The 43410-nt window shown below is 34.4% G+C and carries 45 protein-coding genes, 1 tRNA gene and 1 pseudogene; 41 read left to right on the top strand and 6 right to left on the bottom strand.

All coding sequences use genetic code 11. The features are described from left to right. Positions 1-235: 235 nt before the first annotated feature. The 9 genes from NTU58_03865 (at position 236) to NTU58_03825 (ending at position 5928) form a co-directional block, all read left to right on the top strand. Entirely contained in the window at positions 236-439 is a 204-nt protein-coding gene (locus tag NTU58_03865) for a hypothetical protein (GenBank protein MCX6764804.1), read from the top strand. Positions 440-517: 78 nt separating this feature from the next. Next, positions 518-850, top strand: coding sequence for a hypothetical protein (locus tag NTU58_03860; protein ID MCX6764803.1), 333 nt, complete (start codon positions 518-520; stop codon positions 848-850). A 73-nt stretch (positions 851-923) separates the two neighbouring features. Beyond that, on the top strand, positions 924-1097 hold the full coding sequence (locus NTU58_03855) for a hypothetical protein (GenBank protein MCX6764802.1): 174 nt from the start codon (positions 924-926) through the stop codon (positions 1095-1097). A gap of 52 nt (positions 1098-1149) precedes the next feature. Beyond that, positions 1150-1644 (top strand): deaminase, encoded by a 495-nt coding sequence (locus NTU58_03850; protein ID MCX6764801.1) that lies wholly within the window; start codon positions 1150-1152, stop codon positions 1642-1644. A 72-nt stretch (positions 1645-1716) separates the two neighbouring features. Further along, positions 1717-1935, top strand: a complete 219-nt coding sequence (locus NTU58_03845; GenBank protein MCX6764800.1) for a hypothetical protein — start codon at positions 1717-1719, stop codon at positions 1933-1935. A 201-nt stretch (positions 1936-2136) separates the two neighbouring features. Continuing rightward, positions 2137-2751: a thioredoxin gene (gene trxA / locus NTU58_03840; GenBank protein ID MCX6764799.1), complete on the top strand. Its 615-nt coding sequence runs from the start codon at positions 2137-2139 to the stop codon at positions 2749-2751. A gap of 11 nt (positions 2752-2762) precedes the next feature. Beyond that, positions 2763-3728 (top strand): GTPase ObgE, encoded by a 966-nt coding sequence (gene obgE / locus NTU58_03835; protein MCX6764798.1) that lies wholly within the window; start codon positions 2763-2765, stop codon positions 3726-3728. A gap of 70 nt (positions 3729-3798) precedes the next feature. Next, entirely contained in the window at positions 3799-5022 is a 1224-nt protein-coding gene (locus NTU58_03830) for an acyltransferase (GenBank protein ID MCX6764797.1), read from the top strand. A 171-nt stretch (positions 5023-5193) separates the two neighbouring features. Further along, positions 5194-5928, top strand: coding sequence for an HAD family phosphatase (locus NTU58_03825; GenBank protein MCX6764796.1), 735 nt, complete (start codon positions 5194-5196; stop codon positions 5926-5928). Positions 5929-6004: 76 nt separating this feature from the next. Here the strand turns inward: NTU58_03825 and NTU58_03820 are convergent, their stop codons facing one another. Beyond that, positions 6005-6868, bottom strand: coding sequence for a DMT family transporter (locus tag NTU58_03820; GenBank protein MCX6764795.1), 864 nt, complete (start codon positions 6866-6868; stop codon positions 6005-6007). A gap of 219 nt (positions 6869-7087) precedes the next feature. On the opposite strand from NTU58_03820, the gene NTU58_03815 reads away from it, so the two are divergent. From NTU58_03815 to NTU58_03755, 13 genes are all read left to right on the top strand, one after another. Continuing rightward, positions 7088-7852, top strand: coding sequence for an inositol monophosphatase (locus NTU58_03815; protein ID MCX6764794.1), 765 nt, complete (start codon positions 7088-7090; stop codon positions 7850-7852). Positions 7853-8103: 251 nt separating this feature from the next. Continuing rightward, positions 8104-9933 carry a translational GTPase TypA gene (gene typA, locus NTU58_03810; GenBank protein ID MCX6764793.1) on the top strand — a complete coding sequence of 610 codons (1830 nt, stop codon included), beginning with the start codon at positions 8104-8106 and terminating at the stop codon, positions 9931-9933. 127 nt (positions 9934-10060) lie between these two features. Then, on the top strand, positions 10061-10282 hold the full coding sequence (locus tag NTU58_03805; protein ID MCX6764792.1) for a hypothetical protein: 222 nt from the start codon (positions 10061-10063) through the stop codon (positions 10280-10282). 455 nt (positions 10283-10737) lie between these two features. Continuing rightward, complete coding sequence (locus tag NTU58_03800) at positions 10738-11094, top strand: DUF2007 domain-containing protein (GenBank protein MCX6764791.1); 357 nt, start codon at positions 10738-10740, stop codon at positions 11092-11094. Positions 11095-11315: 221 nt separating this feature from the next. Next, positions 11316-12944 (top strand): thiamine pyrophosphate-dependent enzyme, encoded by a 1629-nt coding sequence (locus tag NTU58_03795; protein MCX6764790.1) that lies wholly within the window; start codon positions 11316-11318, stop codon positions 12942-12944. Positions 12945-12949: 5 nt separating this feature from the next. After that, entirely contained in the window at positions 12950-13552 is a 603-nt protein-coding gene (locus tag NTU58_03790) for an indolepyruvate oxidoreductase subunit beta (protein ID MCX6764789.1), read from the top strand. A gap of 5 nt (positions 13553-13557) precedes the next feature. Further along, on the top strand, positions 13558-14580 hold the full coding sequence (locus tag NTU58_03785) for a nucleotidyltransferase domain-containing protein (protein MCX6764788.1): 1023 nt from the start codon (positions 13558-13560) through the stop codon (positions 14578-14580). Between the two features lie 94 nt (positions 14581-14674). Further along, complete coding sequence (locus NTU58_03780) at positions 14675-15934, top strand: sugar phosphate nucleotidyltransferase (GenBank protein ID MCX6764787.1); 1260 nt, start codon at positions 14675-14677, stop codon at positions 15932-15934. Between the two features lie 97 nt (positions 15935-16031). Further along, positions 16032-17198: an MFS transporter gene (locus NTU58_03775; GenBank protein MCX6764786.1), complete on the top strand. Its 1167-nt coding sequence runs from the start codon at positions 16032-16034 to the stop codon at positions 17196-17198. Between the two features lie 103 nt (positions 17199-17301). Further along, entirely contained in the window at positions 17302-18045 is a 744-nt protein-coding gene (locus NTU58_03770; GenBank protein MCX6764785.1) for a geranylgeranylglyceryl/heptaprenylglyceryl phosphate synthase, read from the top strand. 67 nt (positions 18046-18112) lie between these two features. Beyond that, positions 18113-18754 carry an L-threonylcarbamoyladenylate synthase gene (locus NTU58_03765; GenBank protein MCX6764784.1) on the top strand — a complete coding sequence of 214 codons (642 nt, stop codon included), beginning with the start codon at positions 18113-18115 and terminating at the stop codon, positions 18752-18754. After that, positions 18751-19368: a phosphoribosylglycinamide formyltransferase gene (gene purN, locus NTU58_03760; GenBank protein MCX6764783.1), complete on the top strand. Its 618-nt coding sequence runs from the start codon at positions 18751-18753 to the stop codon at positions 19366-19368. The genes NTU58_03765 and purN overlap by 4 nt, the downstream gene beginning before the upstream one ends. Beyond that, a complete protein-coding gene (locus tag NTU58_03755) occupies positions 19369-19893 on the top strand; it encodes a phosphatase PAP2 family protein (protein ID MCX6764782.1) in 525 nt (174 codons plus the stop codon). It abuts the gene before it with no gap. 48 nt (positions 19894-19941) lie between these two features. Here the strand turns inward: NTU58_03755 and NTU58_03750 are convergent. The 4 genes from NTU58_03750 to NTU58_03735 all read right to left on the bottom strand — a co-directional run bounded on the left by NTU58_03750 (position 19942) and on the right by NTU58_03735 (position 24986). Next, a tRNA-Leu gene (locus NTU58_03750) sits at positions 19942-20025 on the bottom strand. Positions 20026-20069: 44 nt separating this feature from the next. Then, complete coding sequence (topA, locus tag NTU58_03745; GenBank protein MCX6764781.1) at positions 20070-22169, bottom strand: type I DNA topoisomerase; 2100 nt, start codon at positions 22167-22169, stop codon at positions 20070-20072. Continuing rightward, positions 22150-23016, bottom strand: a complete 867-nt coding sequence (gene dprA, locus NTU58_03740) for a DNA-processing protein DprA (protein ID MCX6764780.1) — start codon at positions 23014-23016, stop codon at positions 22150-22152. The genes topA and dprA overlap by 20 nt, the downstream gene beginning before the upstream one ends. Positions 23017-23018: 2 nt before the next feature. Then, entirely contained in the window at positions 23019-24986 is a 1968-nt protein-coding gene (locus NTU58_03735; GenBank protein ID MCX6764779.1) for a helicase-related protein, read from the bottom strand. A 281-nt stretch (positions 24987-25267) separates the two neighbouring features. Between NTU58_03735 and NTU58_03730 the strand changes: the two genes are divergently transcribed. Next, positions 25268-25906 carry a CDP-alcohol phosphatidyltransferase family protein gene (locus tag NTU58_03730; GenBank protein MCX6764778.1) on the top strand — a complete coding sequence of 213 codons (639 nt, stop codon included), beginning with the start codon at positions 25268-25270 and terminating at the stop codon, positions 25904-25906. 9 nt (positions 25907-25915) lie between these two features. Here NTU58_03730 and pth read toward each other — a convergent pair whose 3' ends face one another. Beyond that, positions 25916-26509, bottom strand: coding sequence for an aminoacyl-tRNA hydrolase (gene pth, locus NTU58_03725; GenBank protein ID MCX6764777.1), 594 nt, complete (start codon positions 26507-26509; stop codon positions 25916-25918). Positions 26510-26608: 99 nt separating this feature from the next. On the opposite strand from pth, the gene lepB reads away from it, so the two are divergent. The 18 genes and pseudogenes from lepB to NTU58_03635 all read left to right on the top strand — a co-directional run bounded on the left by lepB (position 26609) and on the right by NTU58_03635 (position 43246). Then, the gene (gene lepB / locus NTU58_03720) at positions 26609-27160 is read left to right on the top strand and encodes a signal peptidase I (GenBank protein MCX6764776.1); all 552 of its coding nucleotides are present in this window, start codon (positions 26609-26611) and stop codon (positions 27158-27160) included. 3 nt (positions 27161-27163) lie between these two features. Continuing rightward, positions 27164-28471, top strand: coding sequence for a histidine--tRNA ligase (hisS, locus tag NTU58_03715; protein ID MCX6764775.1), 1308 nt, complete (start codon positions 27164-27166; stop codon positions 28469-28471). Between the two features lie 8 nt (positions 28472-28479). Further along, entirely contained in the window at positions 28480-28830 is a 351-nt protein-coding gene (locus NTU58_03710; GenBank protein MCX6764774.1) for a histidine triad nucleotide-binding protein, read from the top strand. A gap of 16 nt (positions 28831-28846) precedes the next feature. After that, complete coding sequence (locus NTU58_03705; protein MCX6764773.1) at positions 28847-29056, top strand: hypothetical protein; 210 nt, start codon at positions 28847-28849, stop codon at positions 29054-29056. Positions 29057-29075: 19 nt separating this feature from the next. Continuing rightward, complete coding sequence (locus tag NTU58_03700; GenBank protein ID MCX6764772.1) at positions 29076-29570, top strand: GatB/YqeY domain-containing protein; 495 nt, start codon at positions 29076-29078, stop codon at positions 29568-29570. Between the two features lie 95 nt (positions 29571-29665). Further along, a pseudogene (locus NTU58_03695) lies at positions 29666-30346 on the top strand (HAD family hydrolase). A 110-nt stretch (positions 30347-30456) separates the two neighbouring features. Further along, positions 30457-31089, top strand: coding sequence for an HD domain-containing protein (locus NTU58_03690; GenBank protein MCX6764771.1), 633 nt, complete (start codon positions 30457-30459; stop codon positions 31087-31089). Positions 31090-31192: 103 nt separating this feature from the next. Continuing rightward, positions 31193-31642, top strand: a complete 450-nt coding sequence (gene ybeY / locus NTU58_03685) for an rRNA maturation RNase YbeY (protein ID MCX6764770.1) — start codon at positions 31193-31195, stop codon at positions 31640-31642. Positions 31643-31657: 15 nt separating this feature from the next. Next, positions 31658-32896 carry a cell division protein FtsA gene (ftsA, locus tag NTU58_03680; protein ID MCX6764769.1) on the top strand — a complete coding sequence of 413 codons (1239 nt, stop codon included), beginning with the start codon at positions 31658-31660 and terminating at the stop codon, positions 32894-32896. A gap of 14 nt (positions 32897-32910) precedes the next feature. Next, complete coding sequence (gene ftsZ, locus NTU58_03675; protein ID MCX6764768.1) at positions 32911-33852, top strand: cell division protein FtsZ; 942 nt, start codon at positions 32911-32913, stop codon at positions 33850-33852. Positions 33853-33978: 126 nt separating this feature from the next. Continuing rightward, positions 33979-35376 carry a ComEC/Rec2 family competence protein gene (locus NTU58_03670; protein ID MCX6764767.1) on the top strand — a complete coding sequence of 466 codons (1398 nt, stop codon included), beginning with the start codon at positions 33979-33981 and terminating at the stop codon, positions 35374-35376. Positions 35377-35399: 23 nt separating this feature from the next. Then, positions 35400-36569, top strand: coding sequence for a glycoside hydrolase family 1 protein (locus tag NTU58_03665; protein ID MCX6764766.1), 1170 nt, complete (start codon positions 35400-35402; stop codon positions 36567-36569). 4 nt (positions 36570-36573) lie between these two features. Continuing rightward, a complete protein-coding gene (locus NTU58_03660; GenBank protein ID MCX6764765.1) occupies positions 36574-37554 on the top strand; it encodes a hypothetical protein in 981 nt (326 codons plus the stop codon). A 7-nt stretch (positions 37555-37561) separates the two neighbouring features. Next, the gene (locus NTU58_03655) at positions 37562-38569 is read left to right on the top strand and encodes a hypothetical protein (GenBank protein MCX6764764.1); all 1008 of its coding nucleotides are present in this window, start codon (positions 37562-37564) and stop codon (positions 38567-38569) included. A gap of 170 nt (positions 38570-38739) precedes the next feature. Continuing rightward, positions 38740-39648: a GNAT family N-acetyltransferase gene (locus NTU58_03650; protein ID MCX6764763.1), complete on the top strand. Its 909-nt coding sequence runs from the start codon at positions 38740-38742 to the stop codon at positions 39646-39648. Positions 39649-39920: 272 nt separating this feature from the next. After that, a complete protein-coding gene (locus NTU58_03645) occupies positions 39921-40499 on the top strand; it encodes an RNA polymerase sigma factor (GenBank protein ID MCX6764762.1) in 579 nt (192 codons plus the stop codon). Continuing rightward, positions 40492-41250 carry a hypothetical protein gene (locus NTU58_03640; GenBank protein ID MCX6764761.1) on the top strand — a complete coding sequence of 253 codons (759 nt, stop codon included), beginning with the start codon at positions 40492-40494 and terminating at the stop codon, positions 41248-41250. Before NTU58_03645 ends, NTU58_03640 begins: the two co-directional genes overlap by 8 nt. A gap of 361 nt (positions 41251-41611) precedes the next feature. Continuing rightward, positions 41612-43246, top strand: coding sequence for an HlyD family efflux transporter periplasmic adaptor subunit (locus NTU58_03635; protein MCX6764760.1), 1635 nt, complete (start codon positions 41612-41614; stop codon positions 43244-43246). The last annotated feature ends 164 nt before the right edge of the window (positions 43247-43410 follow it).

The following is a 43410-nucleotide window of genomic DNA, read 5'->3' as shown; positions in this document are numbered from 1 at the left end:
GGGAAAGAGAAAGTTTCCATCTTTGACAAGATCAGTTTCCGTCTATTTCCTCAGCGCTACGCAGCCAAGGTCTTCGACTAAACCATTCAGTGGTGTCCCAAATTCGAACTCCTTGTGGAATATAATTCTACTCGGAGTTTTCTTATTTCAATTTCAAATTTTTTTATAATCGGTTGGTTTTTGATTTGACAAAATATTGGTTTAAGATAATCTTTTATTAGGAGGTCTTTGAAAAATGGATAAAAGTAATAGTTTGTCAAGTAGAATAATGGAAGGTCCCACTTGTCCTGAATGTGAAGGGAAAAAAGTAAAATTAATAGGGCGCGGAGTTAAAATGGATATAGGGTATTGTTCTGATTGCGGAAAAGAGGTAGAGATCTCCAATCAAGCAGTTCGCAGAATAAGCATTAGAGACAGAAGGATAAGAAGTAAAAAATAAAATAAAGGGTGAAAATTCACTCCTTTTTTTATTTGACAAATTAGTGATTTGAGATAAAAATAATAAAGAGGTTGAAAGATGGAAAAAAAAGACTTTTGCAAAAAAATAGCGATAGGAATCGCACTTTTAATTTTCCTATACGCCGGAGCTGCAGAGGGAGAGGCAAATTCAAAAATACCAGATAAAGATTTAATTCTTCAAACTGCCAGTAATACCAATAATCAACCAGGGGGATCAGGAAATTCAGCTCTTTTAAAAGAAACAATTCCGGATGGAAAAAAATTCCGGAAAATTCAAGATTTATACTGGAAAAAATTTGGACAAGATACTTTATGGTTCAATCCAGTATGTTTCTTAGAAAATCTCAAAAAAAGGAATAAAGAAAAAGGCAGAATGCCTAACTTTTGGTGACATAATCTTATGTCACTTTTTTTGTTTGACAAATTAGTGATTTTAAGTAAAAAGAAAAGCAAGGAGGTTTTAAATGGAAGAGGACTTATGTGACAGTTGCGGCAATTTTAATTGGGATTGCGACGGTTGCAATAAAGGGCATGATGAAGAAATAATTAAAAATCTTAATAAAGGAGGAATAAAACATTGCGTAGATTATTTTAAAGTAGAACGCAATGTTTATTGTAAAATTTTTCTTGTAAAATAGAGGCTAAACTTAAACCTCTTTTTATTTACGTTGAGTTGTTCGAAGTGGTAAAATGAGAAAAAATATGGATTGGCAAAAATTGCTTAAAATTGCATATCTTGAAGCTCAAAAAAGCATCTGGCCTTCTACTCAGAACGGAGCTATTTTAGTTGATGATAAAGGCAAGATTGTTCTCTCGGCAGTAAATACTTTTCCTGACGGGATAAAGGAAACCGAAGAAAGAAAAATTAAACCTTTGCGTTCTAAGATTGGCGTGTGCGCGGAACGAAACCTAATATATCGTGCTGCAAAAAATGGAATAAAAACAGAAGGACTGACTATGGTTTGCTGCTGGGCTGCATGTACAGATTGCGCCAAAGCCATAATTCAATCAGGCATAAAAAGATTGGTGACTCACAAACAAGCTCTTGATAGGTCTTATAATTGGCAGGAGAATATAGATTTTGCTTTTGCAATGTTGCGAGAAGCTGGAATAGAAATTATTATTTTTGATGGAAAAATAGGAGTTGGCAAAATTTTAAGACACGGAGAATTCTGGGAGCCATAATTTTATATAATGCATTTTTTTAAAATTTTATTTTACATTTTAATAATTTTCATTGGATACGCCACTGGAAGAATGGGTCATATAATTTTTGGTTATATGGACACGCCCCATCATTGGATATTTGGTTTAATTTTAATGATTTTAGGTTTAATTTTTCGCAAGCATTTTCTGGGATTGTTAATATTATATTTCGGCGCAGGTTTTTTTATAAGTGATTTTAACGATTTTTTGCAATTAAAGATTATTGGGCCGGATGAAATTAGTAAAAATAAATTTTGGGGAATTGATTAAAATTAAATTTTAACATCATCTATTCATCAATCGCTAATTAGACTGTTTTTTGGTCCTCCTACGCTAAAGCTACGGACGGATAAATCCTCCTTCGCCCCGATAAATCGGAATTTCGTTCATACAGACCGGAACTCAACTTGCGAGCTACGGACGGACGAAGTAGAATAATAAAATTACTATGATAAATTAAAAAAATAAAAAATGCCTGTTACTTTAACTGATAAAAATTTTGAAAAAGAAATTCAAAGAACAGATAAGCTGGCTTTGGTTGATTTTTATGCAACTTGGTGTGAGCCATGCTCATTAATTGCCCCGGTTTTAGAAAAATTAGAAAAGGAATTTGAGGAAAAGATTGTTTTACTAAAAGCCAACGTTGACGAGATTCCGTTTAACGCTCAGAAGTTTCAAGTTGATAGAATTCCAATGGTAACCTTGTTTAAGGGTGGGAAGCCCATCAGTGCTTTTACCGGATTTAGGCCTGAGTCCGTAATTAAAGAATGGCTGGAAAAAATGATTCAGGATAATATGTCGTTTGAATCTTCAGAAGATAAACAAAAAAAGATAGAAGAAATGATTAAGGAATATTCGGAATATGCGCAAAACAATGGTTTTCAATTAAATCCCGACAGGAAAAACGTTGAAAGAGTAATTAATGGATTATTGGAAAATGAAAAGAAAAACGGAAAAAAATACTGCCCTTGCAGGAGATTAAGTAAAAATAAAGAAGAAGATTCAAAAAAAATCTGCCCCTGCGCTTATCATAAAGACGAGATTGCAAAAGACGGCAGATGCTTTTGCGGATTATTTATAAAATAGCTTAAATCAAAATGCTTATAGACGACGTAAAAATAACTGTTATAGCTGGACATGGCGGGAAAGGCCTTGTGGCTTTTAGCAAGACAAAAATGTCTAAAGGACCAACAGGAGGCAACGGCGGAAACGGCGGCAGTGTTTTTATTGAAGGCGTTTCTGATTTGGGAGCTTTGAGGCAGTTTCGCTTTAAAAAAGTAAACAAGGCAAAAGACGGGCAAAACGGCAAGTCGCAGCTGAATGACGGACATTGCGGAGAAGATTTAATTTTATATGTGCCGGCAGGTACGGTAGTGCATATTTTGCACACAGGAGAAGACATGGAAATTAATAAAATAAGACAAAAAGAGCTTCTTGCCAAGGGGGGGAGAGGAGGAAAGGGAAATTTTCTTTTCAGGTCATCAACCAACACCAGTCCGATGCAATTTGAAGAAGGTAAACCGGGAGAATCTTTTGAAGTAAGGCTGGAATTGAAAATGATTGCCGACGTTGGGTTCATAGGTCTGCCGAATGTTGGTAAATCCAGTTTATTGAACGAGCTTACCAATGCAAAAAGCAAGGTTGCTAATTATCCCTTTACAACCCTGGAGCCTAATTTGGGAGTTTATTATGATTTAATATTAGCTGATATTCCGGGGCTTATCGAAGGCGCGTCTGAAGGTAAGGGCCTTGGCACAAAATTTTTGCGTCATATTGAAAGAACCAAAATTTTATTTCATTTTATTGCAGTTGATTCTGCTGACCCAATATCAGACTACAAAACAGTAAGAGCTGAATTGGAAACGCATAGTAAGTTGCTTTTAGAAAAGCCGGAATATATTTTTATCAGCAAAAGCGATATTGCTTCAAAAGCCGTTGTTGAGCGGATAAAAAGTGATTTTAAAAAAATTGGTAAAGAGGCCTTGGCTATTTCAATAATTGACTCTGACAGCCTGGACAACGTTAAAAAAATATTAAACAAACTAATTTCAGAAAAAAAATAATAGTATTTTGTAGAAATCATTAAATCTTACCTTTCCTCTTCATTAAATTTAGAACAAGAAACAAGACATAATGTTAAACGAAATATCCATCAGTCTCATATTAGTTTTTTCTGTGCTGTTTTATTTCGGTATTATTTTTTACCAAAAGAAACACAAGATTTTTCCTTTTTCTGCTGATATTTTAAGCCAGAAGCCGTTAATGCGTTTGCCTTTTTTTGATTATGCTAAAGGCGTTGCTGTTTTGGCAATATTTATATATCACATTTCGTATTTATTAAATTTCGTCAGTGAAAATTTTCCGGATTATTTTATTACGTGGAGTCAATACATTAACAGGCTCGTAATGTTTGCTATCCCGGTTTTTTTTATTAGTTCCGGAGCTTTGTTAACAATCCCTAATTTTGAAAAAAAGAATATTTGGATTTTTTATAAAAGCAAATTAAAAAAATTGCTTATTCCTTATCTCGTTTTTTCTTTCCCCGCTATTTTTCTTCTATTTTTTTGTCTTACTGAAGGGAAAAATAATATTTTTATTTCATTGCTTGTTTTGCCTTTTTGGTTTATTCCCTTTCTTTTAATGCTTTATTTGCTTTATCCGGGATTATGGTATCTTTTGGCAATAAAAAAAATTAGGCCCAGATTATTTTTATTTTTTACATTTGTTTTCGCTGTCGGATATTATGTCCTTTCTGTTTATTGGTCCGGTTGGCCGTTTGGTAATTCAGTTTTCGGTTTATATATTTTTTTCTTTGCATTGGGAATTGTTTTAAAGCCCATGATTTTTCTGAACAACAGAGAGTGGCTCAGAAAAATTTATTTGCCTTTTTGGTCGATTTTGGCATTGATTTTTTATTTTGGTATCGGACTGATTAGCTCTAAAGAAGGATTATTAAATTGTCAATTTATTTACGGTCCCATAGTTTTTTTGCTTCTTTTCTATTATTTCAATTGGTTTTCCCGTTTTTCTTTTGCAAAGTTCATTCAAAAAATTGGCGAAAACAGCTTATATTTTTATCTTATTCACTTTTATGTTTTAGCTTTTTTGATAAACATGATTAAATTTTTTAATTTATTTTATATCAATCCCGTTGTTATATTCACAGGATTGTTTATTTTTGGCTTTTTAATAACTTATTTTTTGGTTTTTGGAATCATTAAATTTTCCGGCAATTATATAAAAACAGATTTTAATTACAGCTCTATAATAAGTTCAATGCGAGGCCTTACTTATTCAGCTGCCCGATATTCAAAAAAATCAATAAAAAAACTTTTATTTCGTTTGCTTCCTTTCTAATAAGGAATGGCTAATGATTTTATATATAACAAAAGCTTCGCTTAGAGGGTTTTAATATTTTTTTCATTAAAATTAAGGACGGACGAGTTCGTTGGGAAAACCCGAGATAGGTTTCGGGGTTGACTTTTTTTAAAATTGCCTTAAAATAATAGGATAAAAGGAGGTAGTAATTTGAAAATAGAAGGAATTGGTCTCGACCTAGAAGGAAACTTGGTTGATATAGAGTTCGTTCACCACACATCACATCTAGAAATATTACGCGAGTGGGGTGTTCCCTTATCTTTTGACGAAGCTCTTAAGTTAATCCCTTGTTTTATTGGCGGACCTGACGAAAAAGTCGCAGAAGCAGCGGTAAAGTCATCGAAAGAAAGAACCGGAGAAGATCATGACGTGGCAGAGTATTTAAAAGAAAAAAGGGCACGTTATAAGAAATATTTACCACAAGTGCCTATGGTGTTGCGTCCAGGAGTCGAACTATCTATCAGATGGCTGAGGAGTAATGGTCTTGAAGTCGTTGTCGGTTCAGTAACAAACACAGACCAAGCAAGAGTAATTGTGGAAAGGGCTGGTTTAATCAATATAATTAAAAAAGATAATTTTATCTTCAGAGAAGACGTAACTCATCCCAAGCCTGATGGAGAAATTTGGATCAAGGGCGCTGGCAAACTAGGAATAAAGCCAGAAGGAATGGCAATCTTCGGTGATTCGCCAGGCGACATAAAGTCTGCCAGAAATGCCGGATGTCCGTTTGGCATTGCTATGCCGGTTTTTAATAAACCAGAGCTAATGATTCGTTTGATTAACGAAGGCGCCGATCGGATATTTATGGACTGGAGAGAGATTAATTTTCCAGCTCTTTTTGAAAATTTGAATCAAGAACTTCAATCAAAGATAAGGCACTTTTAATTTTTAAAACAAGACACCGAAAATTTATCGGTGTTTTTTATTTAATAAAAAATCCTGAATTTATTTCAGGATGGTTCTATTTAAGCGCCAAAGCACTTCCTAAAAAGATTAATATGCCTCCTAATAAAAGTGGGAATGTAAGGGCTTCGCCTAAAAAAACAATACTCATTACAGTTGCGGCAAGCGGTTCTATATATCCGAGTATCGCGCCATATTGGACCTTAGTAAGCTTTAACCCTTGAGTGTGTATTAATGTTCCGGCAACTGCATATAAAAGTCCGAATCCTAACAGCCATGGCCATGATTCGTTTACCTGATAAATAATGTCGTTGGCGTAAAAGATAAGGGGTAAAAGTATTATTGAGGCAATTGCATATCGGTAAAATAATATTGTGGGCAGGGGCATAACGTTTGCTATTTTTTTAAATAAAACAATAAATAGCGCAAGCGTAAAAGCCGTAACTAAAGCCCAAAGAGTTCCCGCATTCGCTACAAGCGAAAAATTTCCTTGAGACAAAAGTACGAAGAAAAGCCCTACGGTACCTAAGCTAATCAAGAGCAGAAGTTTTTTTATAGTCACTGTGCTTGAACGGAATGTAAAAACCACTACGATAATTGGCATCAGAAATTTTACGAAAACGGCAGTTGAAACGGTAGTCAGTCGAAGCGCCATGAAAAAACTGAGGTCTGCGACAGTTACGAATATTGTCATCAAAAAGATGTGGCCGAGCATATTATAGTGTTTGAAAAGAACTCTATTTTTAAGAAGATAGAGTGAAAAACAAAATACTCCAACTATCTGTAGCGCCCACACAAGAAGAATTGCGTCCGCCTGAATAAACCTTACCAATAAACCATAAGATCCGAAAATTACCATCGCGGCAACTACGAGAAGTCCTCCAACCAATACGTTATGTGAAGAATTTTTTTCTGTCTTCATAAAAACCTCCTTTTAAGCAACTTAAAAATCATATTATGTTATTTAATATTTGTCAATATTGTAATGTTGTGCAACTAAGAGAGAAAAAAACCGCCTCCGCCAGTTGGCGAAGACGAAGGCGAAGACGGAGACGGAGACGGACAAGCTTTTTTAGCAGATGGCTTGATTTTTTTAATTAATGTATTATAATTTTTAACAGTTGAAAAAGGAGTAAAAAAAATGAAAGAAAGTATTTTTTTGGGTAAAATAATCGAGATTGCTGAAGAAGCCGGCGAAGTTCTTTTAAAATTTCAGAAAAATGTCCGGGAATTAAAAAAAAACAGAAAAGATTTTTTAACAGACGCTGACTTTAAATCAGACAAGCTTGTCGGAGCAAGACTTAAAAGCGTTGCTTCGCAAATTCCTATTTTTTCCGAAGAGAATGGCGAACATTCAATAAACAAAGGAAAAATTTGGGTAGTGGATCCTTTAGACGGAACCGTTAATTTTTTCCATCAAGATTCTCTATGGGGAGTTTCTATTGCCTTGGTAGAAAATCGAAAAACCAAACTAGGCGTAGTCTGTCTGCCAGCATTAAATCAAACAATTGGCGTATACGAAAATGAAATAATCGTAAAGGGCAACGTATCCTTAGGCGTAAGAAAAGATAGCCGTCTTGCCGAAGCTCAAATTTGGACTGATTGGGGAAAAGAATCCGAAGTCGTTCTCTCTTTATTGCCGAAGCTTAAAAAAATAAGTCTTTATCCTCAAATAAGGCTTTGTGCTACAGCTTCCTTAATGGCCGTTGCCAACGGAAAGATTTGCGCCTATATTCATCCTCATCCTGCGCCGGAAGATTTTGCCGCAGCCGCCCTTATCGTGGAAAAAGTTGGAGGAAAAGTTACTGATTTAAATAATGATCCCTGGGATGTTTTTTCAAGCTCTATTATCGCCAGTAACGGAATATTACATGAGCAGATTTTAGAAGGGATTGGTTCGATTTAGGTTCTAAGTAAAACTCCAATCTTTTTTAAAAACAATGACTCTTTATTTTACAAAGAGTCTTTTTATTTTTAAACTTTTATAAAATAAATTTTAATATTACTCCTTAGTTGAAGTTTAGTATATGGCGAGTAAGCAGGGTGAGGTAAAAATAATCACTTCAGGAGCAGGATTTCGGTTTTTAATTAAGAAAATACAGGCTTTTTTAATTTTGACAATAGGCAATTTTTAACATATAATTACTTTTTAATCATATGAATAAGATAAGAAATATCGCCATAATCGCCCACGTTGACCACGGAAAAACCACGCTGGTGGATGCTCTTTTGCGTCAGTCAAAAACCAGCCTTGCAAAAGACATTGCAAACAACGATTGTATAATGGATAACAACGAAATAGAAAGAGAAAGAGGTATTACTATTTTTTCAAAAAACGCAGCAGTTTATTATGGTGATGTAAAAATAAATATCATCGATACTCCGGGCCATGCAGATTTTGGCGGAGAAGTGGAAAGAGTCTTGAATATGGCCGATGGCTGTTTGCTTTTGGTTGATGCTAAAGAAGGACCTATGCCCCAAACAAGGTTTGTTTTAAAAAAAGCGTTGGAAATGGGCCACAAAATCATTGTAATTATAAATAAAATAGATAAAGAAGGAGCCAGGCCGGATTTTGCCTTGGAAGCCACAATGGAATTATTTTTAGAATTAGGCGGCCATGACCAATTATTAAATTTTCCCGTAATCTATGCCTCAGGAAGAGAAGGAAAGGCCGGAGAGACGCCGGACGTTTCAAGGATGGAAAACATTCTTCCTGTTTTTGAAGCAATCGTGCGTTATATTCCTCCGCCTATCGGTAATCCAAAAAAAACATTACAAATGTTAGTAACTTCAATTACTGGAGATGATTTTAAAGGAAGAATTGCCATCGGCAGGATTCATAACGGGATAATTAAGGCCAACCAAGAAATAATGCATATAAATCATAATAATGAACAAAAAAAATACAAATTAATTTCTTTAATGACGTTTTTCGGACTGAAAAAAATTGATGCTAAAGAAGCTTTAGCAGGAGACATCGTTGCTTTGGCCGGCATCCCGGACATAACAATAGGAGAGACAATAACAGACCCTCAAAATCCAATGGTTTTGCCGATTATCAATATAGAACAGCCAACCGTAAAAATGACTTTTATGATAAATGACTCTCCTTTTGCCGGAAAAGAAGGGCAGTTTCCAACTTCAAGGCAGATAAAGGAAAGATTATATAAAGAATTGGAAACAGACGTCGCTTTAAAAGTTGAAGATATGGATAACAGACAATGGATTGTTTCAGGGCGCGGAGAATTGCATTTGTCTATTTTAATAGAAAGAATGCGCAGGGAGGGCTATGAATTTCAAGTTTCAAGGCCGCAGGTTATCACAAGAGAAATAAACGGACAAACAATGACTCCTTTTGAAAAGGTTTTTATTGAAGTTCCCGAAACTTATCGCGGGATAGTAATCCAAAAATTAGGAAGCAGGAAAGGAGAAATGGTGGAAATGAGAAATACCGGCAATACGGTGTTTTTAGAATTTATAGTGCCGACAAGAGGACTGCTGGGCTATAAAAGCGAATTTCTAACCGACACCAAAGGACTTGGAACAATAAATACATCTTTTTATCAGTACCAAGCGGACCCGGGAAATTGGTCAGAAAGAAGCCAAGGATCTTTAGTTGCCCATGAAACAGGAGAAACTAATCTTTATGGGCTAAGAAACGTCCAGAGCAGGGGGATTTTATTCTTTGGTCCGGGTGTTGTTGTTTATGAAGGCCAGGTTGTGGGGCAAAATTCAAGGTCTAATGATATAAGGCTAAATGTTTGTAAAACAAAACAGCTTTCAAACATGAGGTCCAGGGGCGAAGGAACCACAGAGCATTTTAATGTTCCGAAAACAATGGGATTGGAAAATGCGTTAGAGTATATAGGAGACGATGAATTAGTGGAAATTACTCCCAAGAGCATCAGAATCAGAAAAATACATCTAAAAGAAATTGATAAAAAAAGAGCAGACAGAAAAGAAAAAGAAAAACAAAACAACGATTGATGCTGTTTTGTTTTTTTAATATTGTTTTGCGAATAAGTCTGATTAAAAATCGCTTCTTTATTGGAGTGGTTTTTTTGCTATAATGAATAAATAGATTTTTAAAAATTTTCATAGGAGGATGTAAAAAATGGCAGGAAGCGAAATTATTAATTTAAATAATATCAGGCCGGAGATAAGAGAGGAAACCGCAAAATGGCTTCAAAAAAGAGATGGGCCGGGAGTTCCTAAAGAAAAAATAGATCTTTATACCGGGACAGCCCAAAATTTACTTAGAAACATGATTAAAACGTCAAAAGAAATAGGGATTGCGCCGGAAATATTACGGATATCTTTCAAGAGTAAATTTTGAAAAAACAATATCAAGAGGGTTTTTCCCTCTTTTTTTATCCGTGGATGCTTTAGTTGACGTTAATATTGGAAAGTTTTAAAATTAATATAAGGTTGGGAGTAAAGGCTGTGAGGTTTTTGGGGCTGCTTTTTTTAATCTTTTTTAATTATTACAATTAGAAACCGGTATATACCCCCAACCCCTACCTCCACAATTAGTTTTTTCACAATTTATCATATTTTTCAATACCCAAAGTTTTTTACTGAGGGTATTTATTTATCTAATTTGCTACTTTATTTAAGTAATGTTCTATGTGGACACCTGTTAGATTTTTACCAGATTGAATTTAAATTAGTAATTGACCCAAAAGAATTGACCGCTTTTTAATAAGGCCTCGCCCGTAGGCTTTAATCCTCTGGGCTATGGCCGAGGGCGGTTTTTTGGTAGAATAAAGAAATAAATTAAACTATAAAATTATGGAAGAAGATTTTATATTTTTAATGGCGATATCAGATTATGAGGTTGAAATAATATGTCAAAGGTTAAAGGAATCTGGAATAGAATATTTGGTTAAAGATAATAATGCAAATGCATGGCAAAGGCAATATGGAGGAGCAAGTTTATTAGGAAAAGAAATTTGTGTGAAACCTTCACAATTAGCTCAAGCAAAAGAATTATTAAATATAGAAGATAGTAGTTTAAAATTTCCTTCACAAGATAGAAAAATTTTTAAATTTTTAAAAATTCCAGTTACAATATATCTTCTTATTTTTTTTAGTTTAATTTTACTTTCGGTTTATTTCATAATAAAAAGTTATTTTGGAAATCTTTAAATTATAAAATTCAACAGGTTCTCTCAGCCGTAGCCCTACGGGCGAGGCTAATATAGTTCGCTAGGGGACCCATTCGTCGCTATGCTCCTCAGGGCAGGCCAAAATAAAATCGTCAAACAGGCGGTTTTTTTGGTAAAATTAAATTATATGATTAATACAACTTCTGTTTGCTATTTTATTTAAAAAATCTAAAATAGATATATTATTATATTATTGAAAATATGGAAAAAATACTTTCCAATCAAAAGGGAGAAAAACAATTACTTTTGGGCAACGAAGCTGTTATTAGAGGCGCCTTAGAATCAGGCGTTAGTTTTGTTTCTACTTATCCGGGAACTCCGGCTTCGGAAATCGGAAACATTTTTTTTAGAATCCACAAAGAAGCCGGCGTTTATTTTGAATTTTCTGTCAACGAAAAGGTAGCCATGGAAGCCGGGGTAGGGGCGTCTTATTCCGGAGTTAAAACTTTAGTGGCGATGAAAAATTTTGGCTTGAATGTTTGCATTGATTCTTTAATGCCTTTTGTTTATACCGGCAGTCCGGCTCCCACGGTACTAATGATTGCTGACGACGCTTCCTGCTGGAGTTCGGCCCAAGCCGAGGTTAACACAAGGCCCTACTCTTATTTGGCTCATATTCCGACAATAGAACCTTCCGACCCGCAGGAATGCAAGGAATTTACCAAATTTGCTTTTGAGCTTTCCGAAAAATTTAAAATTCCGGTTTTACTGAGATTGACCACTCGAGTTTCCCACCAGCAACAAATAGTAACCTTTGGCGAAATTCAAAAGCCAAATCCTAGGGGAACTTTTATAAAAAATCCCCATCAATTTGTCACTTTGCCTCCCAGGGTTCTGGAAATGAAAGCCGAACTTTTGGAAAAAATTGAAAAAATAAGAGATTTTGCCGAAAAAAGTAAAATTAACCGGATAGAAGGCAATAAAAAATCTCCAATCGGGATTATTACTTCCGGAGTTTCTTATCTTTATATCAAGGAAGCGATGGAAGAACTTAATCTTAATCTGCCCATTTTAAAATTGGGATTTTTCTATCCCTTACCTGAAAAGAAAATTAAAAATTTCCTTAAAGGATTTAAAAAAATATTAATAGTTGAGGAATTGGAGAATTTTCTTGAAAGAGAAGTAAAAGCAATAGCCAAAGGAGCGAATCCCAAAGTTAAAATTTTCGGCAAGGATTTGATATCTGAGGTTGGAGAATTGAGGCCGGAAAACGTAATCGAAGCCTTGGCTAAGGTTACCGGCAAGAAATATTCAAATCCGGTTGTGAAAACAAAAACACCGATTTTAAAAAGAAAACCCCAGCTGTGTCCGGGTTGTCCTTATTGGCTGGTTTTCTCGGCAGTAAAAAAAGCAGTTAACGAAAAAGAGGTGATTTTCGGAGGAGACATCGGTTGTTATATGCTGGCCGGCAATCCGCCACATTATCTTCAGGATTATTTATCTTGCATGGGTTCTTCCATTGGAATCGCCCATGGAATCAAAAAAGTCAGCGATCAGAAATTGATTGCTTTTATCGGGGATTCTACTTTTTTTCATGCCGGACTTCCCGCTTTGATAAATACCGTTTTTAACAAATCTAATCCTCTGATTATTATAATGAACAACCAGACAACAGGCATGACCGGGCATCAGCCCCATCCGGCAGCACCCAAAGAAGGGGAGCCTTTAAAAATTGAAGACGTGGTGAAAGCCCTGGGAGTTAAAAATATGAAAATTGTTGACCAGGGAAACCAAGAAGAAATGATAAATACCATCAAAGAATTTTTAAATAAAACAGAGGTTTCTGTGATTATCGCCCGGAGACCTTGCGTATTTGTGGCTAAAAAATAAACAGCATGAAAAATAAAATAAATCAATTTAATATAGTTATTTGCGGAGTCGGAGGTCAGGGATTAATAACTATGACTAAAATTTTAGCCATAGCCGCTCAGGAAGAAGGTTATGAGGCTAAAACCTCAGAGCTTCACGGATTGGCCCAGAGAGGAGGTTCAGTAGAAACCCATGTCAGATTCGGTAAAAAAATCTATTCTCCACTGGTAAAAGCCGGAGGCGCTGATTTAATAATTGCCCTTGAAGCCCAGGAAGCCGTAAAAGCATCTTTTTATGCATCGAAAAAAACCGGAACCGTATTTTTGATAAATAAATTTTTAACTCCGATTATCGAACAAGAATTAATACCTCTTGAAAAGATTTCCAAGACTTTGGAAGATTTTTCCAAAAAGACATTGATTGTCCCGGCGACCGAAGTTACTCAAAAGGAATTTAACAATTCGGTTTTGGCCGGAACTTATTTACTGGGAAAAGCAATTTATCAGGATTTAATCCCGCTTAAGATACCGTCGATTTTGAAAGCTATGCAAGAGATAGTGCCGGATAAATTTCTGGAAATTAATAAAAAAGCATTTGAGCTCGCCGGTAATTTAGAAAAACAAAAATAAAATTTATGGACGACCAGAAGAGAGTAGAAAACTTTCTTCAAGATTTTTCCCGCCAGTTATCTCAAAGAGCTGGCGGCGATTTAGATTTTATATTGCTTTTTGGCAGTGCGGCTCGGGGAGAGTGGAGGAGAGGAATCAGCGACATTGATTTGATTATTCAAGTCAAAGACTCAAAAAAGAAAAAATGGTTTTTGAAAGAAGCGGAAAATATATTTTGGGAGCTGGATAAAAAATATGAGACCAAGTTTGATGAAGTTTGCTCAACAGGGGGAAAAAAAGAAGCCATTAATAATATTTTAGAAAAAACAAGACTTTACGTGCCTTTTCAGGTTTTCGGTCCGGGAGACATAGATTGGTCAAAGAGCGAAATTAAAGAAAAAAGTTTGGTTATCGGAGCTAAATTATTCGCTTCCCAGGCAATGATTTTCAAAAACATGAAATATGAGGGCAAGATTTTATACGGCCGGGATATAAAAAAAGAGATTCAATTCAAGGCAACTTTATGGGAAAAAATTAAAGCACTTTTAATTCCTTTTTATATCGCTTTTTTTTCCATTTTTGTATCTTTATTCTTCCCTAAAACCGCTTTAAAGCTGTCCGATAAAGCGGTTATTTATTCAATAGGTTCAACTTTTTTCTTTTTAGACAAGCTTCCCAGACAGAATTTAAAAGAAAATGTTCAAGAACTGGAAAAAGAAATACACAGCTTTGACGGTTACAAATTTAATATTTTTTTGATGGCAGAAACGGATTTTTTATTAAGTTTCGCCCATCAAAATTTTTTAAATTTTCAATTCGTTAAAGATGCCATTAAAATTAAACATAACTGGCAGGAAGAAAGCAAAAAATTCGGCCGATGGCGAATATTTAAATTCTGTTCGAGAACGCTTTTATTTGTTAACTCAATGAATTGGTACGCCATATTAAGAGCTGATAAGCAGAAAATATTTTTAAAAACCTTGTTTGTTTTAAGAACAGCGGCCTTGTTAATAATAATTTGCTTTTTGCTTTATTATCTAATAAAATAAAATTCTTTGATGTCGTTTAGATATGATATGCTAAGTAATACAAGGCTATTTTTTAAAAGTTTAAAACTATAAGTTAAAAAAACATTTTAATTTTATGCAAGCTGTTATTTTAGCCGCCGGCGAATCTTCCAGATTTTGGCCGATTAATGGTTGCCACAAATCTCTTATTAAAATAATGGGGAAACCTTTAATTTTATCTTTAATTGAAGGAATAAAGGAAAATGGCATAAAAGAAGCGATAATCGTTCAGGGGCCCAAAAAAGAGATTCAAAAAGAGCTCAAAAATTATAAAATTTCCATACCAATAAAATACGTAGTGCAACCTGTGCCTTTGGGGACGGGAGACGCGATTTTAAAGGCTCAAAAAAATATAAAAGAAAACTTTTTTGTTTTAAACGCCGAAAGAGTAGATGCTAAGGAGCATATTGCTCCGATTTTGGAAAAGTTTAAAAAAGAAAAGGCAATAAATAAAATAATATTACTGGCGGGGAAAACCTTAACTCCCTGGCTTTACGGCATTTTAAAAGTTAAGGGCGATAAGGTGATAACATTGATTGAAAAACCAAAGCCGGGAGAGGAACAGTCTGATTTAAAAATAGTCGGAACCTATTTTTTCCCGAAAGATTTTTTAAATTATATTAAAAGAGTTCAGCCCAGCGTTCGTTCTTTGGGAGATGCTATCTCTTTATACGCCAAAGAGAAAGAGGTCAAAATAGTCAATATTAACAAGGAAACATTTGCTTTAAAGTATTCCTGGCATTTATTTGACTTAAGGAATTACATATTCGACAAAATGTTGCAAGAAAAAATTTCCAAAACAGCAAAAATTGCCAAATCGGCAAAAATAGAAGGCAAGGTTTTTATCGGAGAAAACGTTAAAATTTTTGAAGAAGCTTTTATTAAAGGGCCTTGTTATATTGGAGATAACTCTATAATCGGAAGCAATGCTTTAATAAGAGATTATACTAATTTGGAAAACAACACTTTAATCGGCGCTTTTGCGGAAGTTACGAGGTCCGTTTTCCAGGATAATTGCCAAACTCATTCGGGTTATTTTGGAGACTCAATATTTAATACAAATTGTAAGGTTGGAGCCGGAACCGTTACCGCCAATATAAGGCTCGACAAAGGAAAGATAAAATCTTTTCTAAAGGGAGAAAAAATCGACACCGGTCTAGATAAATTTGGAGCAGTAGTCGGAAAAAATACAAGAATTGGAATTAACGTTTCTTTGATGCCCGGAGTTTTAATAGGTTCTAATTGCCAGATTGGTCCCCAATCTTTAGTTTTTGAAAATATCAAAGATAACACTGTTTTTTATACAAAAGCTGAGGGAGTAATTGAGCAAAAATAAAAGAAAAAACAATTAAATTACCGGATTTTGAACCGGTATTTTTATTTGCTCTTTGGAACAAACAACAATAAAATAGATATATAATATAAAATTTAAAATGAAACCAAGCAAAGAAATAAAAATATTAAGTTTGAGCTTTTTATTTATTTTTCTTGGATTTGCCGGAGTTCAGCAGTACCTTACTTCTTTTTTTTCTGAAGCAGGAATAGCTGAGGTTGGTTTTCGGTCTTTAATTTTAATTTATTTATTTTTTATTTTATTTAATCCTTTGGCAGCGGTTTTTGCTTCTAAGTATGGCGGAAAAAAATCAATGCTTATCGGTTCCATTTTTTATTTTATTTTTATCTTCTTTTTACTTTCAAAATCTCCTTACTTAATTTACTTAATTTCAGTTTTTCTAGGGATTGGCGCTTCTTTGCTTTGGACAGGGCAAAATAGTTTTTTAATAAGAGCGAGCGATGAAAAGTCTTATGGAAAAAATTCGGGATTTTTTACTTCCCTTCAATCTTTCGGTTCCGCCGTTGGAGTTGTTTTACTGGGATTTTTAATTGGAAAGTTTTTATTTAAATTACCGATTTTATTTTTTTCTTTTTTTCCCTTAATGGGTTTTTTATTGCTTTTTACTTTAAAAGATTTAAAAAAAGAAGAAAAAATATCAAATAATTTCAGGCTTATTAAAAAATCAATTTTAAGCTTAACAGCCCTTAGATTGGCAAGTATTTATTTTGCCGTGCAGTTTATTTTTGGCTTGGTAATTGGAATTATCCCGATTGAAATTAAAAATATTTTTGGCGCACCCTGTGTTGGAATTTTATCTTCTTTGTTTTATATTTTGCCATTTTTATTTTCCTATTATTTGGGAGGATTATCCGACATTATCGGAAGAAAAAAAATGATAATTTTGTCATTTTTTTTAATTATCGTTGGCCTTTTTTCGTTTATTTTTTCAAATCATGGATTTTTTTTGATATTGGGAATAATTTTATTGGCTATAAATTCGGCGATTATGAGGCCGGTAACCGCCGCTTTTATTGGAGACATAAGCAACAGCAAAAATCTCGAATTTATAACGGCTTTATTTTGGATGGTTCAGACAATAGGAGTGATTACTGCTTTATTAATTTCTCAATTATTTATTTATGAAATTAAAACCATCTACTTAATTTCCATTTTTGTCATATTAATTTCCTTGGTAATTATTTTGCCCCTTTTCCGGTTAAAAATAGAAAAAATAAAAGAAAAACTCTCTCAAGAAATTTATTAATTTTTTTTACGAAATTTTTTAGTTTTGACCGCGTTTCTTTATTGACATAATTTGAATTATCTTTAAAATAAAGCAGGTTCTTTAAAATATAGGAGGATTTGATATGGATAAAATTGATGTTTGGAAATACATTAATGAAGAATTAAAGAAAGGGAAACTTCACGCCACCTTAATAGACCCAGACAAACAAGAGCCGAAAATAGCCGGAAAGTTGGGTAAAAAATTTACAAAAATGGGAACTAGTTTTGTAATGGTTGGCGGGTCTACATTAGAATCACAGCAACAAGTTGACGATACGGTAATAGCCATTAAAGAAAATACAGATTTGCCGGTTATTCTATTTCCTTCTGGTGCAAGATTTTTAAGTCCATACGCCGACGCCTTATTGTTTATGAGCCTTTTGAATTCTAGAAATCCAAAGTATATTATTCGAGAACAAGCAGAAGCTTCTTTGTATATCGAATCCATTGGCATGCAGACCATTTCAATGGGATATTTAGTGATTGAACCTGGGATGACCGTTGGGAAGAAGGGAGAGGCAGACTTAATTAAAAGAAATGATACGAAAACAGCAGTGAAGTTTCTTCTTGCCGCTAAACGATTTGGATTTCAGACTTTTTATGTAGAAGCAGGTTCAGGCGCGAATGAAACGGTTCCAGAAAAAATGATAGAATCGATAAAGGCTTTAATTGAAAATATTTTATTTGTTGGGGGCGGCATTAAAGACATTAAAACCGCAGAGAAAACGGCGAAAGCTGGAGCAGATATTATAGTGACAGGAAATGCTATTGAAGGAATAAACGATGCAAAGATGAAAAATATTATCAAGGCGATAAATAATAGTTAAAAAATGAGCGTCCATAACGACGCTTTTTTTATTGGATAATTTAGGTTAAACTAAAGATAAAATAAAAATGAAGATTATTAAAGAAAAATCAAAAGGGACAATCCAAGAGGCGGTTAAAGCCATTACAAAAGGAGAAGTTTTGGTTTTGCCGACCGATACGGTTTACGGATTAATAGCTGATGCTACTTCTAAAAGGGCCGTAGAAAAAATTTTTAAGATTAAAAATCGGCAGAAATCAAAGTCTTTACCTGTTTTTGTTCAAGATATTGCAATGGCAAAAAAAATGGCCAAAATAAGCAATAGCCAAGAGAAATTTTTAAAAGAAGTTTGGCCGGGCAAGGTAACCGTTGTTTTAGAAAAAAGAAAAGATTGTAAACTGCCCAAAGCTGTTTTTGGCGGGAAAAATACGATAGGATTTCGATTGCCCGATTATAAACTGATAAATGTGTTGCTTGAAAAAATAAACAAACCCTTAATCGGAACTTCAGCTAATATTTCCGGCAAGGGCGACTTTATTGAGATTAAAAAAATTATAAATCAGTTTAAAAATAAAAAATATAGGCCCGATATTATTGTTGACGCCGGTAATCTTAAAAAAAGTAAAATCTCAACCGTGATTGATTTTAGCAAAAGGATGCCCGAAATTTTGAGAATTGGTCAGGTTTCAAAAGACAAAATATCAAAAAAATATAATAAAAAAATAAAATGAAAAATAAAATAGAAAAAATTAAATTGGCAGTTTTAATCGGAAAAGGCGGCAGATTAAAAGCGATTTATCAATGCGTTAAAAAAATAAAAAATGCAGATTTAACTTTGGTCGTTTCCCATAAAAAAATATCTCCGGGCGTGGAATGGGCTAAAGAAAAGGGGATAGAATCTTTTTATTTCAGACTAAGCGATTGGAAAGAATCCAGGGAGGCTTATAATCTGGAGCTGGCCGATATTTTAAAGAAAAAAAATGTGAACTTGGTGATTTTGGCCGGTTGGGACTTGGTTCTTTATCAAGAATTTTTAAATTGTTTTTTAAATAAAGTTATTAATATTCATCCTTCTTTGTGCCCGGCTTTTCCGGGAATGGATGCCGAGAAAATGGCCTTGGATTACGGAGTAAATTACACCGGCTGTACTTTGCATTTTGTAGACCCCGGGGTCGATACCGGAGCCATAATTTTGCAAAGAGCAATTGAGATAGGGCCCAAGGAAACAGTGGAGAGTTTGCAAAAAAAGATACACCAAAAAGAAGAAGAAATTTTATGCAAAGGCATAAAATTATTTTGCCAGGGAAAATTAAAAATAGAGGGGAATAAAGTTTTAATAAAATAAATGGAGGCTTTTATTTTTCAGGCAATTAATAATTTAGCCTTAAAAAATATCTGGTTGGATAGTTTTGGGCTTTTTTTTGCGATATATTTTCCATATATTTTGGCCTTTTTTTTGTTATTGTTTTTATTTTTTGATTATAAAAAATATCGCTTGGTGGTTTTGCAATCTTTTATAGCCGGATCTTTAGCTAGGGGAATTGCCGAAATTATTCGTTTTTTCGTGGACAGGCCCCGCCCTTTCGTTAACAACGAGGTTAATTTTTTACATATTAAGTCTTTTATAGAAGATATAAGCAGCCGTTCTTTTCCTTCAGGACATGCTTCCTTTTTTTTCGGGATATCAACGGTTTTGTTTTTTTATAATAAAAAATTGGGAATTATTTTTTTTCTGGCCAGTTTGCCCATTGTTTTTGCCAGAATTTACTGCGGAATTCATTGGCCATTGGATATCGTGGGAGGATTTATCGTGGGAATTTTTTCAGGCATTTTAGTGCTCAAGATTTTTGAAAAACTTAAAAAACAATAATAAATTAAAACTAAAAAACTCCCTGAGAGAGAGTTTTTTAGTTTTAAGTGCCGGGGGAGGGAGTTGAACCCTCAAGCCCTTGCGGACAGTGGATTTTGAGTCCACCCTGTATGCCAATTCCAGCACCCCGGCTTAATTTTTAAATTATCAAACTAAGACTTTTTGTCAAACCTGCTCTAAGTCTCCTGATTATTTTGAGACAAGGGAGGATTAATTTCTTCTTTTGAATCGCATTCTTTGTTGGAACACTTTATTTGTTCTTTTTTTGTTTTTACTAAAAGCGAACCGCATTTTTTGCAAATTTCACCGGTTGGCTTATTCCACAAAGCAAAATCGCATTTAGGGAAAAGATTGCAGCCGTAAAAAATTTTTTTCCTTTTCGTTCTTTTTTCAGTAATTTCTCCGCTTTTACATTTCGGGCATTTAATTCCCAATTTTAAGCTGGGCAAGCTTTCGGTATGCTTGCATTTGGGAAAACTTGAGCAAGCAAGAAATTTTCCAAATTTTCCAAATCTGATGATTAAAGGAGCGCCGCATTTAGGGCATTTTTTTTCGGTTTTTTCCGTCAAATCTTTTTTTATAACTTCTTTTTCTTTTTTTGAAAGATTTATTTCAAATGGTTCGTAAAAACTCCAAAGAACTTTTACCCAATCTTTTTTGCCCTCGGCGATTTCGTCCAGCTCTTCTTCCATTTGGGCGGTAAATTTAATATCCACGATTTCTTTGAAGTGTTCAACTAACAAATCGTTAACCATTACTCCGATTTCAGTCGGCTGAAATTGCCTTTTTTCGTTTTTTTCCACATAATTTCTTTCTTGGATAGTGGCTAAAATGGGAGCATAAGTCGAGGGCCGGCCAATGCCGTTTTTTTCCAATTCTTTAATCAAAGTGGCTTCGGTAAATCTTGCGGAAGGCAGGGTAAAATGTTGAGAAGGCAAAATGCTTAAAAATTCCAAGATTTCGTTTTTTTCCAAAATGGGCAACTCGGTTTCTTTGATTTTTAAAGGATAAACTTTTAAAAACCCGTCAAATTTTAAAGTTTGGCCATTGGTTCCGAAAATATACCCCTCATTATCATCCTGACTTGTCGGGAGGTTCGGGGCAGGATTTTTGGCTTCAATCTCAATTGAAGTATGGTTGAAAATAGCTTTTGCCATTTGGCAAGCGATAAATCTTCGCCAAATAAGGTCATAGAGCTTGAAGTTGTTTTCGTCCAGTTCTAATTTATCCGGCGATTTATCCGGATAAGCCGGCCTTATTGCTTCATGGGCTTCTTGAACCTTGCCCTTCGCTTTATATTTTCTTAAAAATCCCGCCCAATATTTTTCACCGTAATTTTCGTTTATAAATTTTTTGGCGGAAAAGAGGGAAAGTTCGGATAAATTCAAAGAATCGGTCCGGTGGTAAGTGATAAACCCTTTTTCGTAAAGGTTCTGAGCCAATCTCATTGTCAGCTTTGCGGGAAATTTAAATCTTTGCCAGCTTTCTTGCTGGAGGGTGCTGGTTGTGAAAGGAGGCAAGGGGTTTTTTTCGTTTTCTTTTTTTTCAACACTTATTATTTTATATTCCGCTCCTTTCAATTCTTGGAGGATTTTTTCAGCCTCTTTGCTGTTTTTAATTTCCAATTTCGCCAGGATTTTTCCGTCTTTTTTAATTAAAATAGATTCAAAATTTTTTTCGTCTTTTTTAAAAGAGGTCGTAATTTGCCAATATTCTTGGGGAATAAAATTTTTGATTTCTTTTTCTCTGTCGGCAATTAATCTTACCGCTACCGATTGGACCCTGCCGGCCGATAATCCTCTCATCATTTTTTTCCATAAAAACGGAGAGAGTTTGTATCCCACTAATCGGTCTAAAATCCGGCGGGCCTGCTGGGCGTTAACTAAATTTATATCTATTGCCCGGGGATTTTTAAGGGCTTCTTTAATGGCGGACTTGGTAATTTCATGAAAAACGATTCTTTGATAAGAATCTTTTTTATTTAATTCCAGGGCCTCGACTAAATGCCAGGCGATTGCTTCTCCTTCCCGGTCTTCATCGGTCGCCAGAATGACTGATTTTGATTTTTTTATTTCCTTCTTTAACAACTGAACATTTTTTTTGGCTTTTGTCGGAATTATATATTCGGGCTCAAAATCATTTTTTATTTTTATTCCCAGTTTGCTTTTAGGCAAATCTCGGACATGCCCATAAGAAGAAAGGACCTTGTAAGAAGGGCCTAAAAATTTACCGATGGTTTTTCCTTTAGTTGGCGATTCAACGATTATTAATTGCATAAATATTTCCGCCTAAATTTCTTATTTTGTTTTTAATTTCCAGAATGGTTAAAGTTTTGTTTACAATAGAAGTTTGAAGCTTGGCTTTTTTTATTATCTCGTCTATGTGGAGAGAGCCTTCAAGAAGAGTTTTTAAAATTATATTTTCTTCTTCGTTTTCGCCCATTAACTTTTCTTTATTCTTTTTACCTGATAAATTTAATTCTTGCAAAATATCTTGGGAGGTTTGAATTAATTTTGCCCCTTTTTTTATTAAATAATGGCAACCCTGGGAGTTGGAAGAATAAATGGAGCCGGGTACGGCAAAAACTTTTCTTTTTTGGGAAAAAGCGCAATTAGCCGTGATTAAAGAACCGCTTTTTTCTTTAGCTTCTATAACTAAAACTCCCAAAGAAAGGCCGGAAATAATTCTATTTCTTTGGGGAAAGGTAAAACGGGTTCCTCGGGTGCCTGGCGGATATTCCGAAAGCAGGGTTCCTCCTTTTTCTATTATTTTTTTTGCTAATCTTAGATTAGATTGGGGATAAATACTTTTTTCATCCAAGCCGGTGCCTAACACCGCAATTGTTCGCTTATTTCTTTCTATGACCGAAGAATGAGCAAAGGTATCAATTCCTGGGGCTAAACCTGAGACAATAGTCAGTCCTGATTCGGATAGGTCTCCGGCCATATCCCAAGCAACCTGCTTTCCGTAAGAAGAAAATCTTCTGGTTCCTACAATCGCAAAACATAATTCGTCGGATAATATATTTCCTTTTAAATAAAGCTCTTTGGGCGGTTTTTGGATTTTTTTTAAAAGATTCGGATAGTTTTTATCTTCAAATGAAATTTTTTTTATTTCTTCCATGCTTAATTGTTTTTTAATTTTTCTACAGCTTCGTTCAGCATTTGGCAATATAGGTTTAAACCCACTTTGTTTACGTTGCCCGATTGTTCTTTTCCCAGAATATTACCGGCGCCCCTGATTTCCAAATCCTTCAAAGCAACCCTATATCCGGAACCCGGTTCCTCGGCTTCCTTTAAAGCTTTTAATCTTATTTTAGCAAGATCCGACAATTTTTTACTATAGAGAAAAAAAGCAAAGGATTGGACGTCAGACCTGCCGATTCTTCCCCTTAATTGATAGGCCTGGGAAAGTCCCAATCTTGCGGCGTCGGCCACAATTAAAGTATTAACATTGGATAAGTCCAGGCCGTTTTCAATTATTGTTGTCGCCACTAAGATATCAAATTTTTTATTTCTGAAATCTTCCATTGTTTTTATCAAATCTTTTTCTCCAATTCGGCCGTGAGCAATGCCTACTTTGGCTCTGGGTATCAAATTTTCCAAGAATTTTTTTACAGCCTCAATATTGTCTATGCGATTATGCAAATAATAAACCTGGCCTTTTCTTGCCAATTCTTTTTCAATTGATTCTTTAATTATTTTTTCCGACCAAGGGAGAATAAAAGTTTTTATTGCCAGACGGCCTGGTGGAGGAGTATAGATTAAGCTTATTGATTTAAAATTAGAAAGGCCCAAATATAAAGTTCTTGGAATCGGGGTCGCTGAAAGACTGAGAACATCAAGATTGGTTCTTATTTTTTTTAACGCTTCCTTTTGTTTTACTCCGAATTTTTGTTCATCATCAATAATTAAAAGTCCAAGGTTTTTAAATTCAACGTCTTTTGATAATATGCGATGAGTTCCTATCGCAATATCGATTGAGCCGTTTTTCAAATCTTTGATTATTTTTTCTTGGGTTTTTTTTGATTCCAATCTGGAAAGCCGGGTTATTTTAATCGGCAGATTATCAATTCTTTTTTTAAAATTTTGGAAATGCTGTTCAGCTAAAATAGTGGTCGGGCAGATTAAAACAGCCTGCAAACCGGAGCAAACGGCTTTAACGGCCGTTCTTAAGGCAATTTCCGTTTTTCCAAACCCCACATCTCCGCAAACCAACCTATCCATGGGTTGGTTTTTTTCCAAGTCTTGGCTTATTTCTTCCAGCGCCTGAAGCTGGTCGGGCGTTTCTTCGTATTCAAAGTTGCCTGATATTTGTTTTTGGATTTCATCATTTAAAACATAAGGAGCCCTGACGGTTGTCTCTCTTTTGGCGTATATTTCTAAAAGTTCTTTTGCCAAATTTTCCGCATCTTCTTTTATTTTTTTCTTTGTTTTTTGCCAAATAGAAGAGCCCAGTCTTGAAATTTTAGGTTCTGTGAATCCTATATAACGGGAAAGTTTTCTTTCCAGTCCCAAGGGCACGTACAGTTTATCTTGCTGGGCGTATTCTAAAAGATAATATTTTAAATTTCCTTTTTTTTCTTCAAAAAAACCGATGAATTTTCCGATTCCATGATCCAGATGAACCAAATATTCATTAATTTTCAATCCTTTTAAGTCCGAAAAAAATTTTTGTGATTTTAGTTTGTTTTTTAAAATTTTTTTCGCTTTTTCTTCGTCTTGGATTGAAATCTCCAGCTTTTCAATGCTTTCCAAAAGGTTGCCCAGGAAATCAAACCTGACGGCATAGTTTAGATTTATCGGGAAAAGCTCGATTATTCCCCCGGAATGGGAAAATTCACCAATCTCAGACACTTTATATACTTTTTCATATCCCATTTCGTCCAACTTTCTTAATACTTCAGACAGGTTTGATTTTTTTCCTTTTTCCAGAAAAAGAACATTATCTTGAAAAAAAGACTGGGTTTTTTGATTGTGCAATATTTTTTTAAAATTTTCTTCAAACCAAAAATTCGGCTTTTTTAAAAAGTAAGGACAAAGGCTGGCGACTAAAACTTGATTAATTGATTTTTCAGATTTTTTTTCTTCCATTAAATGAAATCAAAAAACAACCTCTTTTTTAAAATAGGGAGGAGGTGATTTCGATTGACAAATTTATAAATTCAATTATAATATAGAATATCTTTAATGCAAGATTTTTTTATTTTTCCGGCTATCTGAGAGTAGCGAAAATTAAGCAATCCCTCCTTTATCTTAATTAATAGCTTAAAGATTTAGGGATTCTGAGCTTATGCTTTGATTCTCTAATCGCTCGCAGGTAGCCTGAAGCATAAAAAGCTTCCTTGAACATTAAAAAAGGAGAATGATTAGAAATGATAAATATCTATATGTTAAGAGAAATAGCTCAGAAATTATTGATAGGCCTTACCGGAAAGTTTCCGAAAAATATTACTCCCAACCAGTGGACAGTTATTTCTTTTTTGTTTGCGGTTTTTTCCGGGATTTTTATTTTTTTATCAGGAAAGCTTAATAATCCCTATTGGTTAATTTTAGCCGGAATTTTTTTGTTCTTTAGCTCTTTATTAGACGCTATTGATGGCATAATAGCCAGACAAAGAAATTTAGCCAGCAAAAAAGGAGATTTTCTTGACCATGTTTTTGACCGTTTTTCCGACATAATTCCTATTTTAGGAATTGTTTGGGCGGGTTACATCGGTTGGGAAATAGGAATGATTGCTCTTTCTATTATATCGCTGGTATCATATCTGGGCGTTCAAGTTCAGGCTTTGGGAATCCAAAGAGAATACCGGGGTTTGATGGGAAGAACTTACAGATTGGTTATTTTGAATCTGTTTATTTTCCTAAACGCATTTTGGACAGAGAAAATCGGCTTGGCGCAGTTTCAGTTCAGTTTATTGGGTTGGGCAATGATAATTTTCGTAGTTTTCGGAGGCATCACTATCGTCCAAAGGTTTATTTATGCCCTTGGGGCGATAGAGAGTCAGAGGTAAAATATCTTTTTACCTCTTTTTTTGTTGATTAAATTGATTCATTGCTTTTTCTAATCCTTTTTGGATAGTTGTTTCTATCGCTTTTGTTGTTACTTTAATTACTTCTTGAATTTTTTCGTTTTCTTTTTTATTTAATTTTTGAAGAACGAATTTTTCCGGATTTTTTATTTTTTGGTCGTCAGGTTTGATTCCAATTCTGAATCTTGCGAAATTTTTACTTTTTAATTCAGAAATTATTGACTGAACGCCCTTATGGCCGGCTGCTCCTCGGTTTTTGGCGATTTTAATTTTACCCAAAGGAAGGTCTAAATCGTCATGGATAACTATTAAGCTGCTGGCCGATTTTTTATGATAAAAAAGTAATTTTTTTACGCTTTTTCCCGAAAGGTTCATGAAATTCAGGGGTTTGGCCAGAATGATTAACTCTTCTTTTATTTTTCCTTTGCTGATTTCGTTTTCTGTTTTTTTTATTTTTTCCCAATCAGAAAAAGAATAATCTTTTTGCCATTTTTGGCAGATAAAATTCAAAACTCTTTGGCCCAGATTATGCCAAGTTTCCTCAAATTTTTTTTCGGGATTTCCCAAACCAACAATTAAAATCATTTTTTTATTATATCACAATAAAAACATAATAATTAGAAAAATCTTGTTTAAATAAAAAAAAGTGATATAATGTAAAAACTAAATATTATAAAAAATAGCATGAAGAATTTGTTGTCTTTTGTTTTCGAGGTTTTAAAAATAGTAGTCATCGCCCTTGTGATAGTGGTTCCGGTGCGATATTTTTTATTTCAGCCGTTTATTGTAAAAGGCCAATCAATGGACCCTAATTTTTCCGATGGCGATTATTTGATTATTGATGAAATTTCCTATCGTTTCAGGGCTCCCGAGAGAGGAGAGGTGATTGTTTTTGACGCTCCCAATGACCCTTCTTCGCGTTATATAAAAAGAATCATAGGCTTGCCCGGAGAGACAATAAAGATTGAGGGCGGGAAGGTTTTTCTTTTTCAAGACGGAAAATACCAGGACCTTAAAGAAGATAAATATCTTTCTTCGGAGGTTAAAACCTTCGGAGACGTTCAAACAACCTTAAACTCTCAAGAATATTTTGTTTTAGGAGATAACCGCTTTGTCTCGGCTGATTCAAGAAAATTCGGCATTTTACTTAGAGACAAGATAATAGGCAGGGTTTATTTGAGGGCTTGGCCTATTTCCGCTTTTTCTAAAATTGAATCTCCAAGTTATTCTTATTAATTTATGTCCAGAGAAAAAAAATTAAAATTTCAGGTTCCCTACGGGATGCATGATATTCTTCCGCGGGACCAAAAATATTTTCAAGAAATTTTAAAAACAGTTCAAACTGTTGCCGAGTTTTACGGTTTCAGGAAAATTGAAACTCCAATCGTGGAAAATGCCGAGCTTTTTTCAAAAGGAACCGGAAGCGACACGGATATTGTTGAGAAAGAAATGTATACCTTTAAAACTAAAGGGGGAGATTTACTGGCCTTAAGGCCGGAAGGCACCCCTCCCATTGTAAGAGCTTATATTGAGCATGGCATGCAATCCTTGACGCAACCTGTAAAATTATGGCATTGGGGGCCATTTTTCAGGCACGAGAGACCGCAGGCAGGCAGATATCGTCAATTTTTTCAGGCGGGATTCGAGGTTCTGGGGGAAAGAAGTTCGGTAATTGACGCGGAAATTATTCAGGTTTTTTATTCCATTTTTGAAGAATTGGGTTTTAAAAATTTAGTCATAGAAATAAACAGCATCGGAGACAGCCAATGCCGCCCGTATTATAAAAAAACGCTGTCGAGCTATTTTAAATCCCGCCAGTCTTCCCTTTGCGTTGATTGCCGGCGTCGGGCTAGAGAAAATCCTTTAAGAGTTTTAGATTGCAAGGATGAAAAATGTCAAAGAATCATTAAATCTGCTCCTCAAATTGTGGACTATCTTTGTCCGGAATGCCACGAATATTTTAAAGAAGTTTTAGAGTTTTTAGATGACTTGGGTCTTCCTTACCAATTAAATCCTTATTTGGTCAGAGGATTGGATTATTATACCAAGACCGTTTTTGAAATTTTTTCCACAGAACCTTCAAACCCAGATAATGCTTCGGAATCGGGTTTGGTCAGGCATGCTTTAGCCGGCGGAGGAAGGTATGATAAATTGGTGAAGCTTTTGGGTGGGAAAGACACTCCTGGCTGCGGCGGAGCCATGGGCATTGAAAGAATTGTAGAAATAATGAAAGGAAGAAAAATGAAATTTAAAAACGGACAAAGGCCAAAAATATTTTTAGCCCAATTGAGCAAGAAAGCCAAAAGAGAAAGCTTAAAGCTGATAGAGGAATTTCGTAAAGCTAAAATTCCCATTGCGCATTCTTTAAGCAAGGATTCTCTGGGCGCCCAAATGAAAATCGCCGATAGATTAGGGGTAAAATATGTTTTGATTATAGGGCAAAAAGAAGTGGTAGAAAAAGAAGTTTTAATAAGAGATATGGAAAACGGAAAACAGAGGTCGATAGAAAACGGCCGGATAGTTAAAGAAATGAAAAAAAAGATTTAAATTTTCGAATGGAAGAATGTTTTTTTTGTAAAATTATCAATAAAGAAGTACCGACAGAAATCGTTTATCAAGATAACGATGTTTTTGCTTTTAAAGACATTCATCCTTTGGCCCCGGTTCATATTTTAATTATTCCCAAAAAGCATATCGCCAGAATTTCAGACATCAAAGACAAAGATCAAGCTTTGATGGGAAAAATTATTTTGACAGCGAAGAAAATAGCTGATAGTCTGAATATATCAAAATCGGGATATAAACTCTTATTTAGAGTGGGTCGTCACGGCGGACAAGAGGTTGAACACGTTCATTTGCATCTTATCGGCGGTTCTTCTCTTTCTGAGGATATTCGTCCCATTTAAAGATAATTTTAAATATATGGTCTTAGAAGTTAAAAAAAAGCCAAGAGAAACAACTCAGAGTTTAATGAGGCGTTTTTCCCAGCAATTCAGAAGAAGCGGAACTTTGATACAGGCCAGAAAAGTAAGGTTTAGGGATAAAACTAAAAGCCAAGGGGCTGTTAAAAAAGCCGCTCTGAGAAAAGAAGAGCTTAAAAAACATTATCAAAAATTGGCTAAATTGGGATAATTTTCTAATTTAGAAAAATATGAATCTTAAAGAAAAGATTCAAAAAGATTTATACTCTGCTCTTAAAGAAAAAGACGAAAATCGGGCTTCTACCTTGAGATTTTTGAATGCCCAGATTTTAAACAGGGAAAAGGAAAAAAGATTTAAATTAGCCAAGGGGAAAGAGGCGGGCGCAAACAACTTAGCGAACCAAAGCAACCTGACTGACGAAGAAATAATAGAAGTGATGATGTCTGAAATCAAAAAAAGAAAAGAAGCGATTTTGGCGTTTGAAAAAGGAAACCGGAAGGATTTGGCTGAAAAAGAAAGGAAAGAAATCGATATTTTAAGAGGTTATTTACCGGAACAGTTGCCGGAAGAAGAAGTCAGGAAAATGGCTGAGGAAACGATTAAAAAAATCGGAGCAAAGGACATAAAAGAAATGGGCAAGGTAATGAAGGAATTGTCTCCTCAGATAAAAGGCAGAGCAGAAGGGGGATTGGTAAGCAAAATCGTTAAAGAGTTTTTGTCCTGACTTTGAGCTAAAAAATCTTAAAATTTTAGCGGAACCTAATAATTCTTAAAGTTATTGGGCTTTTTTGTTTTATTTTTTATGTTATTATATTTTATATGAATAAATTAGCGTTATTTGATATAGACGGAACTTTAATTAATGGTTTTAAAGGGCATATGTTTGCTTTCTCCAAGGCATTTTTAAAAGTTTACAAGATAAAAACAAGCATCGAGATTATTAATTATCATGGCATGACCGACCAGCAAATAATAACAGACGTTTTAAAGAAAAATAATTTGGATGATAAAAGTATAAAATCTAAATTAAAAGAATGCATGGAAGCAATGATATATTTTTTCAATAAAATCATCGACAAAGAAGAAATTATTTTGCTGGAAGGAGTCAAAGATTTATTAAAAGAATTATAATAAAACAATATTTTAATGGGATTGGTAACCGGAAATTTAGAAACCATTGCAAGATTAAAAATGAAAAAAATTGGCATGAATAATTATTTTAAGGTTGGCGGTTTTGGGAGCGATGACATAGACAGGGCAAAATTAGTGAAGTTAGCCATAAAAAGAGCCAAAGAAAATTTTAATTTTAAATTCGATAATAATGTTTTTTTGATAGGAGATGCGCCTCAAGATATGAAAGCGGGAAAAAAAGGAGGAGCAAAAACAATTGGCGTTACAACGGGGATTTATTCAAAAGAACAATTGATAGAAGCCGGAGCTGATTTTACGGTGGAAAACCTAAAAAACAAAAAAGAAATTTTAAAGATAATTGCAGGATAAAATATAAAAAAAAGAGCATCAATATTAAGAGTAGTTTTTTATTGACAAAAAAATTTTTTTAATTAAACTAAATTTAGCTATTTTTTAAAAAATAAAAGGAGAATGATTTTATGGGAAAAATTAAACCAGAAGATATAACAATCGAAAAAATAGAAAAAGGAGAATTTTCTATTATTTTACCGGAGTTTTATGAACTGAAAAAAGTTATAGAAGATGATGGTTTTTGGCACAGTCGCGATTCCGTTTTTAACCATACGATAGGTGTTTTAAAGGGATTAGGCTCTTTTTTGAAGGGCGCGAATAGAAAAATCTTAAATTATCTTAGCCAAGAAATCACCGATCATAGCAGAAAGGATCTTTTATTTCTGGCGGCTTTATTTCATGACATAGCCAAAGACGAAACAATTATAAAAAAAGACGGCAAAACCTCATGTCCCGGCCACGAAGAAAAAGGTTATCAAAAAGTTAAAAGCATTTTAGACAGAATTGATTTATCAGAAAAGGAAAAAAATTTTGTTTCTCAGATCATTAAGAATCACGGCGTTTTGCATATAATGGTTTACCCCGGCAACAATAACCTGGAAGAAGAGTACAGAGTCTTTAGGTCTGATTTTTCTGAAATTTTTTTGGAAATAATAATTTTTTCTTTAATTGATAACCTAGGGAATCAACTGCAAAAAAACTATCCGGACGAATTTGATTTCAGGATTAATTTCTACCAAAAAGCCCTGGCGGATTATTGAAAAAACCAAAAAATCTTCAAATTATTTTTAAATACCACCCAATCAATCAGGTGGTTTTTTATTTGATTTACACCCCTAGATTTGATACGATAGAAAAAAGATTATGATTGAGATAAACAATCTGACTAAATTTTATTTGGACGAAAAAAAACTGAAGAAAATTATCAAGAAAGTATTAATCGGGAAGTTTAAAAAAAATGATTTATCAATCGCTTTCGTAAATTCCGGGATAATCAAAAATTTAAACAAAAAATACAGGAAAAACAATCAAGCCACTGACATTCTTTCTTTTCCGAGGTTTAAAAAAACAGAGAAACAATTTAAAGTAAAAAAAACAGGAAAAAGCGTTAATTTGGGCGAAATAATTATTTGCCCCAAAGAAGTTCAAAAAAACGCCAAAAGATTTAAATCTGAATTTGAAGACGAGCTTTATCGAGTTTTAATTCACGGTATTTTGCATCTTTTAGGATACGACCACGAAAAATCCGAAAACCAAGCAAAATTGATGGAAAAAAAACAAGATTATTATTTTCAAAAAATTATTAATAAATAAGTTTAAAAAATTTAAATGTTTCGCAACAGAGGTCAAGAAATAATAACCGGCTTGGATATCGGAACGAATGCCATCAAGGTTTTGGTTGCTTTAAAAAAAGCTGACCAAGAAGAGCTGGAAGTTTTAGCTCAAGTTAAAAAAAATTGTTCCGGAGTCAGAAAAGGAGTGGTTAGTAAGCCGGAAAAGGTAGCTGAAATAATTAAGTTAGCGATCGAAGAAGCTCAGAATTTAAGTGGCCAAAAAATTAAACGCGTTTTTTTTAACATAAACGGCTCTCATATGAATGCTATCTTTTCTAAGGGGACCATTGCCGTTTCAAGGGCTGACAAGCGAATTTCAGAGGAAGATAAAGAAAGGGTTATTTGCCAAGCGGTTCAATCAGTGAATCTTTCTTCTAATCAGGAAATTATCGATTCTTTTCCGAAAGACTTTATTGTTGACGGCAAGGGAGGAATTAAAGAGATTTTAGGCATGGAAGGAATAAGACTGGAAGCGGAAGTTCTTTTGCTTTGCGCCTTTGTTCCTTCTTTGCACAATTTGAAAAAAGCTATTCAATATTCTGAATTGCAACCGGCCGGAATTCAATTTTCTCCGATAGCGGCCGCAAAATCAGTTTTAACTCCTCAGCAGAAAGAATTGGGAGTGGTTTTGGTTGATATTGGAGCTGAAACCACGGGTTTGGCTATTTTTGAAGAAGAAAACTTAATTCATTCCACTATTTTTCCGATTGGTTCCGCAAACATTACCCAGGATATAGCCATTGGTTTTAAGTGCGATATTGATTTGGCTGAGAAAATAAAACAGGACTTTGGAACCTGTCTGCCAAAAAAAGAAAAAGGAGAAAAATACAAAAGAGATAAGATTAAATTTCCCGATTCTTTAATTTTTTCCAGAAAAATATTAAACGCCATAATTGGCGCCCGGGTTTCGGAGATTTTCGACCAAATTGACCAAGAGTTAAAAAAAGTTTCCCGCCAGAAATCACTGCCGGCCGGCATAGTTTTTACTGGCGGCGGAGCTAAGTTATCTCAAATTGCAGAATTGGCTAAAAAAGAATTAAAGCTTCCCGCTCGAGTCGGCAAGCCAAGATGCTTTATTGGGTTAGAAGAAGATCCGAGCTTGGCTACGGTTTGCGGTTTGGTATTGGAAGGAGCGGATTCCGATAAGGAAAAATCTTTTTCTGATTTTAATGTTGGCAGAGGCAAAGAATTTTTTTCCAAAGCGAAGGACTGGTTTAGAAATTTTATTCCCTAAAAGATTTTACTAAAATGAAAAAAAATAGACCCAAAATAAAAGTTATAGGAATAGGGGGGTCGGGAAACAATGCCATTTCTCGAATGGCAAAATGTAATATTTCCGGCATAGAGCTGATTGTTGCAAATACTGATGTTCAGGACCTAAGAAGCGCTTTGGCTGACAAGAAACTGCAAATTGGTAAAAAAATTACTCAGGGATTGGGAACGGGAATGAATTACGGTATCGGCAAAGCCGCTGCCAAAGAAAGCAAAGAAGAAATTTTTGAAATTTTAAAAAACTCAGACTTGATTTTTATCACTTGCGGATTGGGCGGGGGAACTGGAACCGGGGCTGCTCCGATAGTTGCGGAAATTTCTAAAAGCATAGGTGCCTTGACTATAGCCATCGTTACAGAGCCCTTCAGTTTCGAAGGCGCCCAAAGAAAAAAAATTGCCAAGAAGGGAATAAAAGATTTGAAAGATAAAGTTGACACTCTTTTGGTTATCCCCAATGATAAATTGTTAAAAACAAAAGAAACCGAAGACGTTTCTTTGGTTGATGCTTTTTGGGCTTGCGACGAAGTTTTAAGAGAAGCGGTGCAGGGGATATCCGACTTGATTGTAAAGCCCGGGATTATAAATCTTGATTTTGCCGATGCAAAAGCCGTGATGAAAGATTCCGGTCCCGCTATTTTTGGCACCGGTCGGGCTTCGGGTCCTAAAAGAGCGATGACGGCAGCCTTAAGGGCGATTAACTCTCCTTTATTGAGTTTTTCGACTAAAGGAGCAAAGTCAGTTTTATTTAATGTTTCCGGCGCAGATGACCTTACTCTTTTTGATGTAAACACGGTAGCCAAAATTATTACTCAAAATATAGACCCCAAAGCTAAAATAATCTTTGGGGCGATAAAAGACAAAACTCTTAAAAAAGGAGAAATAAAAGTTACCCTTATGGCTACCGGATTTAAAAGATAATGTTTAAAGAACCATAAAATGACTTTTTCAAAAGTCTTTTTATATTTCTGCCTTTCTTTTATAATTGGTATTTTTTTAAGTTCCGTTTTTTCGTTTTCTCGGGAATTTTTTCCGGGATTTTTAATTTTGAGCGGATTTTCGATAATTTTTTGTTTTTTCTTAAAAAATAAAAGATTGGCTGTTTTGGGTTTTTGTTCTTTTTTTGCGATTTTAGGCGCCTGGCACTATCAAATAACCATGGAAAAAATTTCAAATAATGACTTCATAAAATACAACGACAAAGAAGAATCGATAATTCTGATTGGTAAAACCGGTAAAGAAGCGGACATAAGAGAGAAAAGCATTAATTTAGAAATTAAAAGCGATTATATTTTAATAAATAATGAAAAAATAAAAGTTTCGGGGAAGGTTTTAATAACCGCCTCCCGCTATCCCGTTTATAATTACGGAGATGAACTGGAGGTTACGGGAAAGTTAAAGACTCCCATGGTTTTTGAAGGGTTTAATTATAAAGATTTCCTGGCCAAAGACGGAATTTTTTCCGTGATGTATTTTCCTGAAGTTAAAAAAATAGGCGACAAAAAAGGCAATTTTATTTTTGCCGAAATTTTGTTTTTAAAAGATAAAATTCGCCAATCAATTTATCAAAATTTTTCTCCTCCCCAAAGTTCGCTTTTGGGAGCCTTAATCCTCGGAGACCAGCGGAGAATGCCGGATTGGTTCAGGGAAAAGTTAAACATTACAGGAATCAGCCATATTACTTCAGTTTCGGGCATGCATGTCGCCATATTATCAGCCATTTTAATGGAGTTTCTCTTAGGGCTCGGTTTTTGGAGGAGTCAGGCTTTTTATATAACTTGTATTTTTTTAATCTTGTTTATTTTAATGGTAGGTTTGCCGGCCTCTGCAATCAGAGCCGGAATTATGGGCGGTCTCTTCTTGTTTGCTCAAAAGATTGGCCGGAAAAGTACGGCCTTCAGGTCAATTGTTTTTGCCGCAGTTGTTATTCTGATTGCAAACCCCTTGCTTTTAAGGTTCGACGTCAGCTTTCAATTATCTTTTTTAGCGGTAATCGGTTTGATTTTTTTAGACCCTATTTTTAAAAAATTGCTTAAAAAAATTCCGGAAAAAGAATTTTTTAACCTAAGAACCATGGCTTCAATGACTTTTTCGGCCCAGCTTTTTACTTTGCCGATTTTAATTTACAATTTTGGCCGAATTTCTTTGATTTCGCCCATTACCAATATTTTAATTTTACCTTTTATTCCCTTGTTAACCATTTTGGGATTTTTAGTCGGGATAGTTGGCATTGTTTCCCAAACTATTTCTCATTTTCTTTCTTTCCCTTGCTGGTTAATTTTGACTTATATGGTGAAAACAATAGACTGGCTTTCTAAATTTTCATTTTCTTATTTAAACATGGAAAACGTTTCTTTGATTTGGCTGGTTATTTTTTATTTAATTTTAATTTTCTTTGTTCGCCATTTAAACGAAAAATGGAAGATGGAATTTTTAAATTACTGATTAAACTGTGATATGATTAAACAATGAAAAAAATTTTAAAGTTTCCCAAAGATTTTTTATGGGGTTCTTCTATCTCGGCTTATCAGGTTGAGGGCGGAATTGAAAATTGCGACTGGTCAAAGTTTGAAAATGCCGGCGTTGCCTGCGACCATTATAATCTTTTTGAAGAAGATTTTGATTTGGTAAAAAACTTGAATCAAAACGCTTTTCGTTTTTCAATTGAATGGTCAAGAATTGAGCCTAAAGAAGGCAATTTTGACAAAAAAGAAATTGAACACTATAGAAAAGTGCTTTTGGCTCTAAAAACAAGGAATATCAAATCAGTGGTTACTCTTTGGCACTGGACCAATCCTCTTTGGCTGGCGGAAAAGGGCGGTTGGTCCAATAAAGAAGCAGTTTATTTTTTTTCCAGATACACAAAGGTTATTTCTGAGGAATTGGGGGATTTGATTGATTTTTGGGTTACTCTTAACGAACCCCTTGTTCATATTTCCAATGGTTACTTGCAAGGTATTTTTCCTCCCAATAAAAAAGATGTTGTTTTGGCAATAAAAACTTTTAGAAATTTAGTTAAAGCCCATCAAGAGGCTTATGATATTGTTCACCAAAAATATCCGGAAGCGAAAGTCAGCGTTACCGCCATCAGTAATTTTTTTAAACCGGCAAGAAAATGGTTAGCCCTGGAAAGATTTCTTGCTTTTTTATTCCATTATTTTTGGAACCACCTTTTTTTAAAAAAAATAAAAAAACATATTGATTATATCGGAGTGGATTATTATTTTGCCCATCAAGTAGTTTTTTATCCTCCTTTTTTGAAAAAATTTACTGACCTTGTTTCCGATATTAATTGGGAAATTTATCCGGAAGGGTTATACTGGGTTTTGAAAAATCTGTCTAAATTCAAAAAACCGATTTATATCTTAGAAAACGGTTTGGCTGATTCAAAGGACAAGTTTAGAAAAGATTTTATTAAGGAACACTTAGTTTGGATTCACAAGGCAATTGAAGAAAAAATAGACGTTAAGGGATATTTTCACTGGTCTTTAATCGATAACTTTGAGTGGGACAGGGGTTTTTGGCCGAGATTCGGGCTGATAGAGATTAATTACCAAAACTTGGAAAGAAAGCCTAGGCCCAGCGCTTTTTATTACGCCAAAATTTGCAAAGAAAATTGTTTAGAAATTAATAATTAACAATATGTGGTTAACTTTAGCGATTTTAAGTTATTTCTTGCTTTCTGCCGCTACTTTTTTAGATAAATATATATTGGGCGGAGAGTTATTGTCTCCCAAACTCTATTCTTTCTATGTCGGGATTTTAGCCTTGGCGGTTTTATTTGTTATCCCGATCGGAATTTTATTATCCAATCAATTTTTTTCTCCTTTTGGCTTTTCTTTTTTAGAGAACACGGTATTTTTTGTAATCCCTAATTTGTATTTAATCGGACTCGGGCTTTTTACCGGAATTGTTTCTCTTTCAGCTTTGTTTTTTTATTATCAGGCAATCAGCAAATTTGAAGTTTCCAGAATTGGGCCGGCTGTTGGGGGAACGGTTCCTATTTTTAGCCTATTGTTGATTTATTTATTTGCTTTTTTACCGCTTCCTCTTAATTTTCCAAAACTGAACCTTGGGTCCTCGGAGATTTCAGCTTTATTATTTCTTATTTTAGGAAGCGTTATTTTAACCATTCAAAAAGAAAAATTAGCCACCTTAAAAAGTCTTAGAATCGCTCTGCTCGCTTCGTTTTTATTTGGCCTAACCTTTGTGTTAAGCAAAATCGTTTATACTTTTTTACCGTTTTTGCCCGGATTTATTTGGATAAGAATGGGCGAGTTTTTTGGAGCTTTGAGTCTTTTGTTTTTTCCCGAAGTCAGAAACAATATTTTTAAGCGCCAGACAATTTTAAAACAAAAAATCGCCCTGCCTTTTATTTTTTCAAAAACAACAGGGGCTTTGTCTGCTATTTTGCAAAACAGGGCTATTTTTTTAGCGCCAATAATTTTATTACCCGTAATCAACGCTTTAGCCGGCATTCAATATGTGTTTCTGATTATTTTAGCCACTTTATTTTTCTTTAAGTTTCCTAAAATTTTCAAAGAGCAAGTTTCAAAAAGGGTTTTACTGCAAAAAATTATAGGTATTTTTTTCATTCTGGCGGGATTAGCCATTTTAACTTAAAAATAAAATGATAATTAAAAAAATTTTAAAATTATTATTTTTAATATTAGTGTTGCCTATCTTAGTTTTCGCAGCCTGGCTTTTTATTGGAAAAGCCCCTCAGGCTCAAAATATAAATTGGGGAATAAGTTTTTCCCAAAAGCAATCCGATTTGTTGGGTCTTTCCTGGAAGGATAATTATTTGGCAATTTTAGACGACCTTAAAGTTTCTCATCTTAAGGTCACCGCTTACTGGGATGTAATTGAAAAACAACCTGAAAATTATTTTTTTGACGATTTGGATTTTCAGATTAAGGAAGCTCAAAAAAGAAACATTAAGTTAACCTTAGCTATAGGCAGAAAAGTGCCGAGATGGCCGGAATGCCATGTTCCGGAATGGGCGAAGGGCTTGGACGAAGAAAAACAACAAGAATCAGTTTTAAAACTGATTGAAAAAATTGTTTTAAGATATAGAGATTCCGAGAATATTTGGGCCTGGCAGGTGGAAAATGAACCCTTTTTTCCTTTCGGCGATTGTCCGGAAACTGACGAAGATTTTTTAAAAAAAGAAATTAACCTGGTAAAAAAATTAGATCCGGGAAAGATGGTCATGATAAGCGATTCCGGCTCCAATCGTTTTTGGATAAAAACTTCAACATTGGGAGACATAGTCAGTATCAGCCTTTACAGAAAAGTTTGGTTCCACAATTTGAATTCTTACGTGGAGTATCCCTTTCCGCCGATTTTTTATTGGCGTAAATATCAAATCGTTAAAGCTATTTTTAACAAAAGGGTAATTTGCGGAGAACTGCAGGCGGAGCCATGGGGCAAGACTTTACTTAGCGATTTGCCTAAGGAGGAACAGGAAAAAACAATGAGTTTTGAGCAGTTTAAAAGTAATATAGAGTTTGCCAAGAAAACCGGGTTTGACGAATTTTATTTATGGGGAGCAGAATGGTGGTATTGGTTAAAAACAAAACAAAACGATTCCAGAATTTGGGATGAAGCAAGGGAATTATTTAAAGAACCTAATTAAGGTTAGGATTGGTAACTAATAAAAATCGCCATTGAGGCGCTTGCCTGCCGGCAGGCAGGTTTTTTTGCTTGCGCTGAGCTTACCTGCCCTGAGCGGTGTCGAAGGGTTGAAGCGTTTACACTGAGTTTATCGAAGTGGTAAAATGATACGGAGATGTAATAAATAATTGTATGAATTTTTTTGAAGATATATTGGCAGAAAAATCTCGTATTGAAGAAGCGATAAAAAAATATGGATATGCGCCTGAGCATAATTTCTGGTGGTATAAATCTCAGGCGGAAAAAAATTCAAAAAATGTTTATGTAGCATTCAATGACGGCACAGGGCTTTTGACAATTAAGGAAAGAGACAAAAAAAGAACTACTATTTTTTCAAGTCCAATTGCGCCCCCATTAAGACGGGTTTCGATTATTATTGAATATCTTGAGCACATATTTCAATTACCAGAAATTCAAAAAGTTACGCTTGAGCTTGAAACCGCATTATACAAAGAATTTCTTGATAAATTGCCATGCCAAATTAAAGCCCGAGCTATTAAATATACGCTTACGTGGCCGGTTTACGATCTTAAAAATTTTAATCTTACGCTCACGGGAAAACACTGGAAAACATTGCGCAAGGAGAAAAATAAATTTTATCAAAATTATTGTGTAAGCGTGGTAGATGCGCAGACATATAAAGATAAAGAAGCGCTGCGCTTGATTCTCAACGAATGGCGCAAAAAACGAGGGGGACACGACAGGACATATTTTCTTCCGTATCATAATTTTATTATTAATGAGAATTGCATGGGAGCATCAGAAGCGCGGGTATTTGTGGTTGACGGCAAGGCGGTTGGGATAAACGCCGGATGGTTAATTCCCAACAACAGTCGATTTTATGGAGCAGTCGGAATTCACGATTACTCATTGCCTGATTTAGGAGATATTCTTTATCTTGAGGATTTAGTGTGGCTTAAGACGCACGGTTACATAGAGGCCGATATGGGCGGCGGCGAGGATGCACTCACTAATTTTAAAAATAAATTTCAACCTAAATTATTTTACAAAACACATATTTTTTCAGTTGTAAAATGTTAGTATGTTTAATTTTTTATTAAATTTGGGATATAAATTTACTCAGAGGACTACTGGATAATAATTCTAACGTCGTTAATGAGTCCCCGCCATCCTACCGCTAAGGCTACGGAATGGCAAGCCAAAGTTTTACCCGAGATTTTACTCGGGTTTTGTGTTCGTTCTTCGCTTCCCGATAAATCGGAATTTCGTTCCGACAAATCGGAACTCAACTTGCGGGCTTCGGACGGACACAGTAAAATGAAATAAAATTCTCTATTTTTTGTATTAATTATATGGAAGAAACCATATCTCAACTAAAAGACGAAGAGATTGCGCAGTTAATTCAGTCTGGGAAAGTTAGGTTTTTTGGTATTTTGGTAAGTAGATATGAAAATAAAATTAGGCGTTATGCTAGGAAATTTCTTTCAGACAAAGAAGACATAAATGATATTGTTCAAGAAGTTTTTATAAAAGCTTATACAAACATACAAGAGTTTGATTCCCAAAGAAAATTTTCTCCATGGTTTTATCGCATTGCCCATAATGAATTAGTTAACGCCCTTAAAAAACGAAAAAAACAACCTTTGTTTTTATTTGATTTCGATGTTTTTTTTCCTTATGATTTTTCTAATAATAATATTCTTAATCAACAAATAGATAGGCAAAATATGGAAAAAATAATAGACATGGGCCTTGATCAATTAGAGCCAAAATACCGCGAACCAATTATTCTTTATTATTTAGAAGAATTAACCTATAAAGAAATTGCCGATGTAATGCAAATTCCTATTTCGACCGTTGGAATAAGAATAAAAAGGGCAAAAAAAATAATAAAACCTATTTTAAAAAAATTGGGTTACAATTATGAATAATCAAGAACAAAAAAATTCTCTCAGCGAAAAAGTGATCAGTAAAATAAAAAGCGGAGACATTAAAATGAAGCCCAGAATATATTTTATTTTTAAAATGGTTTTATTGGGTTTGGGTGCTTTCTTTTTATTTTTGTTCGTCGTCTTTTTTATCAGCTTTATTATTTTTAACTTAAGAATAACCGGACTTCTATTCTTGCCGAGATTCGGTTTTCACGGAGTAGGAATACTTTTTGGTTATTTGCCTTGGGCTTTAATTTTAATCGTGGGAGTTTTAATTGTGGCCCTGGAGATATTCAGTAAGCGCTTTTCTTTTGTTTATCGCCGGCCGATTGTTTATTCGTTGCTGGTAATTATTGTATTGGGATTTTTAGTCGGTTTTTTAATAGAAAAAACACACCTGCATTCCAATTTATTTTTAAGCGCCAGAGATAGGCATTTACCGGTTATGGGGCCATTTTATCGTAATTTTGGGGCTCCTCCAATTCATAATGTTCATCGTGGCATTGTTTCTGAAATAATAGACAATGGTTTTAAAATAGAAACACCAAGAGAGGAAACCCTAACAATAATAATCGCGCCAGAAACGCGTATTCTTTCCGATGAAACAATAAAACAGGGAGATGAAGTGGTAATTTTCGGAGAGCGGAGTGACGGCACAGTAAATGCTTTTGAAATACGCCAGATTGAAAAAGATTTTAACCTTTTTCCACCAGACCAAATTCCCAGGGGTCAACCTCATTTTGAACAATAAAATATTCAAAAATATTCTATATTGCAACAAGTCGCTTTATAAGCGACTTTATTTTTTATGAAATAAAAAAAGAAATTATTTGTACTAATAAATTAGAGGGTTGAGAAAGCAAAGGACCGAATGAGAGATTTTTAAGCTTTTACCTCAACCCTCTTTTCGGTCCTAATTGTTGGTCAATAATGAAATAAATTTAGTATAAATATTGTAGTAATATAAGTAATCAATAATGTCATTTTAAAAAGGAGACCTTAGGTGCTTCGTTTCTTGAAGAAAAAATAGAGGGAAAAAATAAATCGAGGCCCAAGATTTTCTTTTTAAGTATTAAAAAATAATTAAACAAATCCATATGTTTAAAATTTTTATGTTAAAAATCTTAAAGACAATATTACAGCATAAAATTATAATGGTTATAATTATTATTGCGTTAATCGGCGGTGGTTATGTTGGATACAAGAAATTTAGCAACAACTCAGTAGAAAATAGTTATGTGTTAGCAACGGTTGAAAAAGGAACTCTTGTTACTTCTATTTCAGGAGCTGGACAAGTTTCTGCTTTAAACCAATTAGACATAAAACCTAAAGTGTCCGGCGATGTTATAAGTGTAAAGGTGAAAAACGGTCAAGAAGTAAAAATGGGAACACTTATTATGCAAATAGATACTGTCGATACTGCAAAAGCACTCCGTAATGCTGAAACAGACCTTGAGACCGCTAAACTTGAATTAGAAGAATTATTAAGCCCCCCCGATGAACTTACGTTGCTTCAAGCGGAAAATTCTTTAGCTCAAGCAAAAGAATCGAAACAAAAAGCAGAAGATAGTCTCAAAAAAAATTACGAAGACGCTTTTAATGGCGTTACCAATGTTTTCCTTGAGCTTCCAAGTATTATGGCTGGGCTTAACTCTGTACTTTTTTCAAATAGTTTTAGTGTAAATCAACAGAATATTGATTACTACGCTGATGCAGTAAAAGCTTATGACCAAAAAGTTTTGCAATATAAAATAGATACCTATAACAAATATCAAATTGCAAAAAATGCATATAACCAGAATTTTATAGATTATAAATCGGCTTCGCGTTTTTCTGACGACACAACAATTGAAAATTTAATTAATACAACCTATAACGCATCAAAAGATATTGCTGAGGCAATAAAAAACGCTAATGATTTAGTTCAATTCTATCAAGCTAAACTTATAGAGCATAATTTTAAACCGGAAACGCTTTCCAGTACGTATTTATCCAATCTTAATGCTTACACGGGAAAAACAAACAGTTATCTTGTAAGTCTTTTATCGATTCAAAGATCTTTTCAAGACAACAAGGAAACAGTTATTAATGCTGAGCGAACAATTAGAGAAAAGGAGTTATCGCTTGATAAATTAAAAGCAGGCGCTGATGAACTTAGCATAAGAGCTAAAAAAATTACTGTCCAGCAAAAAGAAGACGCTTTGTTTACAGCAAAACAAAACCTTGCTGATTGTTCTGTCCGTGCTCCTTTCGATGGCGTTATTGCCACATTGAATTCAAAAAAAGGAGATCCCGTGACCTCTGGAACGGTAGTTGCAACAATTATTACAAAGCAACAATTAGCCGAAATTTCTTTAAATGAAGTAGACATTGCAAAAGTGAAAATTGGCCAAAAAGTTACTCTTACTTTTGATGCTGTTTCAGATTTGAGTATCACTGGCGAGGTAGTTGAAATTAATAATATAGGAACTGTAAGCCAAGGAGTAGTTAATTATAGCGTTAAAATTGTTTTTGATACGCAGGACGAAAGAATAAAACCTGGCATGAGTGTAAATACAACGATTATTACTGATGTAAAACAAAATGTATTATTAGTTCCAAATTCGGCTGTTAAAACAACCGGCAATAATTCTTACGTAGAAATACTTGAAGGCAACACAACATCTACTGCCACCAATGCAAGAATGATTTCAAAAACACTGCCTCGTCAACAACAAGTAGAAATTGGATTATCTAACGATTCTTAAACTGAAATTATAAGCGGTTTAATAGAAGGGGATGCTGTAATTTCTCAAACCATTACTCAAACCTCACAACAAAGTGCGCAATCAAGTCAAAACGAGGGATTTCGTATGTTTGGTATGTAAATAGTCCTTATTGAAACAATTAATAAAAATGATTCAAGTTCAAA

The organism is Candidatus Nealsonbacteria bacterium (genome assembly GCA_026396195.1).
In the GTDB taxonomy this organism is placed as follows: domain Bacteria; phylum Patescibacteriota; class Minisyncoccia; order Minisyncoccales; family JAGGXC01; genus JAPLXH01.
Note: the sequence above shows the minus strand (reverse complement) of the source record. Positions and strands in the feature narration are given on the sequence as shown.

Excerpts from the sequence above, each read along its gene's own strand:
- NTU58_03705 (MCX6764773.1), top strand. The coding sequence starts at position 28,847 with ATGGTCTTAGAAGTTAAAAAAAAGCCAAGAGAAACAACTCAGAGTTTA.
- NTU58_03815 (MCX6764794.1), top strand. The coding sequence starts at position 7,088 with ATGAAAGAAAGTATTTTTTTGGGTAAAATAATCGAGATTGCTGAAGAA.
- NTU58_03770 (MCX6764785.1), top strand. The coding sequence starts at position 17,302 with ATGGATAAAATTGATGTTTGGAAATACATTAATGAAGAATTAAAGAAA.
- NTU58_03860 (MCX6764803.1), top strand. The coding sequence starts at position 518 with ATGGAAAAAAAAGACTTTTGCAAAAAAATAGCGATAGGAATCGCACTT.
- ybeY (MCX6764770.1), top strand. The coding sequence starts at position 31,193 with ATGATTGAGATAAACAATCTGACTAAATTTTATTTGGACGAAAAAAAA.
- NTU58_03780 (MCX6764787.1), top strand. The coding sequence starts at position 14,675 with ATGCAAGCTGTTATTTTAGCCGCCGGCGAATCTTCCAGATTTTGGCCG.
- NTU58_03700 (MCX6764772.1), top strand. The coding sequence starts at position 29,076 with ATGAATCTTAAAGAAAAGATTCAAAAAGATTTATACTCTGCTCTTAAA.
- NTU58_03830 (MCX6764797.1), top strand. The coding sequence starts at position 3,799 with ATGTTAAACGAAATATCCATCAGTCTCATATTAGTTTTTTCTGTGCTG.
- lepB (MCX6764776.1), top strand. The coding sequence starts at position 26,609 with ATGAAGAATTTGTTGTCTTTTGTTTTCGAGGTTTTAAAAATAGTAGTC.
- NTU58_03650 (MCX6764763.1), top strand. The coding sequence starts at position 38,740 with ATGAATTTTTTTGAAGATATATTGGCAGAAAAATCTCGTATTGAAGAA.
- NTU58_03690 (MCX6764771.1), top strand. The coding sequence starts at position 30,457 with ATGGGAAAAATTAAACCAGAAGATATAACAATCGAAAAAATAGAAAAA.
- purN (MCX6764783.1), top strand. The coding sequence starts at position 18,751 with ATGAAAAATAAAATAGAAAAAATTAAATTGGCAGTTTTAATCGGAAAA.
- typA (MCX6764793.1), top strand. The coding sequence starts at position 8,104 with ATGAATAAGATAAGAAATATCGCCATAATCGCCCACGTTGACCACGGA.
- obgE (MCX6764798.1), top strand. The coding sequence starts at position 2,763 with ATGCTTATAGACGACGTAAAAATAACTGTTATAGCTGGACATGGCGGG.
- ftsZ (MCX6764768.1), top strand. The coding sequence starts at position 32,911 with ATGAAAAAAAATAGACCCAAAATAAAAGTTATAGGAATAGGGGGGTCG.
- NTU58_03645 (MCX6764762.1), top strand. The coding sequence starts at position 39,921 with ATGGAAGAAACCATATCTCAACTAAAAGACGAAGAGATTGCGCAGTTA.
- trxA (MCX6764799.1), top strand. The coding sequence starts at position 2,137 with ATGCCTGTTACTTTAACTGATAAAAATTTTGAAAAAGAAATTCAAAGA.
- NTU58_03865 (MCX6764804.1), top strand. The coding sequence starts at position 236 with ATGGATAAAAGTAATAGTTTGTCAAGTAGAATAATGGAAGGTCCCACT.
- NTU58_03800 (MCX6764791.1), top strand. The coding sequence starts at position 10,738 with ATGGAAGAAGATTTTATATTTTTAATGGCGATATCAGATTATGAGGTT.
- NTU58_03735 (MCX6764779.1), bottom strand. The coding sequence starts at position 24,986 with ATGGAAGAAAAAAAATCTGAAAAATCAATTAATCAAGTTTTAGTCGCC.
- NTU58_03710 (MCX6764774.1), top strand. The coding sequence starts at position 28,480 with ATGGAAGAATGTTTTTTTTGTAAAATTATCAATAAAGAAGTACCGACA.
- topA (MCX6764781.1), bottom strand. The coding sequence starts at position 22,169 with ATGCAATTAATAATCGTTGAATCGCCAACTAAAGGAAAAACCATCGGT.
- dprA (MCX6764780.1), bottom strand. The coding sequence starts at position 23,016 with ATGGAAGAAATAAAAAAAATTTCATTTGAAGATAAAAACTATCCGAAT.
- NTU58_03845 (MCX6764800.1), top strand. The coding sequence starts at position 1,717 with ATGGGTCATATAATTTTTGGTTATATGGACACGCCCCATCATTGGATA.
- NTU58_03660 (MCX6764765.1), top strand. The coding sequence starts at position 36,574 with ATGTGGTTAACTTTAGCGATTTTAAGTTATTTCTTGCTTTCTGCCGCT.
- NTU58_03805 (MCX6764792.1), top strand. The coding sequence starts at position 10,061 with ATGGCAGGAAGCGAAATTATTAATTTAAATAATATCAGGCCGGAGATA.
- NTU58_03855 (MCX6764802.1), top strand. The coding sequence starts at position 924 with ATGGAAGAGGACTTATGTGACAGTTGCGGCAATTTTAATTGGGATTGC.
- NTU58_03730 (MCX6764778.1), top strand. The coding sequence starts at position 25,268 with ATGATAAATATCTATATGTTAAGAGAAATAGCTCAGAAATTATTGATA.
- NTU58_03665 (MCX6764766.1), top strand. The coding sequence starts at position 35,400 with ATGAAAAAAATTTTAAAGTTTCCCAAAGATTTTTTATGGGGTTCTTCT.
- NTU58_03790 (MCX6764789.1), top strand. The coding sequence starts at position 12,950 with ATGAAAAATAAAATAAATCAATTTAATATAGTTATTTGCGGAGTCGGA.
- NTU58_03775 (MCX6764786.1), top strand. The coding sequence starts at position 16,032 with ATGAAACCAAGCAAAGAAATAAAAATATTAAGTTTGAGCTTTTTATTT.
- NTU58_03785 (MCX6764788.1), top strand. The coding sequence starts at position 13,558 with ATGGACGACCAGAAGAGAGTAGAAAACTTTCTTCAAGATTTTTCCCGC.
- NTU58_03635 (MCX6764760.1), top strand. The coding sequence starts at position 41,612 with ATGTTAAAAATCTTAAAGACAATATTACAGCATAAAATTATAATGGTT.
- NTU58_03755 (MCX6764782.1), top strand. The coding sequence starts at position 19,369 with ATGGAGGCTTTTATTTTTCAGGCAATTAATAATTTAGCCTTAAAAAAT.
- hisS (MCX6764775.1), top strand. The coding sequence starts at position 27,164 with ATGTCCAGAGAAAAAAAATTAAAATTTCAGGTTCCCTACGGGATGCAT.
- NTU58_03820 (MCX6764795.1), bottom strand. The coding sequence starts at position 6,868 with ATGAAGACAGAAAAAAATTCTTCACATAACGTATTGGTTGGAGGACTT.
- ftsA (MCX6764769.1), top strand. The coding sequence starts at position 31,658 with ATGTTTCGCAACAGAGGTCAAGAAATAATAACCGGCTTGGATATCGGA.
- pth (MCX6764777.1), bottom strand. The coding sequence starts at position 26,509 with ATGATTTTAATTGTTGGTTTGGGAAATCCCGAAAAAAAATTTGAGGAA.
- NTU58_03765 (MCX6764784.1), top strand. The coding sequence starts at position 18,113 with ATGAAGATTATTAAAGAAAAATCAAAAGGGACAATCCAAGAGGCGGTT.
- NTU58_03795 (MCX6764790.1), top strand. The coding sequence starts at position 11,316 with ATGGAAAAAATACTTTCCAATCAAAAGGGAGAAAAACAATTACTTTTG.
- NTU58_03640 (MCX6764761.1), top strand. The coding sequence starts at position 40,492 with ATGAATAATCAAGAACAAAAAAATTCTCTCAGCGAAAAAGTGATCAGT.
- NTU58_03655 (MCX6764764.1), top strand. The coding sequence starts at position 37,562 with ATGATAATTAAAAAAATTTTAAAATTATTATTTTTAATATTAGTGTTG.
- NTU58_03850 (MCX6764801.1), top strand. The coding sequence starts at position 1,150 with ATGAGAAAAAATATGGATTGGCAAAAATTGCTTAAAATTGCATATCTT.